39 protein-coding genes (1 of these 39 running past the window's edge) are annotated in these 57,671 nt (G+C 57.8%); 5 read left to right on the top strand and 34 right to left on the bottom strand.

The annotated features are described in order from the left end of the window. Window positions 1-387 precede the first annotated feature (387 nt). The 12 genes from ACFFT4_RS10900 to ACFFT4_RS10955 all read right to left on the bottom strand — a co-directional run bounded on the left by ACFFT4_RS10900 (window position 388) and on the right by ACFFT4_RS10955 (window position 13,904). Window positions 388-903: a GNAT family N-acetyltransferase gene (locus ACFFT4_RS10900; protein ID WP_378047639.1), complete on the bottom strand. Its 516-nt coding sequence runs from the start codon at window positions 901-903 to the stop codon at window positions 388-390. A gap of 21 nt (window positions 904-924) precedes the next feature. Next, window positions 925-2,112: a staphylopine family metallophore export MFS transporter CntE gene (cntE, locus tag ACFFT4_RS10905; protein WP_378047640.1), complete on the bottom strand. Its 1,188-nt coding sequence runs from the start codon at window positions 2,110-2,112 to the stop codon at window positions 925-927. Between the two features lie 33 nt (window positions 2,113-2,145). Beyond that, entirely contained in the window at window positions 2,146-3,279 is a 1,134-nt protein-coding gene (locus tag ACFFT4_RS10910) for a PLP-dependent cysteine synthase family protein (protein ID WP_378047550.1), read from the bottom strand. Window positions 3,280-3,291: 12 nt separating this feature from the next. Continuing rightward, the gene (locus ACFFT4_RS10915) at window positions 3,292-4,899 is read right to left on the bottom strand and encodes an ABC transporter ATP-binding protein (protein WP_378047553.1); all 1,608 of its coding nucleotides are present in this window, start codon (window positions 4,897-4,899) and stop codon (window positions 3,292-3,294) included. A gap of 10 nt (window positions 4,900-4,909) precedes the next feature. After that, a complete protein-coding gene (locus tag ACFFT4_RS10920) occupies window positions 4,910-5,746 on the bottom strand; it encodes an ABC transporter permease (protein WP_378047555.1) in 837 nt (278 codons plus the stop codon). Next, window positions 5,730-6,701: an ABC transporter permease gene (locus ACFFT4_RS10925; protein WP_378047556.1), complete on the bottom strand. Its 972-nt coding sequence runs from the start codon at window positions 6,699-6,701 to the stop codon at window positions 5,730-5,732. Before ACFFT4_RS10925 ends, ACFFT4_RS10920 begins: the two co-directional genes overlap by 17 nt. A gap of 9 nt (window positions 6,702-6,710) precedes the next feature. Next, window positions 6,711-8,318 (bottom strand): ABC transporter substrate-binding protein, encoded by a 1,608-nt coding sequence (locus ACFFT4_RS10930; protein WP_378047558.1) that lies wholly within the window; start codon window positions 8,316-8,318, stop codon window positions 6,711-6,713. 40 nt (window positions 8,319-8,358) lie between these two features. Further along, on the bottom strand, window positions 8,359-9,156 hold the full coding sequence (locus tag ACFFT4_RS10935) for a class I SAM-dependent methyltransferase (protein WP_378047560.1): 798 nt from the start codon (window positions 9,154-9,156) through the stop codon (window positions 8,359-8,361). Then, entirely contained in the window at window positions 9,146-9,994 is an 849-nt protein-coding gene (locus tag ACFFT4_RS10940) for a Rossmann-like domain-containing protein (RefSeq protein ID WP_378047562.1), read from the bottom strand. The genes ACFFT4_RS10935 and ACFFT4_RS10940 overlap by 11 nt, the downstream gene beginning before the upstream one ends. Then, window positions 9,991-11,250 carry an ATP-grasp domain-containing protein gene (locus ACFFT4_RS10945; protein WP_378047564.1) on the bottom strand — a complete coding sequence of 420 codons (1,260 nt, stop codon included), beginning with the start codon at window positions 11,248-11,250 and terminating at the stop codon, window positions 9,991-9,993. The genes ACFFT4_RS10940 and ACFFT4_RS10945 overlap by 4 nt, the downstream gene beginning before the upstream one ends. 119 nt (window positions 11,251-11,369) lie before the next feature. Further along, window positions 11,370-11,639 (bottom strand): 30S ribosomal protein S14, encoded by a 270-nt coding sequence (gene rpsN / locus ACFFT4_RS10950; RefSeq protein ID WP_378047565.1) that lies wholly within the window; start codon window positions 11,637-11,639, stop codon window positions 11,370-11,372. A gap of 225 nt (window positions 11,640-11,864) precedes the next feature. Then, the gene (locus ACFFT4_RS10955) at window positions 11,865-13,904 is read right to left on the bottom strand and encodes an AraC family transcriptional regulator (protein ID WP_378047567.1); all 2,040 of its coding nucleotides are present in this window, start codon (window positions 13,902-13,904) and stop codon (window positions 11,865-11,867) included. 145 nt (window positions 13,905-14,049) lie between these two features. On the opposite strand from ACFFT4_RS10955, the gene ACFFT4_RS10960 reads away from it, so the two are divergent. After that, complete coding sequence (locus ACFFT4_RS10960) at window positions 14,050-14,307, top strand: type B 50S ribosomal protein L31 (protein WP_378047569.1); 258 nt, start codon at window positions 14,050-14,052, stop codon at window positions 14,305-14,307. A gap of 21 nt (window positions 14,308-14,328) precedes the next feature. Here the strand turns inward: ACFFT4_RS10960 and ACFFT4_RS10965 are convergent, their stop codons facing one another. After that, window positions 14,329-14,964: a class I SAM-dependent methyltransferase gene (locus tag ACFFT4_RS10965; protein ID WP_378047571.1), complete on the bottom strand. Its 636-nt coding sequence runs from the start codon at window positions 14,962-14,964 to the stop codon at window positions 14,329-14,331. A gap of 138 nt (window positions 14,965-15,102) precedes the next feature. On the opposite strand from ACFFT4_RS10965, the gene ACFFT4_RS10970 reads away from it, so the two are divergent. Together ACFFT4_RS10970 and ACFFT4_RS10975 are read left to right on the top strand one after the other, a co-directional pair. Then, window positions 15,103-16,035 (top strand): hypothetical protein, encoded by a 933-nt coding sequence (locus ACFFT4_RS10970; RefSeq protein ID WP_378047572.1) that lies wholly within the window; start codon window positions 15,103-15,105, stop codon window positions 16,033-16,035. Between the two features lie 59 nt (window positions 16,036-16,094). Beyond that, window positions 16,095-17,117 carry a leucine-rich repeat domain-containing protein gene (locus ACFFT4_RS10975; protein ID WP_378047574.1) on the top strand — a complete coding sequence of 341 codons (1,023 nt, stop codon included), beginning with the start codon at window positions 16,095-16,097 and terminating at the stop codon, window positions 17,115-17,117. Window positions 17,118-17,200: 83 nt separating this feature from the next. Here ACFFT4_RS10975 and ACFFT4_RS10980 read toward each other — a convergent pair whose 3' ends face one another. From ACFFT4_RS10980 to ACFFT4_RS11015, 8 genes are all read right to left on the bottom strand, one after another. Beyond that, on the bottom strand, window positions 17,201-18,457 hold the full coding sequence (locus ACFFT4_RS10980) for a HipA domain-containing protein (protein ID WP_378047576.1): 1,257 nt from the start codon (window positions 18,455-18,457) through the stop codon (window positions 17,201-17,203). Between the two features lie 276 nt (window positions 18,458-18,733). Further along, on the bottom strand, window positions 18,734-20,230 hold the full coding sequence (locus tag ACFFT4_RS10985; RefSeq protein ID WP_378047578.1) for an ABC transporter ATP-binding protein: 1,497 nt from the start codon (window positions 20,228-20,230) through the stop codon (window positions 18,734-18,736). Next, a complete protein-coding gene (locus ACFFT4_RS10990; RefSeq protein WP_378047580.1) occupies window positions 20,227-20,925 on the bottom strand; it encodes an energy-coupling factor transporter transmembrane component T in 699 nt (232 codons plus the stop codon). Before ACFFT4_RS10990 ends, ACFFT4_RS10985 begins: the two co-directional genes overlap by 4 nt. Continuing rightward, window positions 20,922-22,661, bottom strand: a complete 1,740-nt coding sequence (locus tag ACFFT4_RS10995; RefSeq protein ID WP_378047582.1) for an ABC transporter ATP-binding protein — start codon at window positions 22,659-22,661, stop codon at window positions 20,922-20,924. Before ACFFT4_RS10995 ends, ACFFT4_RS10990 begins: the two co-directional genes overlap by 4 nt. Beyond that, window positions 22,658-24,499 (bottom strand): ABC transporter ATP-binding protein, encoded by a 1,842-nt coding sequence (locus ACFFT4_RS11000; protein ID WP_378047584.1) that lies wholly within the window; start codon window positions 24,497-24,499, stop codon window positions 22,658-22,660. The genes ACFFT4_RS10995 and ACFFT4_RS11000 overlap by 4 nt, the downstream gene beginning before the upstream one ends. A gap of 28 nt (window positions 24,500-24,527) precedes the next feature. Beyond that, complete coding sequence (locus ACFFT4_RS11005) at window positions 24,528-25,124, bottom strand: MptD family putative ECF transporter S component (RefSeq protein WP_378047586.1); 597 nt, start codon at window positions 25,122-25,124, stop codon at window positions 24,528-24,530. Between the two features lie 119 nt (window positions 25,125-25,243). After that, window positions 25,244-26,275: a helix-turn-helix transcriptional regulator gene (locus ACFFT4_RS11010; RefSeq protein ID WP_378047588.1), complete on the bottom strand. Its 1,032-nt coding sequence runs from the start codon at window positions 26,273-26,275 to the stop codon at window positions 25,244-25,246. 51 nt (window positions 26,276-26,326) lie between these two features. Then, entirely contained in the window at window positions 26,327-27,520 is a 1,194-nt protein-coding gene (locus ACFFT4_RS11015) for a GTP-binding protein (RefSeq protein ID WP_378047590.1), read from the bottom strand. 218 nt (window positions 27,521-27,738) lie between these two features. On the opposite strand from ACFFT4_RS11015, the gene ACFFT4_RS11020 reads away from it, so the two are divergent. Next, window positions 27,739-28,743, top strand: a complete 1,005-nt coding sequence (locus ACFFT4_RS11020; RefSeq protein ID WP_378047592.1) for a CobW family GTP-binding protein — start codon at window positions 27,739-27,741, stop codon at window positions 28,741-28,743. Between the two features lie 310 nt (window positions 28,744-29,053). On the opposite strand, the gene ACFFT4_RS11025 is transcribed toward ACFFT4_RS11020, so the two are convergent. Then, window positions 29,054-30,142 carry a CobW family GTP-binding protein gene (locus ACFFT4_RS11025; RefSeq protein WP_378047594.1) on the bottom strand — a complete coding sequence of 363 codons (1,089 nt, stop codon included), beginning with the start codon at window positions 30,140-30,142 and terminating at the stop codon, window positions 29,054-29,056. Window positions 30,143-30,359: 217 nt separating this feature from the next. Between ACFFT4_RS11025 and folE2 the strand changes: the two genes are divergently transcribed. After that, complete coding sequence (gene folE2, locus ACFFT4_RS11030; RefSeq protein WP_378047596.1) at window positions 30,360-31,289, top strand: GTP cyclohydrolase FolE2; 930 nt, start codon at window positions 30,360-30,362, stop codon at window positions 31,287-31,289. A 67-nt stretch (window positions 31,290-31,356) separates the two neighbouring features. Here the strand turns inward: folE2 and ACFFT4_RS11035 are convergent, their stop codons facing one another. The 12 genes from ACFFT4_RS11035 to ACFFT4_RS11090 all read right to left on the bottom strand — a co-directional run. Beyond that, a complete protein-coding gene (locus ACFFT4_RS11035) occupies window positions 31,357-32,256 on the bottom strand; it encodes a class I SAM-dependent methyltransferase (protein WP_378047597.1) in 900 nt (299 codons plus the stop codon). 35 nt (window positions 32,257-32,291) lie between these two features. After that, a complete protein-coding gene (locus ACFFT4_RS11040; RefSeq protein WP_378047599.1) occupies window positions 32,292-33,128 on the bottom strand; it encodes a carbohydrate ABC transporter permease in 837 nt (278 codons plus the stop codon). Between the two features lies 1 nt (window position 33,129). Continuing rightward, window positions 33,130-34,038: a carbohydrate ABC transporter permease gene (locus ACFFT4_RS11045; RefSeq protein WP_378047601.1), complete on the bottom strand. Its 909-nt coding sequence runs from the start codon at window positions 34,036-34,038 to the stop codon at window positions 33,130-33,132. A 12-nt stretch (window positions 34,039-34,050) separates the two neighbouring features. Next, complete coding sequence (locus ACFFT4_RS11050) at window positions 34,051-35,484, bottom strand: ABC transporter substrate-binding protein (protein ID WP_378047602.1); 1,434 nt, start codon at window positions 35,482-35,484, stop codon at window positions 34,051-34,053. Window positions 35,485-35,517: 33 nt separating this feature from the next. Next, window positions 35,518-36,057 (bottom strand): dCTP deaminase, encoded by a 540-nt coding sequence (dcd, locus tag ACFFT4_RS11055; protein ID WP_378047604.1) that lies wholly within the window; start codon window positions 36,055-36,057, stop codon window positions 35,518-35,520. A gap of 19 nt (window positions 36,058-36,076) precedes the next feature. Continuing rightward, entirely contained in the window at window positions 36,077-37,729 is a 1,653-nt protein-coding gene (locus tag ACFFT4_RS11060) for a nucleoside recognition domain-containing protein (RefSeq protein ID WP_378047606.1), read from the bottom strand. Continuing rightward, the gene (locus ACFFT4_RS11065; protein ID WP_378047608.1) at window positions 37,723-38,853 is read right to left on the bottom strand and encodes an NAD(P)/FAD-dependent oxidoreductase; all 1,131 of its coding nucleotides are present in this window, start codon (window positions 38,851-38,853) and stop codon (window positions 37,723-37,725) included. Before ACFFT4_RS11065 ends, ACFFT4_RS11060 begins: the two co-directional genes overlap by 7 nt. Window positions 38,854-38,918: 65 nt before the next feature. Continuing rightward, complete coding sequence (locus ACFFT4_RS11070; RefSeq protein WP_378047610.1) at window positions 38,919-39,209, bottom strand: AbrB/MazE/SpoVT family DNA-binding domain-containing protein; 291 nt, start codon at window positions 39,207-39,209, stop codon at window positions 38,919-38,921. Between the two features lie 245 nt (window positions 39,210-39,454). Further along, a complete protein-coding gene (locus ACFFT4_RS11075) occupies window positions 39,455-45,325 on the bottom strand; it encodes an Ig-like domain-containing protein (protein ID WP_378047612.1) in 5,871 nt (1,956 codons plus the stop codon). Between the two features lie 323 nt (window positions 45,326-45,648). After that, window positions 45,649-48,255, bottom strand: a complete 2,607-nt coding sequence (locus ACFFT4_RS11080; RefSeq protein ID WP_378047614.1) for a winged helix-turn-helix domain-containing protein — start codon at window positions 48,253-48,255, stop codon at window positions 45,649-45,651. Window positions 48,256-48,297: 42 nt separating this feature from the next. Beyond that, on the bottom strand, window positions 48,298-50,823 hold the full coding sequence (locus tag ACFFT4_RS11085; RefSeq protein ID WP_378047616.1) for a winged helix-turn-helix domain-containing protein: 2,526 nt from the start codon (window positions 50,821-50,823) through the stop codon (window positions 48,298-48,300). Window positions 50,824-51,139: 316 nt separating this feature from the next. Beyond that, on the bottom strand, window positions 51,140-57,671 hold the 3' portion of the coding sequence (locus tag ACFFT4_RS11090) for an endo-1,4-beta-xylanase (RefSeq protein ID WP_378047617.1). The gene runs 215 nt beyond the window's last position; the window shows 6,532 of its 6,747 coding nt (coding positions 216-6,747); the start codon falls outside the window, past its right edge; the stop codon is at window positions 51,140-51,142.

The raw sequence follows: 57,671 nt of genomic DNA on the forward strand, positions 1-57,671 counted from the left end.
CATGTCATCAAACACCCATTGTAAAAATATTGAACAAATGATTAAAATTATAAATCTGGCTTTGTGATGGGTGTTGGATGTTAGCTTTTTTGCATGGCTAGTGCTTCCGACGAGCTTAACCCTCACTCCTGTGACGATTTCGGGCCGATTAGCACTTCCGGCGAGCTTAACCCTCACCCCTGTGACGATTTCGGGCCGATAAGCACTTCCGGCGAGCTTAACCCTCGCCCCTGTGTCGGTTCCGGGCCGGTAAGCCCGCACGAAGTACTTAGCGGTTCGCCCTGTTTCGTACTGTGTGTAAGAAAATCAAGCCAATTAAGAAGCAAATTATCTCCTAGACGGGAGACATTCCCCGCCGGTGCGACCGCGGAGACAGCCCCCGACCGTTCAACTCTCGTCGAGTTTTTTGCTCATATGCGCGATCCGATCCGCCTCCCAGTAACGTTCCAGGTATCCCCGGGATTGCCAGAACGAGTAGCCGCCCGGCAAATGCAAAGACGTGTGCAGGTAGCTTTCCGCGTAACCGGCCTCCCGGGCCGTTCGCTCGGCTTCGGCGTAAAGCCGGCTGCCTATGCCTTTCCTGCGCCAATTGGGATGGATGTAGACTTTGACGATTTCGCAGACCGGACCGGCTCCGAGCAGAGGCGTCAATTCCGGGAAGCGCCCATCGTACGGCCGAACGGCCGTCGTGCCCAGAAGCGCTCCGTCCGCATCCTCCGCGATCAGGAAGACGGCGTTCGCCGGGCGCACGTACACCTGCTCGAACAAACGCAAATCCTGCGGATCTTCCTCGTAAGCGCCCTTCGGATACAAATCCCGCATCTGCGACAAAACAAAATCGGCGATGTCGCGTCCTCTCTCCGCGCCGGCGGCTGCAATGCGATATTCCTTAACGGATTTCACCAAATCAAAATTCTCCTTTGTTCATACGCTTGCGACGGCTCCGGCTTCGCTGTTCGCCTTGCGGTTCGCCCAGGCGACGACTGCGCACACTACGGCCAACGCGGCGCTCACGGAGTACATCGCGCGATAAGAATACGCGTCGGCGACGGGACCCATCCCCGCTCCGCCCAGCGAGACGCCAAGATCGGCCATCGCGATAAACCAACCGATCAGTACGTTCCTCGACGCCTTCGGCAGCACAAACGTCAAATACGAGATCAACGTCGGATACAGCGTCGCCTGGGCCAGTCCGATCAGCATAGCCGCGCCGTAAAGCGCCGTCGGCCCCAGCATCGGCGACAGAGACAGCAGCATCGCGCCGCCGGCGCAGATGAGGCATACCGTTCCGACGAAGCCCGCATGCCACCTGCCGTCGGACGGAAGCTTCTTGCTGAACGCGAACCGCACGATGACGATCACGGAAGCCTGGACCATAAGAAACACGCCGGCGTTTCCGTAAGGGATTTGTCCGGCATACAGCGGGATAAACGTAGAGACGGAACCGAATACGACGGATACGAACAGCATCAGCAGGCAGCAGATCCACAGCGGCCCGAGTTTGCCGCTTCGCTTCGACTCTCCGTCCCCTTCCCGGACGGCGTCCTCCGGAGGCGAGGCGCGCTGCAGCTTGACGTGAAACCCAAACCAGCCCGTCCCCGCGGCAATGGCAATCATCGCGAACGTAAAGGCGCCCATACCTCCCCAATTCCACAGACCGATCGCGAGAATCGGGCCGGCAATCGTCGGCATGTACGTGAACAGCGAATACAGCGAGATTCCCCGCGAGCGCTCCTGCTCCGGCAGGGCGTCGATAATTCCGATCTGAAGCGCCATTGAGAAAAAGGCGGTGCATACTCCCTGCATGACGCGGGCCGCCAGATAGCCCTCCAGCCCGGTCACCGTGTACAGAATAAGCGCAAGACCGTTCACTACGAGCAGGCTGCGCAGAATCTTCTCCGGACCGAACTTGTGAATCAGGCGGCCCGCCCAGGGACGGAAAAACATGCAGGTAAACATGTAAGTCCCCATAATCAGCCCAATCTGCCCGTTGCTTGCGCCGAGTGCCGCGCCGCGCAGCGGGAGAATGACGTTAAGTATGGCATTGGCGCTGAAAAACAGCAGCGCGAGCAGATATAAACGCAAAAAGGGCTTGGACAGGGCGCTGTTCAGCGGCATTGCGGCAACTCCGCCTTCCGTTGTAGTTTATTCGGGAACGGCCGTCCCGAGGCCAAGCGCGGCATCGCGCAGCTCGGCGTTCAGGCGCAGCGTCGACTCCGGCACGTCAAGCTGTCGAACGAGCTCCGGCTTGTAATTGCCGACGGGTTTTCCGCCGAGCGGCCGCAGCCGGCGCGCCGCCTCCCGGATCGCGGCGACGTCCGCGTGAACGGCGAAGCCCTGGCTCTCCATCCATTCGTCGTTGAACAGCGTCTGGACGTAACGGTCCCCGCCGTCCGAAACCATGCACACGACGCGCTGCCCGGGCTTCAGCTCCTGGGCGATCTTGAGCGCGACCAAGGCGCAGGCCCCGCTCGAAGGGCCCATCAGGATGCCTTCGTTGCGGGCGAACGCCCGTGCCGCCAGGAAAGCGGACTCGTCGGGCACTTTGTAGACGCTGTCCACGTCGTTCACATCCAGATTGTCCGGCGTCCAGCCGAGTCCGATGCCGGGAATGCGGTAAGCCTCCGCCTCTCCCCCGAAAATCGCCGACCCGACCGCATCGACGCCGACGACCTGCGCCTCGGGCGCATAGATTTTCAAATACCGGGAAATCCCGCCCAGCTGTCCGCCCGTGCTTACCGCGGTAACGAAGGCGTCGAGCCGGCCGGAGCAGGCCTCCACGATCTCGCGGGCCGTCGTGCGGAAATGCGCCTCGCTGTTCAGCAGGTTAAAGCATTGGTCCGGCCGGTAGCTGTTTTCGATCTCCCTGGCCAGCCGGTTGGCCAGCGATATTCTCGTTTTATGGTAGCTCCCGGAATCGTCCTGCTCCGTCACGACGATCACCTCCGCGCCGAAGCCCTTCAGCAGCGCGAGATTGGCGCTTGTCGTCTTGGGATCGACCAGGATGACGACCCGATAGCCTTTGGCCGCCCCGATCATCGCCAGCGAAATGCCGAAATTGCCGCTGGACGACTCGATAATCGTGCCTCCGGGCTTCAGCCAGCCTCTGCGCTCGGCCTCTTCGACGATGTACAGCGCGGCCCGGTCCTTGATGCTGCCGCCCGGATTGTAGCGCTCGTATTTGAATAAAAGCTGACCCTCGTCCGCTTGATTGCTGTTCGGAGACGTGAGGAGAGGAGTCCTGCCGACGGTTTCCAGAATATTGGCGATCACGCTCATCCTTCCTTTCCTTTAGACAAGACCGTCCTCCATATCGCCGGCGCATTTGAGCAGCAGTTGGGTGTGCGGCTGACGGCTTTCGTGAAGCCGGCCGCTCTCCTGCTTGCGCTCCCCGAAGCTCCCGCCGCTCATCACCGCGATATGGTGACAGAACGCGCGCAGCACCCGAATATCATGCGAGATCATCAGAATGGAAAAGCCGAACTGCCTCTGCAGACGCTGCAGCAGCTCCAGAATCTGGGCCTGGACGCTCATGTCCAGCGCGGACACCGCTTCGTCGCAGATGAGAATGTCCGGCCGGAGCACCAGCGCCCGGGCAATCGCGATGCGCTGGCATTGGCCCGTGCTGAGCTGCGGGGGCCGTCTCGTCTGCGCTTCGTCGGCAATGCCCACTTCGTGCAGGTAATAAGCGGCCAGCGCCTCCCGCTCCGCCTTGCCGCCGATCCGCAAATAGTGCAGCGGCTCCTGCACCAGCTGGAGCGCGGTGCGCCCGGGATTCAGGCTCGCCCGGGCATCCTGGAAGACGAGCTGGATCCGCTTGCTCGTCTCGCGCCTGGCCTTCCCCTTCAAATGCCCGATGTCCGCGCCCCGCAGCAAAATGCGCCCTTCGCTCGGCCGCTCCAGGCCGGCGACGCACTTGGCCAGCGTGGACTTGCCGCAGCCGCTCTGCCCCAGAATGCCGAGAATTTCCCGCTTGTTCAACGTCAGGTCGACCTGTCGCAGCACGCGTTTTTTTCCGCCGAACGTTTTGCTTAGCCGAACGATTTCCAGCACGGGTTCGCCGGTCGCGGGCGGCAAACCGCGCACCGGCCTGGCAATCCGGTTTCGCGCCGCGAGCAGCTCGCGCGTATAGGCGGACGCCGGCGCGGTCAGAACGGCCTTTGTCTCCCCTTCCTCCTCAATAACCCCCTTGTTCAGAACGACGACCCGATTGCCGACGGCATTAGCGACGGCAATATCGTGGGTAATCAGCAGCACGGTCAAGCCCATCTCCCGCTGCAGCTTCCGCAGCAGATCCAGCACTTCCTTCTGGCTTACGGTGTCGAGCGCGGACGTCGGTTCGTCCGCGACGAGCACCGCAGGCTCGAGGCACAGCGCCAGCGCCAGGCAAATCCGTTGGCACATGCCTCCGCTCAGCTGGAACGGATAGCTGTCCAGAATGTGCCGAACGTCTTTGAAATTCAGCTTTTCCAGCATGGCGGCGCTGATCGCCGCCGCTTCCTCCGCGGACGCCAGACCGTGATAGAGCAGGCTTTCCTTGAAATGGTCCTTGATTTTCATAACGGGGTTAAGCGCCGACTGGGCGTCCTGAAACAGCATCGCGACACCCCTTCCGCGAATTCGTTCCCACGGAATGCCGGGTTTGCTCAAGTCGGGAATCCGCGCGGCGCCGACCTGCAGCGAACCGCCCCCGATGCGGGCCGACGGGGGCAGCATGCCGGTGACGGCTTTGGCGATCGTCGATTTCCCCGAGCCGCTCTCCCCCAGCAGAACGAGAATCTCGCCTTTTCTCAGCTCGAAATCCAGCGAATTCAGAACGGTCGTTCTTCGTCCGTTCTGCTCGTAGGCGACCTGCAAGCCTCTTACTTCCAATGCCTCGGCGCGTTTATCGGACGACATGTCGGGCCTCCTATAGCTCCAGTTTTTCATAAGGGTCCAGCCGGTCGCGCAGCCCTTCCCCGATCAGGTTGAAGGCCAGCACGGTCGCGACGATAAAGCTCGCCGGGCCGATCAGAATATGCGGCGCCTGGAAGAAATGGGCGCGGCCGTCCGCCAGCATGCTGCCCCATTCGGGGGCGGGCGGCTGCGCGCCCAGGCCGAGGAAGGACAGCGCCGCGATGGACAGAATAAGCGTGCCCAGCTCGAAGGTGGCCAGAATCAGCACCGGGCTGATCGCTTTGGGAAGCAGTTCCCTGCGCATGATCGCCAGATTCGAGGCGCCCAGCACTTTGGCCGCCGCATAGGACGTTTCGTTCTTGGCGTGCAGCACGACGCTGCGGGTCAGCCGGGCAAAGCTCACCCACCATACCGACACGACGGCCAGGAGCAGATGAACCAGCCCCGTGCCGAAGAGCCCGGCGACGACCATGGCGAACACCATGAAGGGAAACGCCAGCAGCACGTCGATGATCCGCATCAGAATATGATCGAGCGCCGAGCCGTGGAACATCCCCGCCGCCATGCCGACCAGCAGCCCGATCGCCAAAGCCGCGCACAGCGCCAGCAGCGACGATAGCAGCGTCGTCTGCCCGCCGTACAGCGTGCGGGACAGAATGTCCCGGCCGAAGCGGTCCGTGCCCAGCCAATGCTTGTCGCTCGGCTTCTCCAGACGCTCGGCCGCGCTTTGCGCCACGGGATCGTAAGGAGCCAGCAGAGGCGCGCCAAGGATGGCGATCGCGAGAATCGCCAGCACGACAAGACCGACGATCAGGCTCGCCGGATTTTTGGAATTAAACCGTCTCTTCACGGCCTGCCTCTCCTTTGTGATGGATTCGCGGGTCAAGCGCGCTGTAAACGACATCCACGAGAAAATGAATCAGAACGACCATCAATACCGCCACGAGCGCGTAGCCCTGAATGACCGGATAATCCTTGACCAGAATGCTGTCCAGGGCGTACTTGCCGATGCCCGGCCAGGAGAAGATGCTTTCGATGACGACGGCTCCGCCGATCAGGCCGGCAAAGCTCAGCGCGACCATCGTGACCAGCGGGATAAGCGCGTTCCTTGCGGCGTGCCGGACGACGCGCTTGCGGTCCAGCCCCCGCGACAGGGCGGAAGACACATAGATTTTGCCGAATTCGGTCAGCAGATTGGCTCTCATGATGCGGACCAGCTGCGGCGCGCCGAGGATGCCCAGAGTGAGCGCCGGCAGCCACAGCCTGGACGCGCTGAAGTCGCTGCTGATTTCGTAGACGCCGTATTTCACGGCGAACAGGGCCAGCGCGACCAAGCCGACGACAAAGGCCGGCGTGGACGCCAGCGCGACGCAGGCGACACGGATGAGCTGGTCGGTCAGCTTGCCCGACCGGAGCGCCGCGACCATTCCGAAGAACAGTCCCAGCGCGATCTGGACGAGCAGCGCCGACAACGACAGCGCGACGGTAGCCGGAAGCCTGGACGCGATCTCCGGGCCGACCGGTTTGCCGGTAAAGATCGAAGTGCCCAGATCCCCCTGCGCCAGCCGGCCCAGCCACGAAGCATACTGCACGGCGACGTTCCGATCCAGCCCCAATTCCGTGCGCAGCTCCGCGACCTTCTCGTCGTAGGCGCTCGTTCCCTGCGCGGCGATCTCGCCGGGATGCCCCAGCATCAGCCGCACCGGGTCGCCCGGAGCCAGACGGATCAGGGCAAAAATGATCAGCGTGGCAAAAAACAGCGTAAGCAGCGCCTCCAGCAGTTTGCGCAAAAGCACGGTATGCATGGCGGCCGATTATTGGGCAGTCAAAGTCAATTTGGCGTTCACAACGTTCTCGAACTGTCTGAAGTGCTCCTCGAAGCCCTGCAGCGAGCTGCTCACCGCGGTTACCTGCGGACGCGGGAACAGGCTGATGACCGGCGCCTGCTGGGCAACCCGTTCGTTGATCTGCAGAGCCAGATTATGCCTCGACTGCTGGTCTCCGGCTTTCTTCAGCTCCTCCAGAAGCCGGTTCGTTTCCTCGTCGTTGTAGCCGCCGTAGTTGGCCCTTCCTTCGGGCGAATACTGCCCCGACAGGACGGCGAATTCTTCGCCGAAGGTGCTCCAGGCTTCGATGGACGCGTCCCAGTCCCCGGACTCGCGGGCCGTCTCGATCAGGCTGTAATCGCCGTGCTGCACCTCCGCCTTGACGCCGAGCCGGGTCCATTGGCTTTGCAGCGCTTCGCCCAGCGCCTTGTCGCCGCCCCAGGTCATCAAGCGCACGGTCAACGGTTTTCCGTCCTTATAGCGGATGCCGTCGGACTCCTTCAGCCAGCCCGCTTCGTCCAGAAGCTGCCCCGCCTTGTCCGGATCGAACTGGGTGTATACGGCGTTTTTCGTCTCGGCATAGGCCGGATTGCTGGCCATCCAGGTTGTCACGGGCGTACTCTGCCCTTCGGCGGCCAGAACGACCAGTTCGTCGCGATCCGCTCCCCAGGACAGCGCCTGACGGACGCGAACGTCCTGAAGCTGGTCTTGGCCCAGGTTGAGATAGATCGTCTGGGTCGAAGCGGCCGGAGCCGCGGACAGGTAGACCTCTTTATTGTCCTTGAACTGGGCCAGGCTGGAGACGGGCACGTTAAGCGTCACGTGGCTGCGTCCGCTCAGAGCGGACAGCACCCTCGTCTGCTCGTCGCTGATCTCCTCGAACACGACGGTCGGAATCGTTGGCTTCTGTCCCCAATAATCCTCGTTGATCGTCAAAACCGTTTTCTGCTTCGGGGAAAATTCCGTAACTTTATACATTCCGGTGAGATCCATCGTGCCGATATCCTCATGCGAAGCCTCGGCGTTATGAATAATCGTCTGGTAATAAGACAGGTTCAGCGGCACGGGCAGATGCTCGCGCTCGGTTTTAACCTGCAGCGTATAATCGTCGAGCTTGGCGATCGTCAGATCGTTCAGGAACGGCTGGGCCTGCAGGTCCAGCGATTTCGAACGCTCCAGCGAAGCGATAACGGCGTCGGCGTCGACCGCTTTGCCGCTCCAGAAGCGGACCTCCGGCCTCAGCTTGATCTCCCAGGTCGTCGGATCGACCTCTGTGGCGCTCTCCGCAAGGGACGGCTCGACTTCTCCCCCCGCATTCACCTTGAACAGCGCTTCGCCCACACCGATGTTTCTCAGATAGCTTGAGGTCAGCGGCTTGACCGGGTCCAGGCTGGCGTTGATTTCCTGGCCGATGATGACCAGCTCCTGCGGCTCCGCGCCGCTTGCTTCCGGGCTTAGCGAGGCTTCGCCCTGCGCCGCGCTTCCGGCCGGAGATGAGCTCTCGGGCGAGCCGTTCCCGGCATTTGAATTGCCCCCGCTGCAGCCAGCGACCGCCAAAATTAATCCCAATAGAATAACAAACGATAGCTTCTTCATTCTTGTCTCCACTCCGTATCAATATTGATTTTTTAACCGTCTATATAGCCACAGCGATCGCCTGCATGCGCGTTCCGGTCATCTCGTTGCCGAACGCCAGCGGCTGCCCGGACTCGAACCGCGCCACATGGGGCGACGGCTTGTCGAACAGCCGTACGAGCCGAAAGCCGGCGAGCTCCAAATACAGCGTCAGCTCCTGGGGGAACAGCAGCCGGTGCTGCAAATGCTCGCGAACGGGCGCATGCCCTTCGAACGTCCAGCAATAATCTCTTTCCAACAGCTGGCTAACGGGATCGATGGCGAACCGGGTCGTCATCGTGACGGTCTCCCCGTTGATCGTCCGATGTTCCGTCAATTCCTCGGTCAGCCAGCGCCGGCCTTCCTCCGTCAGGAAAAAGGCGGCATTTCTCATGTCCAGGTACAGCAATCCGCCCTCGCGAAGATGCTCGCGGAAGCAGCGCAGGCTGGCCAGTACCTCCGAGTTGGCGAAATTGTATAAAAAAGTGCTTCCGACGCAGATCAGCGCGTCAAACTGCCGGCCGAGCGAGAAATCCGACTGCGAGCCGTATTCGAACGGCAGTCCGGGGTACAGCGCTTTCGCCCAGCCCAGCATTTCCTGCGAATTGTCGAGGCCGACGGCTTCGTATCCGGCGCGGTGCAGGTAGGCGACCTCTCGCCCGGGACCCGAGCCGACGTCCAGCACGCGGCTGCCCGCCTCGTATTCGAGCAGCACCCGGTGCACGAATCGCGCCATGCTCAGCTCATCGTCGTCGTGAAAAGCCAAATACAACGACGGATTCGTGTGCAGAAAGTTGTCCGTGTTCGTCTTATACGGCATGCGTTCCCGTTCGCTCCCTTCCGGCAGCGTAACAATAGAGCGGCGTATCGGCCGCGCTGAACTGCGTAAAGGGAAAAGGCTCCGCGACCAGCGCCGTCACTCCCTGTCCGACGAATCGGGCCGCGACCGCGCTGCCCGTCTGCGCATAGACCGTCAGCGGAATTTCCCTCTCTCTCGCTCGCTCCACAATCCGGTCGAACGTGCCGTTGCTCAGCGTCATCGCCGTGCAGATCACACTGTCCGCCCGGTCGAGCACCTTCTCCATATCCTTCTCGACCGGTTCCCCCTGCTGCGTCCGCTCAAGCTGCAGGTCGCAGGGCAGGCACGTGCCGCCCCGCCGCACGATCGCTTCGATCAGCGGATTCACTACGCCGATCAGCGCCACCCGCTGCCCGGGCCGAATGTCCGCCGTATCCGCAATAAGCGCGTCGCGAAGCTCGGCTTTCTGCAGCGGAGTGCCGGGCGGGATCGCCATCGTCTGCCGGCAATGCTCCCGGTGCGGATAGACGCAGCCGAGATAAGCGTCCATCGCCGCGACCTGCACCGGCAGGCTCTCGTCGCGCAGCGCCTCGTCGAGGGTGCGCCCGGACCACTTCGCCGCGGCTCCGGCCGCCAATTGCTCGGCCGTATGCGAGCAAGCGCCGAAATAAGACTCCACCCGCAGCAGCAAATAATGGTTATGATATTTGACCGCAGAGGACGGAAACTGCGTCGTCTGATAGATCGAGGAAGCTCCGGTGATCGGCAGGGCCTCGGGCCTCGGCCCCAGCTCTCCCCGCAGAATGGCTTCCTTCAGATCGGCGATGCCGCGAAGCGAAGGCGAGTTCATCGGCTTCATCTCCGCCCCTCCGAAGAAGCGAAGCTCAGCGCGATCCGGCCGAGCGCTTCCTCCGCGTAACGTCTGGCATTAAGCCCTTCCGCGTCCTGCGCGACCACGTGTCCCAGGTAGCAGGCGTTGTCGATCGGAGGCTCAATCCGCTTGCCGGCGCAATCGTCCAGCTTGTAGCGGACGATGCGTTCGTCCGCTTCCAGCGTCTCGATGCCCCGGACGCTCTCGACGACGCCTCCTTGCGGCGGGACGAGGAACGCGACGGCCGCGCTGGCGACGCCGCGATTCTCGGATGCGATAACCGGCCGCTGGCCCAGCGACAGGTCCACAAACGCGCGCAGCAGATCAATGCCCGTCACGCGCTCGATCAGCTCGACGATGTAATTCCCCGCCGTGCGCGGATTGATCTCGACGATGCGCGGTCCGTCCGCCGTCAGCTTCACCTCGGTATGGGCGATGCCGTGATCGAACCCGACGGCCCGCAGCGCGTCGCGCACGAATTCCTCTGTCCGGGCGCGAGTCTCCTCCGTCAAGTCGGCCGGGAACATATGGCCGTTCTCGATAAAGTAAGGCGTGCCCGTCACCGACTTGTCCGTAATGCCCAAAATCGCGGTCTCTCCCTGATAGCTGACGCTTTCCACGCTGACCTCGCCGCCGGCCATATAGGCTTCGAGCAGATACGTCCGGTCCCGCTCCTGATCCCGGAAATTAAGCGGGAACGCTTCAAGCGCCTGGTAAGCCGCTTCCAGCTCGCCGTCGTTCGAGATCAGGCTGACGAACGCGCTGGACGCCAGATCCACCGGCTTCAGCACGAGCGGATACCCGATGGCGGCCGCCGCCTCCGCGACCTCCTCCCGCGTACGCGCCAGCCGGTAGCCCGGATTGGCCAAGGCGGCCTGATCGAGCGCAAGGCGCATCAGATGCTTCTGCCGCACGGTCTTCACCCGGGCCGGGAACGGACAAGGCAGGCCGAACGCTTGCGCCACCTCTCTGACGGTCTCTATGTAGTAATCGCATACGGTAATGACGCCGTCGAAACGATAAGGGCGCAGAAATTCGATCAATCCGGGAACGTCGTTCGTCTCCGTCACGAGCACCGAATCGGCATAGCGGAGCACCGGGTGCTGCTCCGTACTGTGGGAGCTTTGGTAATGCTCCGGCCTGCGGGCGACGAAGGTGTATGTATGTCCGAGCGACTTCAGAAGCGGGGGAAGCAGATTGCCGCTCGCTCCTACCCAGCTTTCGATCATTAACAGATGTGCCACATTTCTCCTCCTTTATACGTAATTATTACGATAATTGTCGAATGATTTGCGACAAAAGACTGCATAAGGCAACAAAAGCCCGACTCGTGAGTCGGGCTGGAGAATACGTGATCGCCGGACTACCAGCTTGCTTTTTTCACGCCGGGAATCTGGCCTTGATGAGCCAGCTCGCGGAACACGATGCGCGATACTTTGAACTTGCTCAAGTAACCCCGCGGCCTGCCCGTGACTTCACAGCGGTTGTGCAGCCGGGTCGGCGAAGCGTCCCGCGGCAATTTGCTCAGCGCTTCGTAATCCTTGTTCGCCTTAAGCTGTCTTCTGAGCTCCGCATACCGGGCAACGGTGGCCCGTCTTTTCAACTCGCGGATCACTTTTGACTTTTTGGCCATAGTAACCCCTCCTTCTGTTTAATTCGTAATAATTACACTCAATATAGCAGAAGCTTTTCGAGTTTGCAATTGTTTTTATGGTGCCAGCCGCGGGGCGGAGATTTAGGGCCTGCACAGAACGTCTGCGAGAAAAAGAGGGAACGCGTCCTGTGCATCCCCCCTATACGCCGAACAACTCAAGCCGGATTGAACCCGCTGCGCCATCTTTCCCTTGGCGAATTCGAACTATTTCCGAGCAATCGGCAGCTCCAGCAGCGCATCGACAAAAGTGTCCAACGAAACTGTGCGGCTGGCATAATCGAAATCGATCAGCGTATCCGTAATGGAATAGAACGTCACGTTTCCGGCCTTCACCGCCGGGAGCGCCTGCCAGATTTCCACGGGGGAAAGCTGCTTTTCCAGTTCCTCCACGCTTGGCGCAAAATTCGTATAGGCAATGATGTCCGCTTCATTCAAGTATTGATCGATAACTTCCAAAGACAGGGGCGAATAGAAGCCCTCCGTCTGCGGATTTTCCCGGTTGAAAAATTGCTTCTCCACCCGTTCGGGAGCTCGCATTCCCAAGTCCTCGTAAATGATACCTCTCGTTTTATCTCCCTGCAAGCCGGCAGACCCTTCCTCGACGCCTTGCAGGAACACGATGGTTTTGTCGTAAATGCCCGCATCGACGAGACGCTGCTTGGCGGCTTCGACTTTGGCCGCATATTGGGCAATTAGCTCTTCGGCCCGTTCGGGCATCCCGAACAGTTCCCCGAAGAACGTCATCCTCTCTTCTAGCGGCGACATTTCATTGTAAAAAACGGTGGGCGCGATTTTGCTCAATTGCTCCAGCGGCGACGACGCCCAAGTAGCGGAGCCGATAATCAAATCGGGCTCAAGAGCCATAATGGCTTCGAGATTGCTGCCCGCAACCATTAGGGCATCCGCGACGAAGGGTCCCCATTGCTGCCTCCATGGCTCGGGCCGCTGGGCAGGATCGCCATACTGATCGATGCCGACCACCGTTTTGCCGAAGGGCAGTATATCTCCCACGTTGTTGCACACCAAGTAGACGATCCGCTGCGGATCGGCGGGAACCTCCACGTCTCCGTGCTCCGTTGCAATCGTTCGCGTCCGTGCCGCCACCGTCTCCTTCGTATCCGCGCTTGGCGCTGCCTGAGCCTGCGATTGCACCGGCGCCGGACTCGGCGACTGGGTGGTCGCGGGCGCGTTCGACGCGCATGCCGACAGCAGCAGCATGACGCCCAAGGCAGCCGCCAGCACCATTTCCCTGCTTCTTGTCTGTCCTAACATCGATAACTCCCCGTCTCCTGTAGATTGGGCTAATCCGTCTAGTCCTCTCTCAGTGTAAAGACGTTGAGAATCGTTATCAATATCACGATTCCGCATGTTTTCTATCATTTTTCTGCGGTAGTCGGTCGGCGTCATTTTGTAATATTTTTTGAACATGCGGATCAGATTCAGCTCATAGACAAAGCCGCAGCCCGCGGCGATCTCCTTATGGGTGACATGCGGATTTTGCAAATGGCGTCTGGCTGCGTCCAGCCGCCTCTCGTTCAAATATTCCTGCAGGCTTTTGCGCTCGCGCTGCTTAAACAGCCTGCCGAGCTGGCTCCCGCTGATCGGCAGCAGATCGGTCAACGATTGAATGGAAACGGGCTGCGCGTATCGCTCGTCCAAATAACGCTTGGCGGCGGCAACCAGATCGGGCTCGAAAAAACGAACCCCGCCCGCCTCCAGCTCCCGGTAAATTTCATAAACAAGCTGATAGAGAATGATCTTTGCATGCAGCCGGTCCATTGCCGATTCCCGTTTCCAGCGATCGTACAGCGTCTGAAGCTTTCCGGTAAAAAAAATCGGGTTTTCCGGCGAAAACCCATACGCCTGCATAAAGGGATTCGTCTGCTCCAGCAAACGATGAATGTCTCTTTTGTAGAACGGCGCCGTCTCCGCCTTGTAGAGCACCATGTACGTCGGCAACTGCCCGCCTACGGGACGAATCGACAGTTCCGTCCCTTTTCCCCCATGAAAAAGGCCGAAACGTTCCGGGTGATAGACAGTCCGATCCAGCTTGATTTCAGCCTTGCCGCCGCACGTGTACACCAGCATGCCCGACGGCATTCTGTAATTGCGCATAGGCATGTCCGGATGCAGCAGCTGATAACGAACATCTATTAAGGAAACCGCCGAGCGCGTCCACAGGTGAACGGCATCGGCAATTGTCTCTTTCGTAAAATATCCCGCAGCTCCCGTATTTTCCGGCATCCGTTCTCACTCCTTCCGCGTTTTCCTAGTTGTATGTTAGTTCAAGTGAGAATCATTATCAATATTTATATTGACGCTGATCATCTTTATCCTCTATAATTGATTTATTCCGTAAAAATTACATTTAGAGAATGGAGAGCCGCTGATGAAAAACAACACGCACCCGCAATACCATACGGTTATTTTTTACGATGCCGCTGCGGATTTCAAGTTTTTGTCGGGATCGACCCGCTCTTCCCATGAAACGATGGTGTGGGAGGACGGCAACACTTATCCGGTCATCCGCGTCGATATCAGCTCCGCTTCCCATCCATTCTTCACGGGCAAGCAGAAGTTTCTCGAGGTCGGCGGAAGAGTCGAGAAGTTCAAGCAGCGGCTGGCTCACAAGAAGTCGAATACGTAAGTTGAGTACCGGGTCGGATTCTCATGTGAGATCCGGCTTTTCCGCGACCATTTGCACGACATGGCAGACCCCGCTGTGATACAGCCCTTCCGTCCGCTCCGCTTCGCCCGCGAAAAAATGTTTAAGCCGCAGCCGCTTCCCCCATGCCAGCAATTCCGCCGCGTCGTACAACCAGTCCGCATCCTTGGGACCGCCGGTACCATAGTCGATTTGCGTCTTCTCGTACACCTCCGTCAGCAGGCGACCGCCCGGCTTTAACGAGCCGAGGATTTTGTCCAACACCCGATACTGATCCTTTCCCGGGAAATGACCGAATATCATTACCGCGGCATCGTACCGCTCAACCGGCAGCTCGTCTTCGATCAAGTCCGCATGGACCGTTCGCACCTGAACGCCATTTTTGACCGCCAGCGCTTCCGTTTTGCGCAGCCCCGCTTGCGCGTAGTCATAAGCCGTAACCTCGTGACCAAGCTTGGCCAGAAACACGGCATTGCGCCCTTCTCCCTCCGCATAAGCCGCTACCCGGGACTGCGCCGGAATCGTTCGCGCCGCTTCCTGCAGAAACAGGTTCGCTTCCTCCCCGTATACGTATAAGTCTCCGTTATATCGTTCATCCCAGCTGGGGACGCCCGGGCTGCTTCCTTTTGGTTGGTTCATCCCGCTCTCCTCCGTTTGAATGTGAATTCGTTCCGATTTCCTACAGTATAAATCTCCCGATTCGCAGGATAAACCAGAAGTTGGAGCGCGGTATTTTGTGACATTGGTCTCTTGAGAGAAAAAGCGGGTGAAGCAATAATGAAGAGAGAGATTGTCGAAAAAGAAATCGCGGCGATCGGGGAGGCGTTGTACCGTATGCTGGACGATATTTATTTAATGGAAACGTTAGAGCAGCTGACCGCCCGCATTCGGAAGGAACCGTCGCCGGATACGCTGCGCCGGGCGCTGCTGGCCGAATACGACCGTTACTTGGACTATGCGAACATTCGGGAGTGGAACAGGCTGGTGCGCGTATGCGAAGCGCTGCGGCTTGTTGGCTGGGGGGAACGGGAGCCTGTCGAGGCAATTGCGGAGAAATGGATCAATGGGTCCTATTATTCCAGTCTGCGAACGCGAACCTTCCATACGATTGAAGGAACCGCCAAAGGCTGGAGCAAACGGGGAGACAGCTTTGTCATCGACGACGGCCGCGATCCGACGGACTACGGGATCTCTAGCTTGGCTGCCCAGCGCAATCCCCTGCCTAAAAACCCGGTTCGCCTGGTGCGTTCGGGCAATTATCAGCAGTCCGTCCAGCCGTTCGTAGATAGCTTGCGAGAGCTGCGGGAACGGCTCGATCGGGATATGCGGCAGGAACGATACGGGGTCGACTTCGACTATTTGGCCTTTCAATGCTGGTTCAGCCACCACGACGACCCTTCGCCTACCGTACGTTACGAATATTTTCATTCGGAGGAAGACGTCCCGGCTCATTTTGCGGAACCTTATTATATTCGTCCCCGCCTGCAGATCGGCAAGCTCGCCAAGCGCGGCGGACAGCTCAAGCTCGAATTTACGAGACATTTTACCAGACAGGAGGGCGAGTTCGCCCTTGAAGCTCTGAAGGAGCTGTTTAAGCGGGATTTGAGGGAAATCGTCGCTATTCTGGAAGAGAAACTGAAGAAGAAAAAGCTGAGCTACCGCACGGACCTGCTCAAACAAGATTTGGAGACCGTATTGGAGCAGTGGTAAGCTGCCGGGCTTGGCGGCATGGAACAGCCGCACAAAACTTAGTCTGAGGGGGACAGAGCATGAATTGGCACGCTTCCATACAGGGAGTTCCCTGGAACGAAGAGAAAATGAACGCTGCGGTTGAGCAGCTGCGCCACCGGGCGACCGTCAGCTTTCTTGTCGGCGTGGATTTGACGGAGGAGCTGCTTGAGCTGGATGCGCGGGTGTTCGCCAAACGACCGGATCTGATTCTGCATATCTGGAACAGGGACGAGAAAACCCGCTATACGGATGAATTTCTGGAGACGCTTGCGTCGATGAAGCACGCAGCCGCTCTGAAGCTGGACCTTCGGCTGCCGCAGGACTTGACCCGGCTTGGCGCCTTAAAGCAAATGCGTTTCCTGAACGTAAGCTCGCCCAAAAAAGCGCAAAATCTGGATTTTATCCGCAGCTATAACGAATTAACTTATCTTGAGCTGCACGGCAAATTCGACAACCTGGCCCCTATAGCGGAATGCGCCCGTCTGGATACGCTGGTGCTGAACTGCGCGATCGATCGTTTGGATGTCGTGACGGAACTGCCGGCGATCCAATATTTGTCCATCGATAGCTGCGAATTAAAAGGGCCGCTCGAGGTGTTGGCCGACTCGAACGTAAGCATGCTGGTCCTGTCCTCCGTGCGCAATCTGAGCGACATCCAAGCCGTAGGACAATTGCGCGGCTTGAGCTATCTGGGCTTATCGCTGTCCAAGGTAGAGCGTCTGTGCGATTTCTCGAAGCTGGGCAACCTGCGGCAGTTGGAGCTAAGCTGCATGAAATCGCTGCGGGACATCGGGAAGCTGTGGAGCGCCAGGCGGCTTGAGGTTCTGGAGCTCAGGGAGATCAATACGGCCATTAAGGCGGAAGCTTTTGCTCCTATGGGGGAGATGGAGAACTTGCGGCAGGTGGATTTCCGTTTTATCGACTTTAACAAGGGGCGCATTGCGGCTATAAGCCAGCAGCTGGAACGGACAGGAAAAAGCCATCTTCTGTATGAAAATATTCCGCAAGAGCAGCGCATACGCTCCTTGGCGCTGGAGCATCTGGCCCCGATTTTAACGTAAGCGCCGTTGGCCCGATCGACCAACAGAAGATAAGGCTCCCTTCATGGGAAGCCTTGTCTTTAAGGACAACCCTTCATTTAAGTCTATTGTCCCAAGTCATCTTCTACTTGCCCGCTATAAGCAATATTCTCCTTCACATCGCCGCTGCGATCATCCACCCAAACGTGAGGCGTACGGGAATGAACGATTTCAGCCAGCATCTCGATTCGCTTGCGCAAAGCTTTGCATAACGCATCGGATCTTGCTTCATCGACAAACAGCGAACCTTTCAGTATTTCTCGAAATTCATCTTCAATATGACGCAGCTTGGATAGATCGAGCCAGTCGAAGGAGGTAACGAGCTTTATCTGCTCATTGTGGTCCTGCTTGAACGGTTTGCACGTTATTTTTCCCGCTGCCGAAATAAGCGGCGTCGGCTTGGAAAACCACAGCGACGAACCGCTGTCGTAAATCGGAGCCGCCCCCAGCCATTCCAAGGTATCAGCGTTTCGCACAATGCCGAAATTGTTCTGATGTCTATCCTCGTTGGCAATCAAATAATCCGTCACGATCATGCGGTCAAGTGCGTCTGTAATCCCTGAAATGCCAAGCGAATCACAGCAATTCACATAATGCTGGTATACCGACACATGATTTTGTTTTTGCTGCGTCTGCATGATGTACCAAGCCGTAACCAGCTCCGTCTGCGGGGTAATAAAATTCTCGCATACGCTGTACGGATAATCCTCCTGTACCATCAGCGTATAGGGAACATGTGGAATGCCTAAGCGCTCCATAAGCACACTTGCCAACACCTCGTTATACGGCTCCTGCTGGGTCGCCCCGCTCCCGCCTTTAATGAGGCAGCGCTTGCCTTCGATAATGGTCCATTTCTTTTTCAACCATCCATCCGACGTATTGTCAGGCGACATTAAACTAATGGCATCGCTTGCCCCCCCCTTGCCCAATAGCACATTGCCAACGTCTTCGGAGAAACCATGGTCAAAAAAATTGAACTGCCGCCAATCCGCGTCCGAACCGGAGGGACAAATCCAATACTGGTCGGACAAGCTGAGTCCCAAGCTTTTGTCCAGCAGCTTATGGGTCGTGGCAAGCTTCAATTCGAGCAGCGCTTCTTTAATGCCGTCCCGGCTGGCCGGAATGGCTCTGCCGCGCCACCATTCATTGAGAGCGGCACGATCGATTCGCCCCTTTTTTACGGCTATTCCAACGGGTACGTGACGCGTATCGTAGACGTTCCCGATCGCCGAGATTGCCCCTGTCGCCTCGTCAAGCTCGATTTCTGCAACCGCAGCATCTTTATGTTTTAGCACATACTTCTTGTTCCAAGCATCTGCCATACCCTCAACTCCCCAGGTTCTCCTGCATTTATCATAGCCCAACCTCTTTGTTATTTCTTCTTTTTAAGGAAGATCCCTGCCTGCAATTTCTAAAAAGGAAGAAGCTTTCCATCAAGTTGGAGAACCGGCTCTCCTCCTTACCTGGTTAAAATCGAGTGGGGCCGTCCCCTAAATACAAAAAGTCGTACAGAAAGATGATCGATGAATGGGTGTAAGTCGCATCTATCTCCTTCCATCGATCCTCTTGTACGACCCAAGTTAGGGAACGGACACTAGCTATTCAATAGGCTCCAAAGTCTCCATCAAGCGAAGAACGGCGTCCCCGTTCCGTTCAGTGATTTCGAGATCCGCTTGCAAGCGATGCCCCTGAAAAAAGAGCAGCCGGTCGCACGCGCCGAACAGCAGCTCATAATCGTGGGTGATGACCAAAATCGTAACGCCGGTATCGGCCATTTGACGGATCAGTTTTACGACGCGGCGCATGTTCCGGCCGTCCAGCCCGGAAGTCGGCTCGTCCAGCACGAGCAGCTCGGGCCGGTTCATCAGCCCCACCGCAAACGTAAGCCGCTGCTTCTGTCCGCCGGACAGCGACGCCGGATGGCGGTCCCTGAACGCCCATAAATCCAGCTCCCTGAGCAGACTTTCCGCTCGTTCGGCGGCATCCTCTTCGCGCTCGTGCGTCAGCAGCAATTCGTTCAGGACGCTGTCGGAAAACAATTGATAATCGCTATCCTGGAGGACGAACCACGTCCGCCTCAAGCGATCTTTGGCTTTCAACGGCTGTGCGTCCATGGCAACCGTTCCCGCCCGCTCCTTCAGCAATCCGCAAATCGTTTTGGCCAGCGTCGTTTTTCCGGCCCCGTTAGGGCCGACGATGGCCGCGATCTCTCCCTGGCCCACGGAGAAGCGGATATCTTCCAGTACGGCCGGTTTGAGCCGCCCGGGAGCAATCGCCGCGCGGTCCAGCGCTAACCGCTCCTGCGCGCGGGTTCCGCCGAAGGCAGGAACGGAAGGCGCGCGGACGACCGGCGAGCGAAGACCGAGGCGCCGCCATTCCTCCGGCGCCAGCGCAGTCAATTGCGCGGGCGTCCATTCCGCCTGAATCTCTCCGTCCTGCATATAGACGATCCGGTCGGCCAACGGCAATAAGTAGTACAGGCGATGCTCGGCGATCAGGATCGTTTTGCCGCTGCGCTTCAGCGCCGCCAGCCGATCGGCCAGCTGCCGGGTCGCCGCCATGTCCAGATTGGCCGAAGGCTCGTCCATGACGAACAGCTCGGGGTCCGCCAGGCAGGCGGAGGCCACCGCCACCTTCTGCTTCTCTCCGCTGGAGAGACGATGTACTTCCTGCTTCAGAAGCGCGGTTAATTGGCTCTCCGCGGCCAACCGGTCCACCCGCGCGCGAATCTCCGCCGGGTCCATGCCGTAATTTTCGCCGCTGAAGGCAATTTCCTCCTCCACGACAGCCGCGAAAAACTGGCTGCGCGAATCCTGGAACACGCTCCCGACGAGGCGTCCGAAATCCCAAGCCGCCATGCCGCTCACATCCTGCTCCCGCAGCCGGACCGAGCCGGTCAGCCGGCCTTCGTAGTGGTTCGGAATCAAGCCGTTGACCATGCGGGTAAGGGTTGTCTTCCCGCTTCCGGAGGGCCCTGTTACGACGACGCACTCGCCTTCATAGACCGTTAAGCTGACATTGCTCAGCTGCTCGAAGGCGTCGTCGTATTGAAAAGAGACGTTGTCGATTTCAATCATTCGTTGTTTCCGCTTCACGACAGTCCCCCGAAGTAAAAGAGTGCGAGCAGTCCGGCCGCCGCCAACGCCAAAATCGCGACGTCCTGCAGCCTCCAGGCAATCGGATAAAGACTTGTTTTCCTGCCCGGATAATCGATTCCCTTGGTCGTCGCCGAGGCGGCCAGCTCGTCCGAGATTTTCAGGCTTCGCATCAAAAGCGGGACGATCGCGTATTCGAACGTGCGCAATGGACGCAGCCAGTTTCGCGGAGACGCCAGAGACAAGCCTCTCAAGCGCGCCGACAGCTGAATGGCCTCGTACTCCGTGCGAATGACGGGGAGAAACCGCGAGCCGACGGCAACCGCGATCAGCACGCCCATCGGGATGCGAAAGGTACGCAGCGCCGCGATGAATTGGCCGGAAGGGGTTCTCCCCAACGCGGAAGCCGCCATCAGCACCGGCAGCAAACGCAGCCCCAGAAAAGCAAAGAAAGTAACGAAGGTCAGCAGACCGTACGAGAAGTGCGAGCTCCATTCCTGGATCAGGAAGAAGGCGGCCGCCAGCAGGACGAAACGAATCGCGCCGCCGTACATGCCCTGCACGAGCAAATACGCCGCCATCCCTCCGACGATCCACAGCAGCGCCAGCCGCTCCGCCCAGAAGCTGGCCGCGCTGACGAAGACCAGCAGCAGCAATTGGGCGCGTGGGTCGAATTCGATTCGCTTAAGCGTCATTTGACCCGCCATCCGTCCGTGTTCATTTGCAGCTGCCAGAGGCGCGCATACAGCCCCTGCCGAGCCAGCAGCTCGTCGTGGGTGCCTTCCTCCGCAAGCTGCCCCTGATCGAGCACGAGAATTTTGTCCGCATGCTGAATTGTCTTCAGCCGGTGGGCGATCAGGATAACCGTCTTGCCCGTCACCAGCTCGTTGATCGCCTCCTGAACGGCCGCCTCGTTCTCCGGGTCCAGGGAAGCCGTCGCTTCGTCCAGCAGCACGATCGAGGCGTCCTTGAGCAGCGCGCGGGCAATCGAAATCCGCTGCTTCTCCCCGCCGGACAGCGTCGAGCCGCCTTCGCCGACCGGCGTATCGTAGCCTTGCGGCAGATTGCGGATAAACTCATGACACTGCGCGCGCTTGGCCGCCTCCTCGATCTCCTCCTGCGTGGCGTCCATTTTGCCGATGCGGATGTTGTTGCCGATCGTATCCTGGAACAGGTAGACGTCCTGGAACACCATGGAGATATGCTGCAGCAGCCGCTCCGGATCGGCGCCGCTTACGGGCTCGCCGCCGATCGCGATCGTCCCCCGCTGCGCATCCCAGAACCGCGAGATCAGACGCGTCACCGTACTCTTGCCGCTGCCGGAGGGTCCGACCAGCGCCGTAATCGTATTCGGCTCGATCGTAAACGACAGGTCCCGCAGCACGGGCTTGCCGGCGTCGTAGCCGAACGTCACCCGATCGAAGACGATCGGCTGCCCGGGCTGCACGGAGCCCGTTCCCTGCAGCGGCTGCTCCCGCCGCACCTCCATAATCCGCTCCGCGCTGAAGGCGGAATAGCGCATTTCGCCGTAATTGATCAGCACGACGGTAAGCGGCTCGAACACTCGGGTGCCGACCAGCAGAAACAGCAGGAAGACGGGAAGCGACAGCTCGCCGCCCACGAGCAAGTAGCTGCCGGTCAGAATCATCAGCGTCATGCCGGAACGGGTCAGCAGCATCGCCCCCATAATCATCGGCCCCATGATGCCTTCGAGCCGGATCGAAGCGCTCTTCAATTGGTCGAAGGACAAGCGCAGCCGTTCGAAGCGCTGGCCGCCCATGTTATGCGCCTTGATCTCGCGAATGCCGGTCAAATATTCCTGCAGGCGGCTGGCCGCCTCGTTTTTGGCCTTCACATGCGTTGCGCTGAGCTTCGCCTGAACGGAGTCGGTCGCCCAGAGCAGCAGCGCGCCGAACGGAGCGGCGACGAACATCGCGAGCGCCATCTGCCAATCGACGAACAGCAGCCCGGCCAGAGCGAGCAGCGGCAGCGCCAGCCCGCTGATCAGCTGCGGCACATTGTGCGAGATCGTATGCTCGACCTGCCCGTAATCGCCCAGCAGCAGATTGGTGAGGTCGCCCGGATCGCGCCGGCCGAAAAAGCCGAGCGACAGCCGCCGAATATGCTCGGCCAGGCTTAACCGTCCCGTTGCGGCCAGGCTGTAAGCGACGCCGTACGTTTTGTCGTACAAGGACGCGTAAGCGACGTACTCCACGGCCAGCCAGACAAACAGAATCGCGCAGACGATCCACATGCGCGCCACATTCAAGCCGGTGTCCGGCTCGGCGAAGGAGATGTAGATCGTGTTGAACAGATCGACCAGCAGCGCGGCGGGAACCATCTTGGCAAGGCCGTCCAGCAGCGCGGCGAACCCGGAAGGAAGGAGACTGCTTATTTTTCCTCCCGAAATATTGTAGAAATAGTTGTTCATCCCCGCTGTCCTCCTTCGACCGCGCTCGCGCGGACCCCGGGGCTGCCGCTTGCTCCCAGCCTCCAGGATGCCGCCCGGATATGCGCCTGCCACATTTGCTCGTACAGGCCGTTCTCCTCGCGGAGACGATCGTGCGTTCCCCGCTCGACAATTTCTCCTTGGCGAACGACGAGAATCTGCTCGGCCGCGCGAATGGTCGACAGGCGGTGGGCGATGATCAGCACCGTTTTTCCCTGCACGAGCCGGGCCAGCGCCTCCTGAATTTTATGCTCGTTCTCCGCGTCCGCGTAAGCCGTCGCTTCGTCCAGCACGAGAATCGGGGCGTTCTTGAGCAGCGCCCGGGCAATCGCGATCCGCTGGGCTTCGCCTCCCGACAAATAGGTGCCGCCTTCGCCGATCTTGGTGTCGTAGCCCATCTCCAGCTTTTCGATAAATTCGTGACAGCAAGCCGCCCGCGCCGCCGAGACGACCTCCTCCTTGGAGGCCGCGGCGTTGCCCATCCGAATGTTCTCCTCGATCGTATCGTAAAACAGATGCACGTCCTGGAACACAAAGGAGATCAGCTCCATCAGCTTGTCCGTGCCGATGTCCCGAATGGATACGCCGCCGATCGCAATGTCGCCCTGCTGCACGTCCCAGAATCGGAGCAGCAGGCTCGCGATCGTCGATTTGCCGCCGCCCGAAGGGCCGACCAGCGCGGTCATCTCCCCCGTCCTGGCCACGAAATCGATCTCCCGCAGCACCGGCTTGTAATCCTTGCTGTCCTGCCGCTCGTACGCAAAGGAAACCTGCCGGAAGGAAATATCGTAATGCTCGGGCACGCGGGGAACGGCCGGCTCGGCCACGACCGGCTCGGCGAAGACGGCTTCGATCCGCTTGTTGCCCTCGACGATCTCCCGCAGCCCGCCGCCGAACTGAAGCAGCTTGAGCAGCGGAATCGACAGGCTCGGACTGAATAGCAGAAACAGAATAAACGTAATCGCGAACGACTGATCGCCCGCCTGGCCGCCGAGCAGCAGCAGGCCGACGGGAACGACGAACGTAAACAGCGAGATGATCATGACGAAAAACAGGCTGTACGACACCTTGCACAGATGGGTAATGCGCAGCGAGATGTCGCGGTAACGGGTTACGGCCTGCTTGAAGGTCAGAAAGGAGTCGGCCGTAATGCCGAACACCTTGACCGCCGGCATCCCGCGGACATATTCCACCCCGGTCGCGTTCATCTCCTCCACTGCGTACTGAAAGTCGCGATAGGCCTGCTGACCGGCCTCGCTGGCGAACATCCGGGCCTGCAGCCAGAAGGACACGCCGATCGGAAGCAGCAGGACAAGCGCCATCCGCCAATCGAGCCAGAACAAGTAGCCGAGCAGCAGAATCGGAATGACCACCGCGCTGACCAAATCGGGGAGCTGGTGGGCGACAAATTTCTCGATTTTCTCCACGCTGACTTCAATGATCTTTTTCAGCTCGCCTGTGGCCGTTTTCGTATGGTAGCCCATCGGCACTTTGGCCACATGATCGGCCAACCGCACCCGAAGCCGATAGAGAATGTTAAACGCCGCGATATGAGAGCACATCCCGCTGATATAGAAGGATACGAGCACCGCAACCAAGGCGGCAAGGGCGGCGATGCCCCAATAAAGAATCAAGTCCTTGTCGATACCGGAAGGCTGCCGCGCGTGCGTCAGCAATTCCTCGACGATTTTGTACACCGCAACAAAAGGGGCCATCTGCAGCAAGCTGGAGACAACCGAAAAAATGCCAGCGACGATCAACAGTCCTTTTTTCTCCCCGGCAATTTGCATTAAACCCGACATTTCCGCACTGGTCTTCATCTCAACCCACCTTACCGAAGTCTTTGCTTTATTTGATCATCCCGGCTTTAATAAAGTGCTTGTTCAGCAGCTTCGCCCCGAACCAGCTGCCCAGCAGCGTCAGCACGAACGAAAAGGCCATGCTCCCGACGATCCATGCCGGCGAATGGGCGAATTCGAGCATGCTCCCTCTCATCTCTTCATCGTACATCTTCTCGAGATAGTCGCTGCCGTACACGTACACGGTAACATAGGCGCCGATTCCGAATAACGCCCCGTACACGGCATAAGCCGTCGCCTGCCGCTTCAGCCGGCGATACTGGCTCCCGTCTCCCTGCCACAGAACCGCCTCCCCGAGAAGGCCCGCCAAGACGAAAAACGGCAGCATCAGCGGAACGCCCATGACCGTATAAATAACCCCCGTCACGACGGCAAGCAGAAGCAGCACGCCCCTCTTGCCGATTTTCATCGCCATGATCAGGTAGACGACAGCGGAGAAAAACAGACAAATCCCGGAAATCAGCGGCATCGCGGCGGTCGCCATCACAGGCGTCAACGCAAAGCCGACGATGGCGTTTACGATATAAATCAGAATGCTGAAAACGCCAATCAGAATGTAATCTTTACTTTTGAGTCTGGCACGCAAGCTCAGTCACTCCTTGGCCTGATGTATTTTAATTGAAAATGATTCTCAATCAGGGCTATCTTCTCATAAACCCGCTTGTCGGAGAAGCCCAAATCCGGAGCGCGCACTACGATTTCGGATTAAATCTGATGCTTTGCGGGAAGCGACTTTTGGTATTCGGAAGGAGTGATGCCGTACTTGCGTTTGAAATATTCGGAGAAATGGCCGGCCCTCGCGAAGCCCGCTTCATGGGCGGCGGCCGTTACCGTTCGTTTCCCCTCCTGCAGCAGCGCGTATGCCGTCTCCACTCTTCTGTCGATCACATAGGCATGCACGGACATCCCAAACAGCTGTTTAAAGCCTTTTTTCAGCTTGAATTCGTTCAGGGCAACCAGCTTCGTAAGCGCGCGAAGCCCGGGAGGCGAGGACAAATTGCCGTCCAACAGCTCCTTGGCCCGATGCAGGCTGGCGATATCGCTTCGGGTCAACCCGGGCTGCGCCGTCCCCGCTTCGCGTTCCAGCACCATCTCGTGCAAATATACGGAGGTCAGCTCCAACGCTTTGCCGGTCAAATACATTCGCTTGATGTCGCCTTGGTACGGGCACTGGACGATCTCCCGAACGAGCCGCTGCAAGGCGGGCGTCGCTTGGCGATTGGCGAACGACTCGGGATTTCGCGTCAAGGCGGCCAGCCAGTCGTCCAGCGGAAGCTGCCATTCCTCCTTCAGCCTGGCCGGGTCCAGCTTGAGGGTGAATCCCTTGAACAACCGTCCCGAATCGTATTGGCAGCTGTTCGGCGCTTCCGTATTGACATACGCCATCACCTCTCCGGTATCCAGCGCCATCTCCTCCTTCTTCCCCTCCATGCGCCAGTGAATGCGTTCGCCCAGGCAAAATCCGAGATTAACGCTTTCTTCCCTCTCGATGCTGCTTAAAGTGATCGGCCGCTGAAAACAAGCCTCGCTTAACACCAGATCGACGGACGGACGCAGCCGGGTATGCTGCCAATATCCGTTCCCCATTCCCTGCGGAACCTGGACGGTCCGTTCGAATCTCTCGATCGGGCCGGGTTTGGGCTCGACTGTCCCGTAGAGGTTGTTCAGACGAGCGGTTAGCGGGCATTGCCTGTCCTGGGGGTTGACGATTTCATAACAAGGAGCCGCGTGTGCCATATAATCTCCTCTCCACTCGCTCAATTTTGAAGGAACCTGATCCCTTAAATCTTAACACTTAGGCAGCGGATCTTTGAACAGATGCCAGTCGCTTTGCAATTCTTGCAGAGTCAGCAAAGCCTGGTCGAGAGAACGGGAGATTTCCGAATTATCCATGTCAATGCCGATGAACACCAGCTTGGTCACCCGGTCCCCGTACTTCTCGTCCCAATCGGACGATCTTTCGTATCCGGATTGAAAATATTCATTGCGCTCCCTTTCGGAAAGCGCGGACGCCCAGCGGCCTTCGCGGGCAAGCTGGGCGGACACGCCCGCTTGGCTGAAGGCGACGGCGATATCGTTGCGCGTCGCGATCCACATAATCCCCTTGCTGCGCACGACCGATTTGGGCCACTTCGTTAACCACTCGCGCAGCCGCTCCGGATGGAACGGAATTTTTCGCCTGTACACGAACGAGGAAATGCCGTACTCCTCCGTCTCCGGCGTATGCGTCTCCTTTTCCAATTCTCTGATCCATCCCGCGGATTGGCTGGCCGTCTCAAAATCGAATAAATGCGTATTCAAAATTTCCCCGGGCTCCACTTTTCCGTGAATCGCTCGAATCAGCTTGGCTTGCGGCTGCATTCCCCTGAGCGCCGTTTCCAATCGCATCAGCTCTTCTTCGCCGACCATGTCGCATTTATTGAGAATCAGCACGTCGCAAAATTCGATTTGTTCCACCATCAGCTGAACGACGCTGCGCCTATCCCCTTCATCGGTTGCCTGTCCGCGATCCTTAAGCTTGTCCCGGGAGTTGTAATCCTTCCAGAAATGGTAGGCGTCCACAACGGTCACCATACAATCCAGACGAACCAGCTTCGACAGATCGATCTGGTCGGGCTCGTCGGCGTAGGTGAAGGTTTGAGCGACCGGAAGCGGTTCTCCGATGCCCGTCGATTCAATGAGAATATAATCGAAGCGATTGTCCGTGGCCAGGCGCTGGACCTCCAGCAGCAGATCGTCCCTCAGCGTACAGCAGATGCAGCCGTTGGACAGCTCCACCAGCTTTTCGTCCGTACGGCTGAGCTGCCCGCCTTCCCGGATCAGGTCCGCGTCGATATTCACTTCGCTCAGATCGTTCACAATGACGGCAACCTTTAATCCCGCGCGGTTTTGTAAAATGTGATTTAATAGGGTCGTTTTTCCGGCCCCGAGATAACCGCTCAATACCGTCACCGGAATTCTTTTTCCATTCCTTGGCACCATCGAAAAACTGCACCTCGTTTCCTTGAATTTCATGAGCGCTGCGCAAAAGCTTTTGTTCATTATATCGTAATAATTACATTTAATCTATCGCTATCATTTAACTGCATTTAACCTTGCGGATTGACAATCTTTTTAGAGGACAAGTATAATTTAATTTATTAATCGTAATAATTACATTTATAATTCGAAATCTATTCCCAGACGAGGAGGAAACAAGCATGAAGGTTGAAAAAAATGGCGCTTTAATCCCCGTTACAGTGCTGACCGGTTTTCTGGGGGCGGGAAAGACGACGCTGCTTAACCATATTTTGCATGAAAATCATGGCGAGAAAATCGCCGTCATCGTGAACGAGTTTGGAGACGCCGGGATTGACGGCCAGCTCGTCGTCGGAGCCGATGAGGAAATTCTGGAGATGAACAACGGCTGCATCTGCTGCTCCGTTCGCGGGGATCTCGTCCGGATTATGGGAGAATTGACGGAAGCCCGGCTGGGACTGTCCAACACCGGGAAGAAGATCGACTTCGATCGGGTCGTTATCGAAACGACCGGCCTCGCCGACCCGGGCCCTGTGGCGCAGACACTGCTGGCCGAGCAGGAAATTGCGATGTTCTATCAGCTCGACGCGATCGTAACGGTCGTGGACGCCTATCATATCGCCCAGCACCTGGATGACGGCCACGAGGCCCAGAAGCAGATCGGATTCGCCGATATTCTCCTGCTGAACAAGACGGATTTGGTCGACTCCCCCGCCCTCGCGAAGCTGCAGGAGCGGCTTCTGACGATCAATCCCACCGCCCGAACGTACTTGACCCGGCAAGGCAGCATCGATGTCAAATCCATTCTGGACGTACAGGCGTTCGACTTGGCGAAAAAGCTGGAGATCGATCCGAAATTTCTGGACCGGGATCACCATCACCATCATGACGCGGTCTCTTCTCTCGTGCTTCGGGAGAAGCGTCCGCTTTCCCTGGAAACGCTGGACGCTTTTATCCAAGAATGGATTGCCGAGCACGGCCCCGACACCTTCCGCTACAAAGGGATTTTGAATATTAAAGGGATGAACAAGCGCTTTGTTTTCCAGGGCGTTCATATGCTGTTCGGAATGGCGGTCGACCGGGAATGGCGGGAAGACGAGGAACGCCACAGCGAAATCGTCATCATCGGCAAAAACCTGGACCGCGGCTGGTTCGAAGAGCAGTTAAACCGCTGCGCTGCCGGATAATCTTGGCTCGCTTAACCTGACGCGGATTGTAGGTTATAATAATAGGAAAGGAGCTGATCTCATGTTTGTGAAATTGACCGACAAAAATGGGAATGTATTTCGATCCTTCCCGAATTGGCAGAAACGGATCCCGCATCCGGATAGATAATTACGTTGTCTCCTACGAACTATCAGAAGACCAATTATTATATACAATTACAGCTTTTAAGCATATGAAGCAAAACCGTGTTTGAGTATGCTGTTCCAATTGGGTGTCCCGTTTCCTTAGGGGGCACCCTCTTTGCTGCCCCCCGAAATTGTCGCCAACGTATCATTCTTCAGCTGCGACGCTCACCCCCCCGATGCGGCTCGCCTCCGAATCGTTCTCGAGCTTTTCTAAAGCTAGAGCCATATCCGTTTTCGATAAATGCTCGCCGATAAGCACGGCAACTTGCGGCAGCTGCTTCTGCGGGCGAATCTGGAACGATTCCAGCTGCCCGAACGCATATTGGAACAGGGTGGGGGAATTCTCGTCCGCGTACTGCAATACTCCCTTGGCCCGGAAAACGTTCGACGGAAGGTTTTGAATGAAGGCTTCAAACGGCTCGCGCTGAATCGGATTATCAAAATAATGCGTGTACACCATCACATGGTCATGGGAATGATGGTAGGTCGGCGCATGCTCTGCTCCATCATGATCATGATCGTGATCGTGGGTATGATTGTGTGCATGCTCGTGGGCATGATCGTGATGACCCGATCCGTCGTGGACGTCAGGCTGCTTCGCCGCGGCTCGCCAGGAATCGCCGAGATCCGCCGATTCGTGAAGAAAATCCAAGCCCCCCTGGGCATACACGGTGCTGTAGAGCGGAGCGGTCGCGTTCCATTCCCTGATTTCCCGCTCCAGCTCCGGCAAATCCTCGGCGGAAACCTTGTCGATTTTATTCAAAATAAGCGAACTGGCCGCCAAAATTTGCTCGCCCATTAAACGATAAACTCTCCCTTTGACGCCGCGGCGCAATTCCAGAAAAGAAGGGGCGTCGATAACCGTCACGATATGCTTCAGCTCCGTTTTCAGGAACAAGGAGGTTTCCGTTACGCTATTGATGATCTCCAGCGGATTGGCCACTCCGGTCGCTTCGATCAAAATCACGTCCGGCTCGTGCGTCTGGCATAGCTCGTAAATGGTCATCCCCAGATCGCCGCTGATCGTGCAGCAAATGCAGCCGCTTAACATTTCGGCCATTGGCACGTTCTGTCCGATAATTTGCCCGTCTATATTGATATCCCCAAGCTCGTTCATGACCACGGCCGGCTTTTTCCCGGATTCCTGCAGAAAATCCAATACATTGTTGAGCAACGTCGTCTTTCCGCTCCCCAGAAAACCGCAAAACAGATAGATAGGTACAGGATGGGACAATTTATTCGTCTCCCTTCGCTTTAATTGTAATAATTACAATAAAAATAAGCATATCTCTTCTATTGGAATTCTGTCAATGCTTCCCCGCTCCGATTGACTTCGGCCGGCTTCTCCAACTCCTGTTTACCTCGATAGTATTTTATAGTACACTCATAATAGTAATTATTACAATTAAAATATCAGTGACGCTTTGCCGCCACAGGATAAGGAGTATACGATGCAACCAACGATCGCCAAGCCGCTTCTCCCCGCGAAGCCGGAGCGTCATCGACGTTTCGGCTCCACGGCTCCCGTTCCCGGGGACAAGCCCACGACCAAAGAACAAATGGCCGACCTGCAAAATCATCGGGAAGATTTCCTGTTTCCCCTTGATCGGGTGGGCATCTGCGAGGTTCGGCACCCGATACAAGTTCGTTCCGAGCTGGCTCCCAGGCTGCAAACCAGCATTGCCGCGATTTCGCTTGCAACCAGCCTGCGCCGGGAATCCAAAGGCATCAACATGAGCCGCTTGACGGAGCAATTGGAGCGCTATCGCCAGAAGGGTTGGGCAGCCGAAATTCCGGAATTGTGCGAGTTTGCTCAAGAGCTTGCCCGGGTTATGGACCAGGAACGCGCGGAATTAACGATAACCTTCCCTTGGTTTTACGAGCGCTCCGCCCCGGTTACAGGACAGACAGGGCTGAATCACGCGGAGGTTTCCATACATGTCGGCTATGAGAAGGGTCAAGCGCCCGCAATCACGCTGGGCATGAGCGTGGCCGTCACCACCTTATGCCCCTGCTCCAAAGAAATCAGCGAATACAGCGCCCATAATCAGCGCGGGATGGTCACGCTGAGCGCCGAGATCGATCCGTCCGCTTTCTCTGATCAGGATTGGAAAACCGCGTTCCTTGAAGCAGCCGAATCCAACGCAAGCAGCGCCCTCCACCCGATTTTGAAACGTCCGGACGAGAAACGCGTTACGGAGCAAGCTTATGAAAATCCCCGCTTTGTAGAGGATATGGCGCGTCTGGTCGCCGCGGACTTATATGAGATGAACGCTGTACGGGCTTTTACGGTCACCTGCCGGAACGAGGAATCGATTCATTTGCACGATGCCGTCGCATCGATCGCCTATGATAAGAGAAAAGAAGAAGCGGCGCCTTGATGCCGCTTCTTCTCCGCAATCCCCCCTCATGACCCATCTCTCATTACAAACCAAGGCTGGCTGGTCCTTATCCCTTTTTATTCCGAGAATACATCTGACGATCGCGAATCAGAACGAGAACTTTTCCAAAACGTCCTCCCTGTTGGAACACGACCTTATTGTCCGGATAGGTGCGTTTCAAATAATCCGTAACAATACCGCGCGTATTCTCATCTACGGGCAGCTGCAGCAGGCTCAGTCTGTTTATCGCTTCTTCGGTTGCGGCTTCGACGGACAATTCCGTCGTTTTCATTTCTTTGGTAATCAGCGAGGCATAGGCATAGCCTTTGAGATAAAGCAGTTGGAGCAGATAGATCATTTCGGAATGATCGGGATCGCGTGGCCTGTTCGTAACCAGGGGCCAGATCTCGTCCACCAGGCCGTGTTCGTGTCCGCCTGCGGCCAGGCTGATATAGCAGTACCGGCGGGCGCAGCTGATCAAGTTCTCAACGCTCTGCCAATCCGTGACGGCTGGACACATCGAGGCGAAAACGAGATCGAAGGCGTTCCGCCACCCTGCCTTATCGAGATCGATCGCTTCGAATGTTTCGCGCACCAGTCTGACATTGCCGGATTTCAGCTTGCCGGCGTTTTCCTGGAGCAAATTCGCCAGCGGAATGCAAGGCTCCACAGCCGTAACCTCCGCTCCGCGCTCGGCAAAAGGAACGGAAAACCCGCCTGAAGCCGCTCCGACATCGAGGACGGAAGCTCCCTGGAACGACACGCCTTGATCCTCCAGCCAGCCGATAATCCGCTCTTTTCTACGCATGCCTTCTTCGTTAAACGCCTGCCTGTCAAATTCTTTGGCTTTATGGTCCAAGGCATGGACAGGATCAAAACCGGCATTCTTCATCCGATTTCCGAACGTGGTCGGATCCGTCTTCCATGCTTCTTCCCAGATATGTGAATCGAGCAAATCTTGATTCATGACGATCATCCGCTCCTTCTGTTAGAGTTCAGTTGTCACCCTTTAACGCTCGAATATACGATCCCTTCCGTCAAATATCGCTGACCTGCAATAAAGACAGTGAGGATCGGCAGGACGAACAGAACGACTCCCGCGCTTTGGACAATCGGAATGCTTTGACCCGAGGGCCAGGTGTAGCCGATCGAGAAAAGCGCCGTTGACAGCGGGTATTGATCAAGCCGCAAAAACATAAACGGCGTCACGTAGTCGCTGCCCCAAGCCCTGTTGAGTAACAGGATGGATACCGTTGCGACTACGGGCAGGGAGACGGGCAGGAAAATGCTCCAAAAGATGCGGAACGTCGAACAGCCGTCGATTCTCGCCGCCTCCTCCAACTCCTTGGGAATGTCGGAGAAAAACTGGCGATACAGAAAAATACCGACGGCGCTGCCGCCAATCGCCCAGAACAGCCAGGGCCAAAACGTATGGATAAACCCGATCTGAAAAAAGAGGACGTACGTTGGAATTTGCGTCACGATTTCCGGCAGCATCATGGTCGACAGCATCAACATAAACAGCGCGTTTTTCCCGGGGCCGCGGAGCCGAGCGAAGCCAAAACCGACAAGAGCGCTCGTAAAGGCAGGGATCGCGACGGAGATGGACGCAATGATGATCGAGTTCCGGGCATACTTCCCATAATCAATCAATGTCACTGCCAAAGTATAGTTTTCCCAATGTAATCCCTCCGGCCAAAAGGCCATCGAGGAACCAGCCGACTGCAGAGAATTCGCCACGAGCCAATAAAGTGGCAGAACGAACAGGGCGGACAGCAGGATGAGGAGGCCGTACAATCCCATTCGTGCCGCCCGGAAGCGGAAGTGAGTCTGAACCACGTTATCTCCCCTCCTGCTCAACCTCGTAGAACACCCACAACCTGCTTGTTGTAAATAGAATCGCGGTCAAAAGCAAAATCAGGATAAACATGACCCACAGCAGTGCCAGTCCGTACCCGTATCGGTTAAAGGCGAATATTTGTTGAAACGCGTGCACCGAGAACAGATAATTGGGACGAATCGGCAAAGACAGCAGGCTGTTCGATTTGGAAGCGAGCAGAATCGGCTGCACGAAAATTTGCACCGAGAGGATGACATGCATCACCAGTTGAAAAAACAAAACAGGCGTCACAAGCGGAATCGTAATCTTCATAAACCGCTGCCCCGTTGAAGCGCCGTCGATCGTCGCAGCTTCATACAAATGCTTGGGTACGCCCTTCAATCCGGCCAAATTGATCAATAGGCCTCCGCCGCTCCCCCAGAGCAGCATGATAAACAGAGAGAGCGTCGCATAATCGTAGCCGAGCCAGTCGATTGGCTTCATTCCCAATCCGCTCAGCAATTGGTTGGCCAGCCCGTCCTGAACGAAAATAGAACGCCACATCGTTCCGGTCGCCACGACCGGAACGATAGAAGGCATGTAAAACAGCATGCGATAAATGCCGACAGGCTTCACGTTCCGGTTCAGCAGCACAGCCAGCATAAATCCGGCGACAAGGCTCGCCGGGACGATCAGGACCGTAATCAAGAACGTCCGTCCGAGCGCGTACATAGCATCGTTGTCGGTGAACACTTTGACGTAATTCTCAAATCCGATCCACTTGACGGCATGCATATTAAAGCCCGCGAAATTCGTAAAACTCAAATACAATCCAAATAGCAGAGGAAGCAGACCGAACAGAAAGAACACGACAAACCAGGGAGAGATGAACAAGTAGAACTCCAGCGCTTCTTTCGTTCTTCTTTTCATGGATATTTCCGGTCAGCCGTTGTCAAGCAATTGCATGCCTTCACGAATGAGGATATTCAGTTCTTCCGTTATTTTCTTCGCGGCTCCGTCAACCGTATCTTTATGGTAATAAACCGGCGTAAAGTACTTTTCGAACACCGAGTCCACAGCCTGATAGGTCAGATAAGGGTTAAACGGCAATGCTTCGTTGTTATACTTCAATTCGTTCTGAATGAATTCGAAGTTCATTTTGTCGAACTCCGTCTCCTTGGGCAGCAGCTCCATCAATTTGTGCGTCCCGGGCAGGGCGAGGCTCGCCTTGACGAGCTCCTCCTCCGGCTTGCCGCCGAGAAACCATTCGTACACCGTCCAGGCTTCCTTCGGATGCTTCGACTGGCTGTAGATCATCGCTCCGGTCCCAAAGCCTGTCGGCGAAATCCGGGTTCCGTTGTCGGCTACCGGCGCCGGCGCCACGCCAAAATCGTCCAGACGGTCCTTGGTCGACGGATTGGCTTTCAGGAATCCCGCGCCTCTGTATCCGATCATCATCATCCCGACCTTGTTATCGACAAACAATTGGCCGACCCACTCCGTTGCCGGATGCAACGGGTTCGGTCCAATCGCAGCTTCGGTCGTATCCGCCCAGAACTGAAGCAAGTTCTTTATTTCCGGCGTCGTATAATCCGCCGATGTGAAGTCCGCGCTGTAAGCGCTGCTTCCCAGCTGCAGAAGCTGCAGGTTAAGCAGATCCTGGTTCGCCGTGATATCGCCTTTGTAATAGGCGAGACCGTACTGCGTCACTTGATCTCCGTCTTTCTTCGTCAGCTTCTTTGCCAGCTCTGCCAGCTCGCTCCACGACATCGCTTCTGTGCTGCTGGGAAAGGGAACCTTCGCAGCTTCGAACAGCTTTTTGTTATAAACCATCGAAAAATCGGGAGAAACATCCATGGGGAAGCCGTAGATCGGTCCTTCGCCTTGTATTCTCTTATCGCTATCGAAACGGAACTGGTTAACGATGGGCAGAAAGTCGTCCGGCCGAAGCACCGGGCTGCCGTTGAAATAATCGGTTAGATCAAGCGCCATCCCCTTGATGACATAACCCGGCAGCTCCGACAAATCGACGCGAATAATGTCCGGCACGTCCCCTGCGGCAATCATCGACATCAACTTGTTGTAATCGGCCGGCACCGTTTCGATTTTTATATTCGGATGCTCTTGCTCGAATTCCGCGATCTTCTCGGGCGTAAATTCGTGATCGTGCATCGTGTGGCGGATGACCACTTGTTCTTCTCCCCCGTTGTCTTGCGCCGGGACGGGCGACGAGACCTCCGCGCTTTCGGATGCGTCCGGATTGTCATTGGACGACGCTTCCCCCGTTTGTGACGAGTTGCTGCTGCAGGCGCTGACGAGGAACAATCCTAATAAGATTAAAAGGCACAGCGATACGGTTCCCAAACGTTTATTCATTGTCTATCTCCCTTAATTCAAATGTCAGCATGACTATCCATTTAAATCGTTATCCAGATGAATCCGGCTGCCGACCGCATTTCGTTGTCCTTGGTATTTCCCGCGATAGGCATTTTCGGTTTTGCGATCCATCTTGGCGAACACCAGCTGGCAAATGCGCCGTCCGGCGGACAGCTTGATCGGCAATCGATTCGCATTAAACAGCTCCAGCGTAATTTGACCTTCAAAGCCCGGATCGACCCAGCCCGCGTTTTGAATAAACAGGCCCATGCGGCCGATTGAACTTCTTCCTTCCACAAATGCGGTTACGTCATCCGGCAGGCGGATCGTTTCGAGGGTAGTCGCCAGTAAAAAAGACTGCGGAGGAATAACGACCGCTTCGCTCTCGAACGCTTCATACGTCATCTCCTCCTCCAGTGTCATTATCCCGTTTACGAATTCCTTTGTTTTCAGAAAATGGGCGCCTAGCCGCAGGTCGACGGAGGCAGGCTGAATTTGCTCCTCCGTCAGCGGCTCCACGGCCAGCTCCTTTTGGAGAATAAGCTGCCGTATCGTTTGATCGGACAGAATCATATGAATTTCCTTTCCCGGTTCATCCGCCTACCACCAGCAAAATGATTCCCGTTGACACGAGAGACGTAAGCGCTTGTTTGCCCGCAAGCGTAAGAGCGAACGACCACCCGAGCTCCTTTCTCACCGTCCACAGCGTCACCAGACAGGCGGTTAACGTGGAAGCCAGATACACCAGCACAAAAACCTGGCCCGCGTGCAGCGACTGCAGGAAGCCCCCTTCGTTCTGATTCAAAATCAGCAGCCCGTCCTTGCGCAAAATGGAGAAGATAACGCCGCTCGCCGCTTCCGCCGGCAAGTGAAACCATTCCATGACGGGCCCCGCAGCCTTATATAACCTTTCCAAAATGCCGGTCAGCTGCAGGACGGTGGCCGTCAAACAAATCGCGATAAAGATCGGCATCGCCTGAAGCAGAAACTGCTTAACCACCGTGCGAACCCGCCAGCTGACGGCGCGGAGCCCCGGCTTCTGCAGGAAGGTTTTGCTCTCATACACCGGAGAAGCAAGCTGGCTCGACGTTCGGTTCCATAGCCTTGTATGCAAAGCGCCGACGAAGAATAATACGGCTAAGTACGGGACAAACAGCCAGGGATGGCCGGCCGAGCCGAACACCGACAAGGAAGCGCCGATCTGATAGCTGCATGCGGCACCGAATGTGATCAACGATACGCAGGATTTGCGGGTACAAGCGCTGCATGCCCGGCTTTGAAAGACGGCCACGACATTGCAGCCGAAACCGGACAGGACGGGAATCAGATCGCGGCCGCTTAATCCGATGAGGCGCATCCAGCCGTCCAGCGAGTCGGTGATCCGATCCTTGATCCCGGTCTCCTCCGCCAGCGCGACGCTGATCCCGAGCAGCAGCACGACCGGGAACGCCCAGAGGAAGGAGTACCAGCCGAGCGTGACGATGCCGTAATCGCCAACGATCAGCGCCTGCACAATCGTAGAAGCGCCGTCAAACAGCGATTTGATCGGATCGATAACGCTCCGGTCGACAATCGGCTGCAGCCAAGTCGACAGCAGATAAGCGAGCAGCACCGGAACGGCAAACAGCAGCAGCGTCATCATGAGCGACAGAGGCCGTCCCCATACGGGATGCTCGAACCAGGTCGATTGCGGATGGACGACGGGAAAATCCGGTTTCAGCAATTCCTTCGCCTTCGGTCGAATCGGCTTGGCGATGGCCAGCGATAAGAGCAGCTCCGTTCTTCCGGCCTCGGTCAGTCGGCGAGCGTCCGCCGTGCGAACGGGAATCCCCAGCCAGTCGCCGTAGTATCGCGCCAGCTCCGCCAAATTGGCCGACATTTTATCCGCAAACGTCAAGACAAGCACCGCCCGTTTGCCTTCCAGCTTCACGGCCTCCAGCAGCAGCGGCAGCTCTGCCGCGGCATGCGTGGCGCGAACGACAAGAACGGCAATATCCGCCTCGGTTGTCGCCCCGATCGCCTCCTGCGTCGTTCTGCTGTCGTCCTTGGCCCGGATGCCGGGCAGATCCGCAAGGTCCAGTTCGGCGGTCAGACGCCCTTTGCGCGAGCGAATCGTCGAACCGCGAAAGTTGGCCTCCTCCCCCGTCGCCTCCCCGGTGAGACCGCGGAACAGCGCCGATTTGCCGGAGGATTCGAAGCCGATCAGCACCGCCGTTCGCGGCTCCTCCAGCGCTTGGGTCAGCATGTGCAATCCTCCCCGCAGCAGCTCAGATCGGACAGCATCATTCCCTGTTTGCGGTATTCCTCCAGCGCTTGCGTATCCAGCCCCAGCCGGTTCGCGATGGCTTCGGCCACAATGCCGAAGCGCTGGCGGAATTTGTAGATAAAGCAAAACAACAAATTGCCATGCGTGACGCTCGGACCGCTGACGAACAGCCCCGGCGTTGTCGTTGACTCGTCTTGCTCGCTTAGCAGCGTCACCCCGCGGGCGTCTTGCTCGAACAGATGCTGAATCATTCCCAGACTTCCCTTGAAGCCCGTGGCCAAAATCGGTTGATGGCTCGTCTTCACGAAACGGTTGCTGCTGCCGGAAGCTCCTTCGCAATAAATCAGGTAGCCTCCATCGTCCGCCGTTTCAATCCACTGGACCTCATAACCGGCCATCAGCTCGATGGTCCCTTTCTCCGTTCCCTTTAAGCGATCCTTCGTATACGGCGACAGCTCGACGCTCGGGTCGCTGCTGCCTTTTTGCGTCCAGCGGCCGTTGCGATCGATCAACGTCACTTTTTTCCCCAGCCGGCTCAGATGAATCGCCGCGTCGGCGCCGCTCTCGTAACCGCCGATGACGACGACCTCCTCGCCCTCCACCTCCTGCCACTGGCGGATCAGACTGTTATGGATCGCATATTCCGCGCCGGGAAAGCTGTCCAGCCGCGGATACTGGAATTCCCCGGCCGCCCAGATCACGTACCGGCTGCGCATCGTTCCTTGCGACGTCTGCAGCTCAAAGCCGCCTTCCGGCAGCGGCTGAATCGAAGCGACGTCCACGCCGGTCTGCACGGGCAATTTTTTATAAGCAGCCACGGCATGCAGGTAGTTCGCATAGTCTTCGCCCGAAGGATGCTCCGTGCCGAGCGTATACGCAGGGGACGTTTTCAAGGCGATTGCGTTAAGATCCAGCATCCCGTATGCATTGCTTGTAAAGGAAGGCGTGATCATGCGCATCTCCTTCGGCCACATAAGAAAAGAAGAACCGATCTCCCCGCGTTCGAGAATGCCGAAGCGTTCGACGCCCAGCTCCTGCAGCACGCACCCCATCCCGATTCCCGCTGCGCCTCCGCCCACAATTAGACAATCATAGAGCTTCAATTCTCATACCCCTTTTGTTCATTTAGTAATTATTACGATTTATTCTTCTGTTAAAACGATTATGCCTAAATCGGGCGACGAACGGACTGCCCCTCTTCCTCAGTCGAAGCGAATAATTGCTGGAGCTCAGCGATACAGTCTCTACTGATCAGCTTGCCGTAAAAATACACCAAGTTCTCCGCGCTTCCCGTAAAAATACAAGTCGGCTCGTACTTGCGCAGCATAATCCGTTCCCCGTCCACAAAGATCTCCAGCGAATCCTTCTCTTCAATTTCCAACGTCCGGCGCAGCTCGATCGGGATCACGATTCTCCCCAACTCGTCCACTTTCCTGACAATCCCCGTCGATTTCATCATCCGTGCAATCCACCCTTCATTAGTAGTCGCGTGAAAATAAGATTTCATTTAATCGTAATTATTACATTTTATGAATAGTGTACTTCATTCGGTAAGAGGATGTCAATTTAATCGACAAAATTCGATTCCCGACTCCTTTATCTCCCTCTATTCCCGACAGTCCCCTGCGTAAACGCCAAACACCCCCCGCCTGACCTTCTTGGCCGGGCAGAGGGCGATTCTTGTGGGGTTTGGCGGCGGTGCCGTCACTCTCGCTCCATCATTCTGATAATCAGTCCGGCTGCTTCTGCCCGAGTTACGGGAGTACGGGGAGCAAAGCGGTTTCCGTTCATCCCTTTCATAAGCCCGGCTTGCTGCACAGCCGCCACGGCTTCCCTCGCCCACGCCGGAATTTCATCCGCATCCGCGAAATCGGGCTTCGCCTCCGGCGCTTGCGCCAGATGCAGCGCACGCGCCGCGATCGCCGCCATTTCCGTCCGGCTTATGAGCTCGCCGGGCCGGAACGTCCCGTCCTCGAACCCCCGGATCAGCCCTTGCGCCGTCGCTTCCGCAACGGATGACCGCGCCCACGCCGGAATGCTTGCCGCGTCGGCGAACTCCGGCTGCGGACTCTCGCTCGCGCCTCCGCTGCCAATCAGCCTTAATGCGCGGTTGAGCATCGCCGTAAACTCTACGCGCGACACCTGTTGATTCGGACGGAAGGTGCCGTCCTGGTACCCCGTCACGATCCCTTTGGCCACCGCCGCTTTGATCTCCGCCTCCGCCCAATGTCCGGTTATATCATTGAACAGGGTGCCGGGCTCCTCCTCCGGTTGCGGTTGGGATGGCGGTACCTGCTTGGCGACGGAGAGGACGGCGAAATCGGCAAACTTGTCTGTCTGAGCCGTGAACACCTCTCCCGCAAGACTGCCGTTTACCTCCGACCACTTACCGGTCGACTCATCGTAAGCGAACAGAGCGGCTCTGCGGCCTTCCCCGATCTTCGCGGATTCGAGCCTGATGAGCAGCGTCATCGGCAGCAGAAGAGGTTGATCCTCATCACTCCAGGTCAGACTGAAAACCTGGCTCAGCCACTGCGCTCCATCGGGCAGCTCCAGCTCATCCTCCTCAAGCCTCTCTAACGTAAGGTAGAAGGGAAGGCTCGTCGCCTTGGGCGGAACAGTAACCTCCACCTGGTCGCCCAAACTGACCGTGCAGCCTCCGGCTCCGCAATAGACTCTTGTACTTGTATCGAGAGGAACCGGGGCCGCCCCCGAACTCCGGGCGCTGTCCACGATGACGATCACGCTCGCTGTCAGGTTGTCTGGATTGGCCGTCCCGGCCGGCGGTGTCAGCGTTCCGGTGAACGTGTATCTGCCGGACTTCGTACCGCTGTAGGCCGGATCTCCTCCATCCCACGTCACCGTCGCTTGCTCGGTATCCCCGCTGCTCAGGCTTACGTCCACCGTTGTCGGCAGCTTGACGTTATCTAACCTCGTGCCGTACGAAACACGGATGTCCGATAATGGGGCAACCGAGATAACTGTCGGGTCTCCTACGATGACATGGACGCTCGCGGTCTTATTGTCCGGATTCGTCGAACCTGCTGGAGCCGTTAACGTACCTGTGAACGTATACGTGCCCGGTTGGGTGCCATTATACGCCGGAGTGCCTCCATCCCACATTACCGTTGCTTGCTCGGTATCCCCGCTACTCAGGATTACGTCTACCGTTGTCGGTAGCCCGATGTCTTCCAGCTCTGTTCCGTACGGGACATAGATGTCCGAGATTGCATCAACCGAGATGACTGTCGGGTCTTCTACGATCACATTCACACTCGCCATCCTATTGTCCGGATTCGTCGAGCCCGCCGGAGCCGTTAACGTACCTGTGAACAGGTACGTGCCCGGTTGGGTGCCATTATACGCCGGAGTGCCCCCGTTCCATGTTACCGCTGCTTGCTCGGTATCCCCACTGCTCAGGGTTACGTCTACCGTTGTCGGCAGCCCGATGTCTTCCAATTCTGTGCCATAAGGCACATGAATGTCTGACAACGTGCCGACTGAGGTTACTGTTGGGTCTTCTACAACGACAGTAATGCTTGCCGTCCTATTGTCCGGGTTCGTCGAACCTACGGGAGCCGTTAACGTACCTGTGAACACGTACGTGCCGGGCTGAGTGCCACTATACGTCGGAGTGCCTCCGTTCCATATTACCGCTGCTTGCTCGGTATCCCCGCTGCTCAGGGTCACGTCTACCGTTGTCGGAAGCTCGACATCTACTAGTTCTGTTCCATACGGAACATGGATATCCGACAGCGTGTTCACCGAGGTTACTGTTGGATCTTCTACGATCACATTCACGCTCGCCATCCTATTGTCCGGGTTCGTCGAGCCGACAGGAGCCGTTAGCGTACCTGCGAACGTATACGTGCCGGGCTGAGTGCCACTATACGTCGGAGTGCCTCCGTTCCACGTTATCGTTGCTTGATCGGTATCCCCGCTGCTCAGGGTTACGTTTACCGTTGTCGGAAGCCCGACATCTACTAGTTCTGTGCCGTACGGCACATGAATATCCGACAGCGTGCTCACCGAGGTGACGGTCGGGTCTTCTACAACGACAGTAATACTTGCCGTCCTATTGTCCGGATTCGTCGAGCCTGCGGGGGCCGCCAACGTACCTGTGAACACGTACGTGCTCGGTTGAGTGCCATTATACGCCGGAACACCTCCGTTCCAGCTCACCGACGCTGCTTTTGTCTCCCCGCTGCTGAGCGTCACGTCCACGGTCGCTGGCAAACCGATAGCGTTTATCAACGTGCCATACGGAACATGGATATCCAATAATGCCGCAACCGAAGTGACGGTCGGATCTTCTACGATGACATTAACGCTCGCCGTTAAACCACTCGGATTCGTCGAACCGGCAGGGGCCGCTAACGTACCTGTGAACGTATACGTGCCGGGCTGAGTGCCATTATACGCCGGAACGCCTCCGTTCCACGTCACCGTCGCATGCTCGATATCCCCACTGCTCAGGGTTACGTCTACCGTTGCCGGCAATCCGATATCTTCCAACGCTGTACCGTACGGTATATGAATGTCCGGGATTGCGTTAACCGAGGTGACTGTCGGATCCTCTACGACCACATTCACGCTCGCCATCCTATTGTCCGGATTCGTCGAGCCTGCGGGAGCTGTTAACGTACCTTTGAACACGTACGTGCCAGGTTGAGTGCCACTATACGTCGGAGTGCCCCCGTTCCATGTTACCGCTGCTTCCTCGGTATCCCCGCTGCTCAGAGTTACGTCTACCTTTGCTGGCAACCCGATGGCTTCCAGCTCCGTGCCGTACGGGACATGGATGTCCGACAGCGTGCTCACTGAGGTTACTGTCGGGTCTTCTACAACGACAGTAATACTCGCCGTCCTATTGTCCGGATTCGTCGAGCCCGCCGGAGCCGCCAGCGTACCCGTGAACGAATAACTTCCGGGCTGGGTGCCATTATACGCCGGAATGCCCCCGTTCCATGTTACCGCTGCTTCCTCGGTATCCCCGCTGCTCAGAGTTACGTCTACCTTTGCTGGCAACTCGATGTCTTCCAGCTCCGTGCCGTACGGGACATGGATGTCCGGCAGCATGCTCACTGAGGTTACTGTCGGGTCTTCTACAACGACAGTAATACTCGCCGTCCTATTGTCCGGATTCGTCGAGCCCGCCGGAGCCGCCAGCGTACCCATGAACGAATAACTTCCGGGCTGGGTGCCACTATACGCCGGAATGCCCCCGTTCCATGTTACCGTTGCTTCCCCGGTATCCCCGCTGCTCAGAGTTACGTCTACCGTTGTCGGCAGCCCGATGTCTTCCAGCTCCGTGCCGTACGGGACATGAATATCAAATAACGCCGCAACCGAAGTGACGGTCGGGTCTTCTACGATGACATGGACACTCGCCGTTAGACCACCCGGATTCGTCGAGCCCGCCGGAGCCGCCAGCGTACCCGTGAACGAATAACTTCCGGGCTGAGTGCCATTATACGTCGGAGAGCCTCCGTTCCAGCTCACCGACGCTGCTTTTGTCTCCCCGCTGCTGAGCGTCACGTCGACTGTCGTTGGCAATCCGATGGCGCTTATCAGCGTGCCGTACGGAACATGAATATCCAATAACGCCGCAACCGAGGTGACGGTCGGGTCTTCTACAACGACAGTAATGCTTGCCGTCTTATTGTCCGGGTTCGTCGAATCGGCGGGAGTCGCCAACGTACCTGTGAACGAGTAACTGCCCGGCCGAGTGCCGTCATATGCCGGGGCGCCTCCGTTCCAGGTCACCGACGCCGTTTTCACCTCTCCGTTTCTGAGCGTCACGTTCACGGTTGCAGGCAACCCGATGGCGCTTATCAGCGTGCCGTATGGGACATGTTTATCCGACAATGTGCTCACCGATAAGATCGGCGGGTCCCCTACGACGACTCTGACACTTGCTGTTATCCCATCCGGATTTACAAAATCTGCGGAAGCCACCAGCGTACCCGTGAACGTATACGTACCGCGCTCGAGGAAATTGTAGAACGGAGTACCTGTATCCCAGGCCACCGACGCCGACGCCGTCTCCCCGCTGATGAGCGTCACGTTTACGGTCGCAGGCAGCCCGATGGCGGTTCTTGGCGTGGCGAACAATACATTTATATCCGACAGCGCCTCAACCGAAGTTACCCTCGGACCACCTACGACGACACTTACGCTCGCGGTCCTATTGTCCGGGTTCGTCGAGCCTGAAGGAACCGTTAACGTACCCGTGAGCGTATAGGTGCCGGGCTGTGTGCCATTATACGCCGGAGTACCTCCGTCCCATGCTACTGCCGCCGCTTTTGTCTCCCCGTTGCTGAGCGTCACATTAACGATCGCAGGCAAAGCGATGGCGCTTAACGGCGTGTCGTACGAGACATGGATATCCGATATCGGGACAACCGACTCAATTTTGAAATCTTTCCACTTCGCATACAACGTTGCGCTGGCGGTGCTCGTAATCGAACCGATCGGAGTCGTGGCCGTAAACGGAACGCCGGAGGACGTATACCATCCATCGAACTCATATCCCGGAGGAGTCGGAACGGTCAGACTCAATCCGGCTGCCTGTACCGTCGAGGCCAACACATGCAAAGAAGACGGCGCCGCGCCGGGCGCGCCGTTCAAATCGAACGTCAAATCGTAGGCATTGCCTTCGACTGCGACCCCCGATACGGAACTATTGATCGTGCCGGTATTCTGGATGATTCCCTCTCCCTTAATCGTACCCCCGCCTTCAATCTTCCCGGCATTCTCAAAAGTAATCCCGGACGGAATAATCAAAACCTGTCCGCTCGGAATCACGATTGTACCGCTGCCGCTATTGCTCAATGAACCGAACGGTTTTCCTCCGATCGCTGAATAACCGGGTGTATTGCCCGCAGACACCGTAACCGTTCCCCCCGTGATCGTCACCGCTGCGCCGGCCGCAGGATTAGGGTCCTGAGAATAACCGGCTCCGATGCCGGCGCCGCCATTGTTGCCGGTCGCATTCACGTTCCCGCCGTTGATGATCACCGTTCCGCCAGCTCCCCCAATTCCGCCGCCAATTCCCGCAGCGCCGCCGAAGCCGGTTGCGTAGACGACCCCGCCGTTGATGATCACCGTTCCGCCGGACTTTGAAAATCCGCCGCCGATTCCTGCAGCTCCCTGGTTGCCGCCGGTCGCATTGACCGTCCCGCCGTTAATAATGAGGGTTCCGGCGGATTGCTGGCTGTTCGACCCGATGCCCGCCCCCCAGCCCCCCGGGCTGCCGGTCGCGTTTAATACCCCGCCTCCGGCCCTGTCGTTAATCGTCAAGGATGAACCGTCATAGACCCTCACTGCGGGAACATCCTCCAGGGGGAGCGCTGTGATGGACAACTTATGACCGTTCAGATCGAGTGTACGACTTGCCCCTGCTGGCACGAGCAGCGAACCCGACGTCTGCGTAATATCGGCGCTTAATACAATCGTGTCGCCGCTCGGCGCGGTTTGGAACGCATCCGTCAGTTCGCTCCATGTCGCTGCCGTCCGATCGGCCGCATAGGCTGGCTGGAAGCCGAGCGCGGACACTCCTCCGAACAGGAGCATGAGGCAAAGACTCCTGAAGAGCACTGTTTTTCGGAATGAAGAAGCTGCCGACCGTCGCCAATCGCGATTCATAATCTTTTTCTTCCTTTCTCTTGCAAAAAATATAGATTAACAATATAGAGGCTTATCCAGCATCCTGCCGAATCTATCAATCTGTTTGTCGTAACGTCTGTTATTATACAAAGAGGATATCCCGGAAAAAACTCCCCCCCTGTATAGATTGCCTCAACGTCACAGACGCCAAAAAGCCCCTCGAAGCCAATGCTTCGAGGGGCTAACTTATACGATGCCGCGAACGGCAAAACGGCAGCCGGACGGCGAACTTACAGATCCATTAGCGCTCCTTTCCAGATGGCCTCGGCCCTGCTGTTCACCTCCAGCTTGCTGTAAATATTTTTGATATGCGACTTTACTGTTCCGATGCCGATGCCAAGCCCGTTTGCAATCTCCTTGTTCGTGCGCCGATTCACGATGAGCCGCAGCACCTCGCGTTCCTTCCTCGTCAGACTTGATGCCGGATCGGTCAGGCCGTCTGCCGCCAAATTCCAGCCGAAGTCAAACAGCAGATCCCGCACGTAACCGGGCGAGGGCCAGTTCCCCTCCTCCTGCCGCTCCCACGATTCGGCCAGCAGCAGCGGCAGCAGTTCGGCCAACGGCTGACCGGCGTCGAGCAAAGTCCGCCTGTAGCCCCGCAGTTCCGAAGCGCGCAGTACCGGGCGCAGTAGCCGCAGCGCCTCGTCCGTACGCCCCGTCCGGCGAAGCAGGGTCAGCTTCAACACCGACAATTCGATCTCGATCTGGAACCGATCCGTCCGGATTGCCAGCTCAAGCAGCTTCTCCGTCAAGCTCATCGCCTCGTCATACCTTCCCTGCGCTGCGGCAATTCGGGCCAGACACTGGTATTCGTACAACTTCCCTCCGTCGATTGCGTCCCCGACGCGCATCGGATACTGCCTGCGCCAGGCCGTAGCCGGCTCCCCCCGATCTTCCTCCAGCGCCATCAAGACCAGCTCCGCGTCGCAATAGATCAGCGAATCCGCCAGATCAAGCTCCGCGAGCTCTCGCTTCGTCTCCTGCAGCGTTTTCATCGCCCTTGCTCGTTCGCCGCGAAGCTTCTGAACGTGGAACAACGTCAGGCGGGCGGGCAGCAGCGCCGCCGCGCGGTCGGGATGCGCCGCATCCCCCGACTTCAGCGCTCTTGCGGCATACTTTTCCGCCTCGTCCGGCACGTCGAACTCATATTGCAGCTCCGCCAGGCAAGCGAGAGGCACCGCGGCCAGGCCCGCTTTTTCCAAAGAGCCGACGAGGCCCCGAAGGAAAGAAACAAGCTGCTTGCTGTCGCTTAAATCCGAGTACGACCGGATATACTCGCGGGAAATCGACGGCAGCCCGGTGAACTTCGGCTTGGCCGGAATCAGTCTGGCGCCTGCGGGGCTGTATTGCTTGGACAGACGCAGGTTCAGATCAACCTGTTCAAGATCGTGAAGAAAGCTGGCGGCACAGCACATTTTCAGAAAATGATAGCTGCCCCAAAATTCGTTCCGTTCCTCGTCCGTCCACCCCGCCTGATTGTCTTCGTATCGGCTTTCCGCATAGCGCAGCATCTTCTCGGCCCTGTCGTAGTCGGCATCGCCGACCAGCACCGAATGCACGTGCGAGAAATAAAGAAAAGGATGTCTGCTCAGCACATGTCCCGGAATCCGCGAGAACGGCTCGCTCTTCCAAGTCGTACCGCCCCCCGCCTTCCTTGCCGGCATCCGGCTCACCAGTTCGATCGCCCTCTCGTAATGCCCGCCGCTCAAGTAATAATCGAGCGCATCCTCCCGAAGCTCCTCGTTCTCGCACCACGTCCCCGCCCGCTCCAGCAGCTGCGGCATCCGATCCAGCTCGGTACGCCGCAGAAGGCGGTGAAGAAACTCCTCGAACAGATGGTGGAAGCGAAACCAGCCCATGCGGTCTTCCAGCGGAACGACGAACAACCGGGCCCGCTCCAGCCCTCCCAGCAGTTCCCGGCTCCGTTCGCTGCCGGCAACCGCCGCGCACAGAGACGGAGAGAACGCCCGCAGCACCGAGCATTCCGTCAGAAACCGACGAATCTCCTCGCTTTGCTGCTGCCATACTTCCTCCAGCAAATACTGATCGATCAGCCGGGAGGCGCTCGCGAAGCTTCGCAATTGCTGCTCGGACGGCGCCGCGCAGCGCAGCGACAGAGCCGCCAGCTTCATCCCCGCGATCCAGCCTTCGGCTCGGCTTACCCATTCGCCCGCTTCGTCCTTGGACAGATCCAGCTCCATGCAGTCCCCATAGAAGGCGATCCCTTCCTGCAGGTTAAAGCACAGATCGTCCGCCCCCAAGCGCGCCGCAGAGGCAGGGAGCTTCTCTTCGGCCAAGGGCCAAACGGGATCGGTACGGCCCGCCGCAATCAGTCGAACATTCGATGGCATGCTGCCGATAAAATAGGAAATGGACGACAGCAGCGTCTCATCGGCGATCACGTGAAAATTGTCCAGGACGAGCACGAGCTCCTCCCGCAATTGCCGCAGCTCGTCCGTCAGCGCCTCCAATGCCGTATTGAAGCGATCCGGCCCCATGCGTCCCACGGCCGCAGAGTTTCCGAATCCCGGATGAATCCGGTCAATCGCGCGGATTACATCCTGCCAGAATCGCGCCGGATCGTTGTCGCCCGGATCGAGGGAAAACCACGCCGGTCGGGTTCCGCTGCATGCCGCCCATTGCTGCAGCAGAGTTGTCTTGCCGAAGCCGGCCGGCGCGAACAGGAGCAGCACTCGCTCCTTCAGGGATTCATGGATGCGCTCGATCAACCGCTGCCGATTCAACGTGCGGGACGCCGCGACGGGTATCGTCAGTTTGGCGGCCGGAATCGGCGGCCGGCTCGCCGAATATTCGTCCCTCTCTCCAGTGAAGTTCATCGCTCGCCCTCTTTCGTTCGAAGCTTTACGGCTGTGACGGCTTTATTCCTCCAATTGCTCGCCGATTCGGATCGCCTCGCTCCTGCTGCCGATCCCGAGCTTGACATAGATTTGATGAAGATGCGTCCGCACCGTGCCGTAGCCGATCCCGAGCTCGGCGGCTATCTCCTTGTTGCTCTTGCGACTGGCAATCAACCGAAGAATCTGCAGCTCCTTGCGCGTCAGAATCAGCACGAGATCCGAGGCCGGCCACTCCTCCGCCGTCCTGCGCCCGAAGCCCGCCAGCAGGCTGCGCATATAACTCAAAGCCGGATACGAGCCTATCGTCGGCCGATCCCACGAGCGGATCGACAGCGCCAGCAGCTCCGCCATCGGTTCGCGGCCGTCGAAGAAAAGACGGGCGTACGACCGCGGCTCGGAGACGAGCAGCACCGTCCGAAGCAGGGCGAGCGCTTCTTCCGTTCGCCCTGTCTCGTGCAGCAGCAGCAGCTTGGTCACGGCAATCTCAAGCGAGAGATAGAGCAGATTCGCCTCATCCGCCACCTCCGTCAGCCGCTCGAGCAGCCGGAACGCCTCTTCCTGCCTTCCAAGTCCCGCATAGATACGGGCCAAGCAGTGATACTCGTACAGCTGCCTCGCCGTAAACGACTGGTCCCCGCGCAGCCGATACCGTTTCAGCCAGATCTCCGCCGGCTCGCGGTCGTCTTTCTCCAACGCCATCAGCGCCAGCTCCGCGTCGCAGTGAAGCAGCCCGTTGGCCAGCTCAAGCTGCGCCAGGTCCTTGCGCGTCTCCCTCAGCGTCTCCTCCGCTTCGCTGTGCCGGCCTTTGGCCCGTTGAACGCCGCTCAGCACCAGCCGGGCGGCCAGCAGAATCTCCGGAATGGCGTTGGGATCGCTGCGTACGGCCGTATTCAGAGCGCTCTCGGCTGTTCTCCACGCCTCGTCCAGCTCATTGTAGCCGTACAGCGCTTCCGCCAGGCACGTCCGCATCGAGCAGCCCACCTCGCCCAGCGTCTGGGACATATACTTCAGAATGGCAAGATTCGTCGCTTTCTCGACAAACTTGTTGGGCCGGATGTATTTTCGAACAATAGACGGCAGCCCGGCGATTCCGGACTGCGCGAAGATCAGCCGGATACCGTTTGGCCAATATTGCGCGGACAGCTGCATATATCGCATCGCCTCGTCCATGTTGCCCAACTCGATGGAGGTATGGATCATTTTGAAGTAATAAAGGGCTCCCCAGAAGTCGCTCTTGTCCTCCTCCGTCCATTCCCCCTCGCACTCCCCGTAGTGTCGCTCCGCATTCGTCATCATCCGCTCCGCCTGCTCGTAACGGGCATCCACCATGTGCATATGCACGCAGGAAAAATAGAGAATCGGCCGCTTCATCAAGAGATGCTCGGGAATCCGCAGCAGCAGCGCCCCCAGCCAGACCGGGCTGACGCGCAGCCGCTTCGCCGTCATCGCTTCCAGCAGCCGGATTCCCTTTTCGTAGTGCCCGCAGGCCACGTAATATTCCAGCGCCTCCCGTTCCCGTCCCTCCCGCTCGCCCCACAGCGCCGCCTGCTCCAGAAGCCGCGGAATGCGCTCGGGCTCGGCGCTCTTCAGACGCCGCTGCAAAAATTCGGCAAACAGCCGGTGAAGCCGATATTCGTCCTGCCGCTCGTCCAACGGGAACGTGAACAGCTGTTTGCGGCTTAATTCCTCCAACCGCTCCCGGCTTCTTTCGTCTCCGGCAACGGCTTGGCACAAGGAGGCGTTCAGCGGCTCCAGAACGGAGCAGTCCGTCAGGAAACGGCGCATCGGCTCGCTTAAGGGCATGAACGCTTCCTTCAGCAGGTACTGCTCCAGCTGCGGCGGCATGTCCGCAAACTGCGTCCGCCCGCCGTCCATCGCAGTCAGCGTCAACCGCATGGCGGCAATCCAGCCTTCCGTCAGTCTGACCCGCTCGCCGGCCTCCTCCTCCGACAGGCCCAAACCCAAAGCGTCATTGTAAAACTCGCCGCCCTCCTGCCGCGTGAAGCGCAGATCCGCCGCCCCCAGCATCGTCAGCCGCTGACCGCCGACCAACCGCGACGTCGGAAAAGCGGGCTCGCCGCGCCCGGCGGCCACGATATGGACGAAAGCCGGCAAATATTCGATCAAATAAGCGAACGAAGCGAGCAGCCGTTCATCGACAATATGGTGGAAATCGTCCAGCACCACTGTCAGCTGCCGATCCAACCGTTCCAATGCTTGAGCGAGCAGGCCTGCGGCCGTGTCGGAATTTAGCCGCGCAATATCGTCGGCTCGCTGCGCAAAACCCGGGACGACCTTATCGACGGCCCGAAAAACAGCCTGCCAGAAGGACGTCGGCTCGTTGTCCTCGGGACCGACCGTCAGCCACGCCGGTTCCGTCCGGGCGCGCCGGGCCCAGTCCGCCAGCAGCACCGTTTTGCCGTATCCCGCAGGCGCGCACAAATACGCGATGGATCCCGATGCTCCCTGCTCGATCCGCTCAATCAGCCGTAAGCGCGTAACCATGCCCTCCGGCAGCTCCGGAATGCGCAGCTTGTCCGTCAACATCGGAAGACCTCCTCACCTTCTCTATGTCGTGCGCCTTCTCTTCACCCGGCGTCTATCTGCTTTCTATTTTAACTCTAACGTTCAGAGCCGGGCATCCGGCAATTCCCCCCAAGTCGCTGTACATCAGTAGTGTATCAAAATCTGTTATCGCTCGCATAGAAAATTACGGAGGATTCGGCCTCGAAACAAAAAGGGCGACGTATTCGCCGCTCTATCAACAAAATCGGAAAATCGAAAAGACCGTCCTCTGCCAAAATGAAATGCACCCTGCCGACGAAACGTCGACAGGGCGCCCCTCTTGCTTCAGGATAAGAGATTACAGAGACTTCATTAACAATTGATACAGGATGACCGCCGCTTGCGCGCGGGTTGCCGTTCCCTTGGGATCGAACCTGTCGCCGCCGACGCCGTTGATGATGCCGGCTTGATGCATCGCGGATACCGCATCCTTGGCATAGCTCGCAATGTCCTGCGCGTCATGGAGGGCGGACGCCGCTTTCTCTTCATTCAGGGCGATGCCTGCCTCGCGAATAGCCCGGTATGCCATTAGAGCCATCTCTTGACGCGTAATCTTGTCGCCGACGCCGAACGATCCGTCGGTCAGACCGTTCACGATACCAAGCCGCTGAGCCGCGGCGACGGAGCTGTAATACCATGCGCCTTCCTTGACGTCCGAGAAGGTGCTTGTCGCGTTCGCTTGGCTCAGGTCCAGCGTCAGCATTAACATGTGGATGAATTCGGCTCTTGTCACCGAATTGGCCGGCGCGAACGAATCCTTCGTCATGCCGTTTACGATTCCCCGTGCGGCCAGACCGTCAATGCTGTCGCTTGCCCACGCGATCGCTTTCGTATCGCGGAACGTGACCGGATTGGCGACGGCGGCGTATTGGCTGAAGTGCTTCGCGCTGAATTCCGCCATTCCGGTATCCTTGTTGTAACGGCCATTCTTGATCACTTCCGGCTTGCCGTCGTCCGACAAGTAGTAGATCACGATTTGATTCGGATTCTCTCCTGGCTTCAGCTCATAAGGTATTGCCACTCTTACCGTCTGGCCCTGACCGAAGTCGGCGAGCTGACGACCGTCAACGCTTAAGCTGAAGTCATACACTGCGTTCGAGCCTACCCGTGCACGAGCTTCCGGAGACAGCGTGCTGTTGTCCACCTTGGTTATGGTCAATTCCACAACGCCGCCTGCCGCGCCTTCGAATAACGATACCGGCAGTTGTACGGACGCGAGTCCCGCGAAAATCTCGATGCGCTTAATGCCCGCTTCCTCGGCCGCGTTCACCTGATCCACCGGTATGGAGACCGTAACCCGGTTGGCGTTCTCGACGCCTTGGACCTGCAATTTCAAGGTTCCCGCCTCCGCTTCGGGCAGCGCCTTCTTCATATCGTCGGCCGTGACCGAAGCTTTGGCGTTGCCGCCGGAATCCACTTCCGCGTTCACTTCGCCGGGTTTAGCGGGAGTCTGCTCCGCCGGCGATGGCCCGGATGGCGCGGATGGCGACGGATTACCGGGGCTGGTGGTCCCCCTGCTGCCGGTTGTCGCATGCGCTGCCGCGGATAATACCGATTCGCCGGCCTCGTTGACGGCCGCAACCTTGTAGTAATAGGTCGTCGACGCCGACAAACCGCCGCTTCGGAATTTGGTTTCGGTAACCAGCTGCGTATTGATTTTGCTGTAGCTGCCGTCCACAGACGAGGAACGGTAAACGTTATACCCGTTCGCACGATCCGAAGCCGTCCAGCTCACCTCGATCTCGCTGGAGCTCTTCGCCTGCGCGGAGACAGCGGTCGGTGCCGCAGGACTTAGATGCAAGTAACCTTCGGGATCGATGACCGCGTAGAATGCCGGCTTGGCGGCCAATAATTTGTCGAAGAGCAGAGGACTGCCCGATGCGCGCCAGCTCTGGGAATCCGCCTTGCCCCAGAAGGTCACGCGTTCGATGCTGCTCGCGTACTTCTTGTAAATAACGAACAGCTTCGCATATAACTCGGCCTGTAGAGCCATCTTCTCCTCCGTGAGCGTGCCGGTTGAAGGAATGTCCAGCTCGGTGACGCTCACCTTCACGCCGGCCTGGATAAACCGCGCAATGCTTGCCTCCACGGTGTCCGGGTCCAGGCTTTCGATCCAGTAATGCGCCTGCATGCCGATGCCTTCCACCAGCAAACGTCCGGGTTCGGCGTTGCGCTCGTCCGTTTTCCACTTTTCGTTAAGCTCTTCGGCCATCAGCGCCATCGCTTCCCGTTTCCAGGCCACGGTCTCGTTATAGTCGTTGTAATACAGCGTTGCGCCCGGATCGGCCAGACGCGCAAGCACAAACGCATCGTAGATATAGTCGGCGCCGCTCTCTCCCCTGCTCTCGTCGGCTCCGTTCGCATAAGCCTTGTACCAGGGCGAATCTTTGCGCAGTACGATTTTCCAGTCTGCAGGAAGACCCGATCCGCCGTCAAAAGCCTCGTTCACGACATCCCACGATACGACTTTGCCTTTGAAATGCCCGGCCACATTGCCGATATACTGTTCCATGTTCGCCTTGGCCTCTGCGCGGGTGAGCGGCCCATTATCCGTCCCCGTGGTCAGCCAAGGAGCGGACTGCGAATGCCAGACGAGCGTATGGCCGTGAACCTTGATGTTATTCGCCTGAGCCCAATCCACCAGCGTGTCGGCATTGGCGTAGCTGTACACGCCATTGGCCGAGCTTAAATACTGCGGCTTCATGTCGTTCTCGGGCGTCATGATGCTGTAGTGATGCTTATACATGGCCGTATTCTCGGCATCCGTCGTCTGAGCGGGACTCATGACGTTGCCGATCAGGAAATCATTTTTATACGTATCCGCGATGGAAGGCAGCGTCAGATCCCACTTGGGAATCTCCTTCAGATCGCCGACCTGGCTGATCACAATATGATCGATGCGCCACACGTCGGCGTGGTTGGCCGCATCGTTAACGACAAGCCGGAAGTCGATCGATTGAAGCGGTCTCTCCATCAACGGAGTTTGCACGTTCACCTCTTTCCATTCGCCGATCGGAAGGGTGCCGGGACTGCTCGGAAGCTTGTAGGCGCTGTTGGCGTAATCCTGATTAAGCACTACGCCGGGCCCGGTGAGAACGCCCTTGCCCTCGTTGCCGGCAGCCGGGGCATAGAACCACGCCGAGATATTATAAACTCCGCCCGCGGGAAGCGGTTCGTCCAGAGTCAGCCGAACGGCGTTATCGGCGCTCGTATAGCTTGTGCCGTTAATATGCGTGATCTTCAAAGCGGTGTCGTCGCTCCTTCCGGCTCCCGTTTCATTCATCCACTCGAGCTTCGAGGAAGCGGCCGACGTAAAGAGATTTCCTTGCTCCGCCTCATCGTCGAAGTCGAAACGCAGCAGTTCCCTGATTTCCGGTTCTTCCCCGGGTTCGGGCGAGCTCAGCAGCTGCAGCTTTACCTCGTCCAGATAGAAGGTGAAATCCGGAATTTGCGCGTCGTTGTGGAATACGATGGCGCTCACGGATTGATGGTCGGCCGGCACGGTGAATTCCATCGCCACATCCGCCCACTGGCCCGCCGTCAGAGTGACAGTGGCTTTTCCGACGCTGCCGTACGTATCTGCGCCCGCGCTGTCCTTGGTTTCTACGCGCACGCCCAAGGTGGCGTTCTTCGCGCTGAGCGCCTTGGCGGTCAGCTTATATTTGCCGCCAGGCAGCATGGGCGTCGTCAGCGAGCTATTGCGAAGGGCAACTCCGCTATAGTTGTTCGCGGCGGTCGGGGCGACTTTCAGACTGCTGGAGCCTGCCGCAGCGTATTCCTGCGTCCGGGCAAAGGTCACGTCGCCGTTCTGCTGCAGCGTATTGCCGGACTCGAAGCCTTCGTTATACAGGACATCCGAGCTCGGCTCAAGGATGAACGAGTGGCGGATCGGAGCCGCGATCAGATTGCCGGCGGCGTCGCTTAGCCGCATGATGTATACGTTGCAAACGTCGCCTCTGGCTTTGGTAACATTGTTGAATGTCACCTCGACCGACTTGCCGTCGTCGGCCCATCTGAGCGCGAAGTCATCGGAGAAATCAAAGCCGATGCCGAAATCGCCCTTGTACATAGGCTCGCTGGATGTCACCTTCAGCGTGCCGCCGGCGGCCAAATCCGCCTTCTCATTCAAGCTGAAAGCGACGGCGGCTTTAAAGTTCGTCGTTGTCTCCGGGAGCAATGGACGGCTTCCATCGTCCGTCAGGCTGTTCGGATACGGCGGCCAATTCGGCTGAGGTCCGATCTTCTGTACCGCCGCCGACGCATTCCAGCTGACGGTTTCCTGGCTGCTCGCCAGCTTCGACTTGTCGATGGAAATCTCGAACGTGCTGCCGGGCATGGCCTCCATTTGCAGTTTTTTCAACGTAATGATATTAAACGCACTATTCGGTATATTGTTGTTCTCATTCGGGTTGGTCGTTACGCCGTAATTGAGAATCCAGGCCTGCTCCGTGTCCTCCTGGAAGGATTGCGTCAGCCTGCTGCCGTCCGCGTAGACTTCGACCAAACCCTTGTTGATCTTGCTGGTAAAACCATACATGACAGCCGCGCCGTTATCGTTCCTGGCGGTGCCGTGACGCAGCGCGGTCGCCAAGTCGACGCCTTGGAAGTATATGGTTTTGCGATCTTTGGCGGTACCGACGGTTGTAATTTCGTAACGTCCGACCTTGACCTGCTGCTCCGTCAAGTCAAATACCGCTATGCCGCCCGCAACATCGGCTGTCCACGAAGCCTCTGTCGGCTTGTTGTCCGCGTCCAGAATCGTGAGTTTAACCTTCGTGTCGTCGGAATGAACCTTGATCGTCGCCGGAACGCCTTCGGTGACGATCTCGTTTTCCGCCCATAACGTGTACTTGCCCGGACGAGACCACTGAATGTAAGAGCTGTCGAAGTCGTAGGGATAAATCGTCATGTCGGAGATATTGTCGTAAGTGCCTATTCCGTAACTCGGCGGGTTGCTGCTTGGGTAGAGATCTCTGACCTCCAGCGACTTGCCGCCGAATTCCTTGTCCATGACGGCAATCATGAATGGCACGTCTCTGTCTTGGATGGCGTGCGCGCCGTCGCGCACCCGCACGGCGATATTGTCGCTGCCCAGGAACTCGTAGACTTCCTTCGCGGCGCTAATCGCCGTTACGGAAGCCGGCGGAGTCGTCCAGTCGAAGTTGTTGTCCGCCGCGAACGCGATCAGCGGGCGCGGCGCCATCAGAGCCTCAACCGCATGCGAGTCAAACGGCAAATAATCCATATCCGTCTGGAGGTGGAATCCGGCCGCCGTTCCGAGACCCATCCAGAACGATTCGCCGGAGTACTGGATGCTGTTGAGCCCTTTCTGGTTTCTGCGATAAATGCGGTCCAGCGGCGAGTTGTAGTAAAACAATTTGCCTTCGGCGATGTAACGGAAGCTGGACACGCCGGATTGTCCGCTGTCTACCGGCGCAGCCGCGCCGACACGGTCGTCCATGGCGGCCGACATCAGGGCGTATTTGCCGTTGATGGATACGCCTGTCGTGATGGACTTCCTCGGATTGATGTTCCACTGATTCGTACCGCCGTTGGCTTCGGCGCTAATCTCCATCGCATCGATGATCCGGGAGACCGTCCACGCCGCCGTCATGATCGAACCGGTGTTGAAATCATACTCATAGGGATTAAAAGGATACAGGTTGTAGTAGTTGCCGGTTCTGCTTCCGCCCCAGTTAGAAACGCTGATCACGGCGTAGCCGTTCTGGGTCGCCATTGCCGTCTGGCCGAAACCGAAGGCGATAATGACCGGCCAGCCGCCAGCCGGGGCAGTACCCGAAGGAACGGTGACACTGCCGAGGCTTCCGGTCGCGTTCCTGCCGTTATCGTTTATCGTGACATTGATTTGGTTCGTCTGGGCATTTATCGTGATGGCGCTCTTGGGGGTCGGGTACTTCCGGCCATAGTAGTAATATTGAATCAGGTCTCTGAGTTCTCCTCTGCGCTCCGACCAATCGGCTTCGTTCTCTACTCGGCCGTCGGTTCCGGCATCGGGATTCAGGAACTTGAACAGGTCGTTCAGACCCGTCGACTTGGGCAAGTCATAGATATTCCGAGGAAAATAATCGCGCGGCGGCATAGGCTGCAAAGCCGTTTTATCGACCTTGGCGTTAACAATCACATTTTTCTGCACGGTTTCGATCCCGGTTTTCTCGATCCGGACGCCGAGCGTGCCGGTTCTGGTAACGTTGGCGAGCGCAAGCTCGTATACCGTGCCGCTTACCTGCGTCAATGAACCCTTTTCCGCCGAAGCGGTTGCGTAGTTGGATACTGCGGCAGGCGTGCCGGCACTGAGAAGAATATCATCCGGAGAAAGATCGGCGACGGCCTTATTGAAGGTCAGCCTGATGGCGGTGCTATCGCGAACGAATGCCGTGCCGCCGATGTTGGCCACGTTATAAGTAATCGGGACACTGTGGACGTCAACGATCCTGTCCGCGTCGTTCACCCCGTCCTTCGTAATCTTGAGATACACGGTCCCTTCTATCGTGACCCCGCCGATCTCCAGGTCGTATTCGGTATCGTCCGAACCGTCCACCGCGGTCAAAGCTCCTTTCGTCGCATTTGCGGTACCGGCTGAGACCGTGATGTCGCTCGTCGCTAACCCCGGCACCGGCTCTTCGAAGATCAGTCTGATTGCATTCGACGTCGTCTTGTCCGCTTCGCCGTTTGCCGTCGCGGTATAGTTAATCCCGATAGCCGGCGCAGCTTCCTCGAATGTCGTTGCCGACACGGATTCGGATTGCTCGGATTCGAGGTCGTCTTTTACGGCCGTTACCTTATAGAAGTAGGTCGTGTTCGCTTCCAGA

The sequence above is a fragment of the Cohnella cellulosilytica genome, assembly GCF_042431195.1.
Lineage (GTDB): Bacteria > Bacillota > Bacilli > Paenibacillales > Paenibacillaceae > Cohnella > Cohnella cellulosilytica.

Excerpts from the sequence above, each read along its gene's own strand:
- dcd (WP_378047604.1), bottom strand. The coding sequence starts at position 36,057 with ATGATTCTGTCCGATCAAACGATACGGCAGCTTATTCTCCAAAAGGAG.
- ACFFT4_RS11035 (WP_378047597.1), bottom strand. The coding sequence starts at position 32,256 with ATGAATCAAGATTTGCTCGATTCACATATCTGGGAAGAAGCATGGAAG.
- ACFFT4_RS10990 (WP_378047580.1), bottom strand. The coding sequence starts at position 20,925 with ATGACGCTTAAGCGAATCGAATTCGACCCACGCGCCCAATTGCTGCTG.
- ACFFT4_RS11015 (WP_378047590.1), bottom strand. The coding sequence starts at position 27,520 with ATGGTGCCAAGGAATGGAAAAAGAATTCCGGTGACGGTATTGAGCGGT.
- ACFFT4_RS11000 (WP_378047584.1), bottom strand. The coding sequence starts at position 24,499 with ATGAAGACCAGTGCGGAAATGTCGGGTTTAATGCAAATTGCCGGGGAG.
- ACFFT4_RS11045 (WP_378047601.1), bottom strand. The coding sequence starts at position 34,038 with ATGAAAAGAAGAACGAAAGAAGCGCTGGAGTTCTACTTGTTCATCTCT.
- ACFFT4_RS11050 (WP_378047602.1), bottom strand. The coding sequence starts at position 35,484 with ATGAATAAACGTTTGGGAACCGTATCGCTGTGCCTTTTAATCTTATTA.
- ACFFT4_RS10910 (WP_378047550.1), bottom strand. The coding sequence starts at position 3,279 with ATGAGCGTGATCGCCAATATTCTGGAAACCGTCGGCAGGACTCCTCTC.
- ACFFT4_RS10970 (WP_378047572.1), top strand. The coding sequence starts at position 15,103 with ATGAAGAGAGAGATTGTCGAAAAAGAAATCGCGGCGATCGGGGAGGCG.
- ACFFT4_RS10935 (WP_378047560.1), bottom strand. The coding sequence starts at position 9,156 with ATGCCGTATAAGACGAACACGGACAACTTTCTGCACACGAATCCGTCG.
- ACFFT4_RS10940 (WP_378047562.1), bottom strand. The coding sequence starts at position 9,994 with ATGAAGCCGATGAACTCGCCTTCGCTTCGCGGCATCGCCGATCTGAAG.
- ACFFT4_RS10975 (WP_378047574.1), top strand. The coding sequence starts at position 16,095 with ATGAATTGGCACGCTTCCATACAGGGAGTTCCCTGGAACGAAGAGAAA.
- ACFFT4_RS10995 (WP_378047582.1), bottom strand. The coding sequence starts at position 22,661 with ATGAACAACTATTTCTACAATATTTCGGGAGGAAAAATAAGCAGTCTC.
- ACFFT4_RS11070 (WP_378047610.1), bottom strand. The coding sequence starts at position 39,209 with ATGATGAAATCGACGGGGATTGTCAGGAAAGTGGACGAGTTGGGGAGA.
- ACFFT4_RS10915 (WP_378047553.1), bottom strand. The coding sequence starts at position 4,899 with ATGTCGTCCGATAAACGCGCCGAGGCATTGGAAGTAAGAGGCTTGCAG.
- ACFFT4_RS10930 (WP_378047558.1), bottom strand. The coding sequence starts at position 8,318 with ATGAAGAAGCTATCGTTTGTTATTCTATTGGGATTAATTTTGGCGGTC.
- rpsN (WP_378047565.1), bottom strand. The coding sequence starts at position 11,639 with ATGGCCAAAAAGTCAAAAGTGATCCGCGAGTTGAAAAGACGGGCCACC.
- ACFFT4_RS10960 (WP_378047569.1), top strand. The coding sequence starts at position 14,050 with ATGAAAAACAACACGCACCCGCAATACCATACGGTTATTTTTTACGAT.
- ACFFT4_RS11085 (WP_378047616.1), bottom strand. The coding sequence starts at position 50,823 with ATGTTGACGGACAAGCTGCGCATTCCGGAGCTGCCGGAGGGCATGGTT.
- ACFFT4_RS11020 (WP_378047592.1), top strand. The coding sequence starts at position 27,739 with ATGAAGGTTGAAAAAAATGGCGCTTTAATCCCCGTTACAGTGCTGACC.
- ACFFT4_RS10980 (WP_378047576.1), bottom strand. The coding sequence starts at position 18,457 with ATGGCAGATGCTTGGAACAAGAAGTATGTGCTAAAACATAAAGATGCT.
- ACFFT4_RS11010 (WP_378047588.1), bottom strand. The coding sequence starts at position 26,275 with ATGGCACACGCGGCTCCTTGTTATGAAATCGTCAACCCCCAGGACAGG.
- ACFFT4_RS11075 (WP_378047612.1), bottom strand. The coding sequence starts at position 45,325 with ATGCTCCTGTTCGGAGGAGTGTCCGCGCTCGGCTTCCAGCCAGCCTAT.
- ACFFT4_RS10965 (WP_378047571.1), bottom strand. The coding sequence starts at position 14,964 with ATGAACCAACCAAAAGGAAGCAGCCCGGGCGTCCCCAGCTGGGATGAA.
- ACFFT4_RS11060 (WP_378047606.1), bottom strand. The coding sequence starts at position 37,729 with ATGCTGACCCAAGCGCTGGAGGAGCCGCGAACGGCGGTGCTGATCGGC.
- folE2 (WP_378047596.1), top strand. The coding sequence starts at position 30,360 with ATGCAACCAACGATCGCCAAGCCGCTTCTCCCCGCGAAGCCGGAGCGT.
- ACFFT4_RS11080 (WP_378047614.1), bottom strand. The coding sequence starts at position 48,255 with ATGAACTTCACTGGAGAGAGGGACGAATATTCGGCGAGCCGGCCGCCG.
- ACFFT4_RS10925 (WP_378047556.1), bottom strand. The coding sequence starts at position 6,701 with ATGCATACCGTGCTTTTGCGCAAACTGCTGGAGGCGCTGCTTACGCTG.
- ACFFT4_RS10955 (WP_378047567.1), bottom strand. The coding sequence starts at position 13,904 with ATGCCGGAAAATACGGGAGCTGCGGGATATTTTACGAAAGAGACAATT.